The following is a 55,822-nucleotide window of genomic DNA, read 5'->3' as shown; positions in this document are numbered from 1 at the left end:
GTAACGGAGCCGCCATCCGCGGTGGTGACTTGCTCACCCGCGAAGACGCGGTCGCCTTCGAAGACCTGGCGTCTGAACCCGTCAACCGACATGACGAATACCTGGCCAATCAACGATTTGATGACAGCGGCGAAATTACTCATAAAACAGCTCCATGCGCGCACGCGCGAGGTAATCCTGTGAAATACGTCTATACCGGTTATAGCGGATATTGCAAAAAACGGATCGTCATATAATTGGCGGGTATTTATAATTGAATCAATTTCGCCAGACTATTGACCCTTTGGGTCTGATCATAAACAATCGCACGCGGTGATGTCACTTTGATATTTTCAGATTTTTGACGCGCCGTGAATCACTGTAAACCAAGCGGCAATGATAGGCTGTCGGCTGGTCATGCAGCGACTTGATATTTACCGACAAGCTGTCGGCTTTTATAGGGAATTCACAGATCATGCGTTTCATTGCCATTCTTCCTCTTGCCCTCGCGATTTCCGTTTCTGCCCAGGGGCAGACGCTCACCGAGGCCATGCAGAATGCACTCAACGTGCATCCTGAAATCCAGTCGGGCATCAACGCCCGGATGGCGGTCGAAGAGGAAATGAAGGCTGCCAAGGCCGGTTACCTGCCGCGGGTCGAACTGCAGGCCGGATATGGTCGCGAAGGCACCGACAACAACAGTACCCGTGGCGTCGATGATCGCGGCTATCGCACGCTCAACCGTTCCGAATCCAGCCTGACCGTCCAGCAGATGCTGTTCGACGGTTTCGCCACCCGAGGCGAAGTGGCTCGCCAGCGTGCGACCGTCAACGCCCGCGCCTATGCATTGTTGGCGAATTCCGAGCGCACCGCGCTGGAAGTGGCTCAGGTCTATCTCGAGGTACTGCAGCGTCAGGATCTGTTGCGCCTTGCAGAAGAGAACCTGCGCAGCCATGAACGCATCTACGATCAGATCTCCTTGCGCAGTGAGCGTGGGGTAGGGCGCATGGCCGACCTGGATCAGGCTGAAGCCCGCCTTGCCCAGGCGCGCAACAACCTGCTCACCGAACAGACCAATCTGGCCGATGCTCAGGTCACCTACCTCAGTGTCGTGGGGCGCGAAGCTACCGATTTGAGCATGCCTGACAGCATGGGTGTGTATCTGCCCGAAAGCCTGACTGCCGCCCGTGACGAATTGATGGCCAACAACCCCAACATCAGCTCCGCCGAGGCCGATGTGAAGGCGACCGAGGCGCAGTACCAGACGGCCAAGTCTTCGTATTACCCGCGCTTCGATGCGGAGCTGTCCACCGGGGCCAATCACAACGTCGATGGCGTCGAGGGGCAGAGCAACGAATGGCAGGCGATGGTGCGCATGCGCTACAACCTGTACGCCGGTGGCAGCGACAGCGCCAACATACGTTCCAAGGCCTACCTGAGCAACCAGGCGATGGATATCCGCAACAACGCATTGCGGGTGCTCAACGAAGAGGTCGGTCTGGCCTGGAACGCGTTGCAGAATGCCCGTGCGCAGTTACCGATCGCCCAGCAGTACGTCGATCACAGTTCCCGTGTGCGTGATTCCTATCAGAAGCAGTTCGGCCTGGGCGAGCGCACCCTGCTCGATCTGCTGGACAGCGAGAACGAGTACTTCACAGCCGCTCGTCGCCTGGAAGAAGTGCGTTTCACCGAGCTGTTCACCCACTACCGCATCAAGGCAACCACCGGCACGCTGCTCAAGAGCCAGGGCATCGCGGCGCCGGTCGCCTCGGTACCGCTGGATGTTATCAAGGCCGATGTGCAACTGCCCAAGTTGAACTAGAGTCAGGTTTTTCAGGTAAAGGGTAATTGTTCAGTGGCAGTAGAACCTGATCCATCCCAGCCGCGTAACGATCCTCGCGACCGCTACGACGACCCCCTGCTGGATAGTCTGCTGTCGTTGTGCAGTCTTCATCAGAAATCCGTCAGCAGGGCCATGCTCACCGCTGGGCTGCCCCTTCCCAAGCAGCGCCTGAGTGCCGAGCTGTTGCCGCGTGCAGCGGCTCGTGCCGGGCTGCAGGGGCGCTGGTTGCGCCGCAGTCTGCAAAAGATCCCCGAGCTGGCGATGCCTGCGCTGTTGCTGTTGCGCGATGGTCGTAGTGCTCTGTTGCTGGGCTGGGAGGCCGATGGCCAGGCGCGAATCATGCCCAGCGAGACCGAGGGTGGCGAGGTTCGGGTCAGCGTCGAGACCCTGGCCGAGGACTACAGCGGGCGCGTGTTCTTCGCCCAGCCTCAGCACAAGTTCGATTTCACCCGCGGCGAGCTGATTCCGCGGGCGGGTTCCTGGTTCCGTGACACCCTCATGCGATCGCGCTGGCTGTATATCGATGCGGTCGCTGCCAGTCTGTTGATCAACCTGATCGGTCTGGTCACTCCATTGTTCGTGATGAACGTCTATGATCGTGTGGTGCCGAACCAGGCGGAAGCGACTCTGTGGGTGCTGGCCGTTGGTATCTGTGGGGTGTTCATCTTCGATCTGCTGCTCAAGACACTGCGGGGCCTGTGTCTGGATTTGGCGGGCAAGAAGACCGACATGATCGTCTCGGCCACTCTGTTCGAGCGGATCATCGGCATGGCGATGAAGCATCGACCGGCGCGGGTCGGCAGCTTCGCCCAGAACATTCACGAATTTCAGAGCCTGCGTGATTTCCTCGCCTCGCTGACCCTGGCCAGCGTCATCGACCTGCCGTTCACCATCCTGATTCTTGCCGTGATCGCTTACCTTGGCGGGCATCTGGTGTGGATCCCCATTCTCGCGTTTCCGCTGGTCGCCCTGATTGGCTGGGCCCTGCAGCGGCCCTTGGCACAGACCATGGAGCGCAGCATGGCGCTGGCAGCCGAGCGCCAGTCCGGGCTGATCGAAAGTCTGGCTGGCCTCGATGCGGTGAAGGTCAACAACGCCGAAAGCGAACGCCAATACATGTGGGAGCAGACCATCGGCACCCTCGGTCGCTTCGAGCTGAAGGCACGCATGTTGTCGAGCCTGGCGATGAACTCGACGCTGCTGCTGCAGCAACTGGCGGGTGTGGTGGTCATCGTGCTCGGCGTTTATCAGATCATCGCTGGCAACCTGAGCATGGGCGGGTTGATCGCCTGTTACATGCTCAGCTCGCGCGCGTTGGGGCCCTTGGCGCAGGTTTCCGGTCTGCTGATCCGTTATCAGCAGGCCCGCGTGACCCTCGAATCCGTCAATCAAATGATGGAGCTGCCGCAGGAACGCCAGGCAGACGAGCGCCCGCTGAAACGCCAGACGCTGCAGGGCGGGATCGAATTCCGCCAGCTGGATTTCCATTACCCCGACCAGCAACAGGCCGCGTTGCAGAACATCAATCTGATGATTCGTCCTGGCGAGAAGGTCGGCATCATCGGCCGTAGCGGTTCGGGCAAGAGCTCCCTGGCCAAGCTCATCGTGGGCCTCTACCAGGCCGATGCCGGCAGCTTGCTGGTCGACGGCATCGATGTGCGCCAGCTGGATGTCAGTGACGTTCGCTACAACATCGGCTACGTCCCCCAGGATATTCAGCTGTTCGCCGGTACGCTGCGGGACAACCTGGTATCCGGTGCACGTTACGCCGAGGATGAGCTGGTGCTGCAGGCCGCCGAGCTTGCCGGCGTGCACGAATTCGCACGGCTGCACCCCAATGGTTACGAGTTGCAGGTGGGCGAGCGCGGTCAGAACCTCTCCGGCGGCCAGCGCCAGAACGTCGCGCTGGCTCGTGCATTGTTGCTCGACCCGCCGATTCTGCTTCTCGACGAACCCACCAGTGCCATGGACAACACCGGTGAGGAACGCCTCAAGCAGCGCCTTTCCGCGATCAGCAAGAACAAGACCTTGCTGCTGGTAACACACCGCGCCTCGATGCTTACCCTGGTCGAGCGTCTGGTCATCGTCGACCGTGGCCGCATCATCGCCGATGGCCCGAAAGAGAGCGTCATGGAGGCGTTGAAGAAGGGGCAGATCAGTGTCAGTTAGGGACTCTTTCAAGCGCTTTTGGGGCGGTGTTTCTGCTTACTTCGGTCCCCGTGACGAAGTGGGCGACGAGCCGCTGCCGGAAGTTCGCAAGGCCCTTATCGAGGATGCCCCCAGGGTCATGCGTCTCACGCTCTGGGGCATCATCGCCTTCGTCGTGTTCTGCCTGTTGTGGGCCAACTTCGCCGAGGTCGATGAAGTCACCCGGGGCGATGGCAAGGCCATACCATCCTCGCGGGTGCAGAAAATCCAGAACCTCGAGGGCGGCATCGTTTCCGAACTGTTCGTTCACGAAGGTCAGGTTGTCGAGGCCGGCACGCCGTTGCTGCGTCTCGACGACACGCGTTTTGCCTCCAACGTCGGTGAAACCGAGGCTGACCGTCTGTCGCTGGCCATGCGCGTGGAACGCCTGAGCGCGGAAGTCGAAGGACGCGAATTGGCCATCCCGGACGACATCGCCGAGAAGGCGCCAGGCCTGGCACAGAGCGAAAGGCAGTTGTTCCTCAGTCGCCAGCAACAGCTGCTGGACGAAGTGGCGGGTTTGCAGGAGCAGTTGACCCAGCGCCGCCAGGAAGTACGTGAGTTCGTCTCCAAGCAAGGCCAGTTCCGCAATAGCCTGGAGCTGTTGCGCCAGGAAATTCGCATGTCCGAGCCGTTGGTGGCGGATGGTGCGGTATCGCCAGTAGAAGTGCTGAGGCTCAAGCGAGCCGAGGTGGAAAGCCGCGGTCAGTTGGAGGCCACTGGCCTGGCCATCCCCCGTGCGGAGGCGGCGATTAAGGAAGTGGAGCGCAAGATCGACGAAACTCGCGGGCGTTTCCGCAGCGAGGCGCTGACTCAACTGAACGAGGCGCGTACCGACCTGAGCAAGATCCAGTCGACCGGCAAGGCGCTCGAAGACCGGGTCAACCGTACCCTGGTCACCTCGCCGGTGCGCGGTATCGTCAAGCAGTTGCTGGTCAACACCATCGGCGGGGTGATCCAGCCCGGTAGCGACATGGTCGAGATCGTGCCCATCGATGACACTCTGCTGGTCGAGGCACGCATCCGCCCACAAGACATCGCCTTCCTGCATCCGGGGCAGGAAGCGGTGGTCAAGTTCACCGCCTATGACTACACCATCTACGGCGGCCTCAAGGCCAAGCTGGAGCAGATCGGTGCGGACACCGTGACCGACGAGGAAGGCAACAGCTTCTACCTGATCAAGCTGCGTACCGAGAAAAGCCACCTCGGCACCGAAGAGCGGCCTTTGCTGATCATCCCCGGCATGGTCACCTCGGTGGATATCATCACGGGCAAGAAGAGCGTGCTCAGCTACCTGCTCAAGCCGATCATCCGCGCCCGCGCCGAAGCTTTACGCGAGCGCTGAACCCTGTCTCACTCGGCTAGCGACACCTAGCCGAGGCGAGCCAGCGGGTGCTCGCCGTCTAGCTTGGCGAAGTGTGATTCGACCACCTGCGTCGGCACGCTGGCCACATCCGGCCAATGCCAGTGCGGGGTGTGGTCCTTGTCGATCAGCCTGGCCCGCACCCCTTCAGCGAATTCCGGAAGTCGGCAGCAGTTCAGGCTCATGCCGTATTCCATCCGAAACACCTGGGCCAGAGACAGGTGCCGTGCTCGCCGGATCTGCTCCCACACCAGATGACCCGTCAGCGGACATCCTCCCAGCAGGGTCCTGGCGGCTTTGGCCAGCAGGGCATCGTCGTCATTCTCCAGAGCCGCTAGCGCCTTCCAGCTGAGGGGCAGGTTGGACTGGTCGAGCAGCCTGTCGATACGCTCCCTGCGCGGTAGCCACTGGGCACTTGGCAGTTCGCTGCGTGCCTGGCGTTCCAGAGCCTGGAGCAGGCTGTGCAGCTGCAGATCCGGCTGCTCACGCCAGTTCAGTTGAATCAACCCGTCGATCAACGCGTCCTGCTGGGTATCGAGCATGAAACGATCGGCCAGATTCAGGTCGAGAGCGTCGCGGGCGTTCATCGGGCTGGCCGTCAGGCCGAAGAACAGGCCGAGCTTGCCGGGCAGCCTGGACAGGAAATGGCTGGCACCGACATCCGGGAACAGGCCGATGCTGACCTCGGGCATGGCCAGGCGGCTACTCGGCGTGACGATACGAATCCCTGCGCCCTGCAGCAACCCCATGCCGCCGCCCAGCACGTGGCCGTGCGCCCAGCAGATCAGGGGTTTGCGGTAAGTGTGCAGGTAATGGTCGAGGCGGTATTCATGGGCGAAGAAACGCTGCGCCAGGTCTGGTGTTTCACCCGGGTTGGCCAGGCAGCGCTTGGCCAGTTGCACCACGTCTCCCCCGGCGCAGAACGCCTTGCCGCCATTGCCGCGCAGCAGTACGCAGGCGATGCGCGGGTCATCGGCCCAGGCCTGCAGGCGATCCTGCAGGGCGTCGATCATCGGCAGTGACAGGGCGTTGAGGCTGTTGGGAGCGTCCAGGCTGGCGATCCCGATCAGATAACCATGCAGGCTGGAGCGTTCTTCAAAGGTGACATTCATGTCGATTTCCAGAGGCTGTTGCCAGTAAACATCAGGTGTTGCGCCACTGCGCCGGGCGCTTCTCCAGGAAGGCGTTGACCCCCTCGCGAGTGTCGGCAGCATCGAACAGGTCGACGAAGCGCTCGCGCTCCGCGGGTAACCAGGTGTTGGGCGCCCGTTCACGGGCGCCCTGGATAAGTGGCTTGATGGCGCGCACCGCCACCGGGCTCTGGCTGGCCACCTTGGAGGCCAGCAGTAGGGCATGGCCACGCGCTTCGCCGTCGTCCACCACTTGTTCGACCAGGCCGATGCGCAGGGCCGTCTGCGCATCGACCCGCTCGCCACAGAGGATCATCCGCTTGGCCCAGCCTTCGCCCACCAGCCAGGGCAGATGCTGGGTGCCACCTGCGCAGGGCAGCAGGCCGACGCTGGCCTCCGGCAGCGCCATCTGTGCTTGGCGTTCGGCGATTCGAATGTCGCAGGCTAGCGCGCACTCCAGCCCACCGCCCATGGCGTAGCCATTGATTGCGGCAATCGACACGCCGCGAAAGTCACGAAGTCGCTCGAAGGCTTCGCCGAAACGGCTGGCCATTTCCCGGGCGCGGGCCTTGTCGCCGTCGGCGAACAGCTTCAGGTCGGCACCGGCGGAAAAGAACTTGCCGCCCTGGCCGGTGATTACCAATGCGTAAATATCGTCGTCACGGTCCAGGTGTTCGATCAGGTGCTTGAGGCCGATCAGTGACTCGCGATCCCAGGTGTTGGCTGGCGGATTGTTGATGGTCAGCAGGGCCGTGTGGCCATGCTTCTCCACGGTGAGTTTGTGGGTGAGGTCGAAGATACCGGGTTTGTAAGGTTCGATTGCCGTACTCATGGGGCGTCCTCTGCAGTGCCTCTACTTACTGTAGCGTCAATGGTTGCCCGGCGTTGCGTCGTTCGGTCTGCCAGGTGGCCAGGTCGGGCAGGCCAGTGCCGCCATCCAGGCGCTCGACGATTTCGAAGTAATCCTGCTTGAGCGGGTCCTTGAGCACCTCGGAGCGGTGTTTCACTTTCACGGCATACACCGTCTGCACGTTCTGGTGGTCGAAACCGCGCCATTGCTGGCGGTCCTTGAGCAGCGTATAGCTGTGGCCTTCCAACGCCTTGATCAGGGCTTCGCTGTCCAGGCTGCCGGCACGCTTGGCTGCATCCGCCCATTGCTGAACGATGCTGTAGGCCGACGCCGCCGAGCTGGATGGATACATGGCGTAGCGCTCGCTGTAAGCCTTGACGAAGGCTTTGCCGGGGGCCGAGTTTTCCAGCTCCGGTACGCGCCAGGTCCAGGGTTCGGTACCGACTACACCTTCCATCAAGCCTGGCCCTGCCTGTTCGACGATGCTTTGCGTGAGGTTGGGGGCGACGATCTGCATGCGTGAGGTGAGGCCGAGGTCCTTGGCGATGCGCATCGCACGCACCAGATCCTCTCCAAACAACACCAGCGCCAGTACCTCGGCATTGCTGGCAGCTGCCTGGGTCAGTGCGTTCTGGTAATCGCCCAGATTGGCGCCGGGAAAGGGCACCTTGAGACCTGGGTGCTTGGCTGAGTCTTCGGTTTTGGTGGTCTGGCGCAGCGAGCTCTCGGTGGTATTGCCCCAGGTGTAATCGGCGGTGACGTAGAAGTAGCGTTTGTCGGGCAACTGTTTGTTCAGGTACTGCCCCAATACCCGGGCACTCATCCAGGCGTTGTTGCACTCGCGGAACATGTAGCGGTGCCCATCTTTGCCGGTGGTGTCGTTCGAGTAGGTGAGGGTGCCGAAGTACAGCAGCCCGTGCTGCGCCGCTCGCTTGCCTGCGGCAATGGCCACTGCGCTGGAGGCTCCGCCGAAGAGCATCGACGCACCTTCCTTGGCCAGTTTGTCGACATTGCGTTCGGCCTTTTCCGGCCGGGACGCGTCGTCCAGGCTGGACAGGCGCAGGCTTCGACCCAGCACGCCACCTTGAGCGTTGAGCTCGTCGATGGCCAGCAAGGCACCACGCATCTGCGCGAGGCCTTCCTCCTTGTAGCTCCCGGTGCGTGGGTAGTTGAGACCCAGGGTGATGGGGTCGGCGGCCTGCGCACAGGCATTGAATCCGACGCACAGGGCGAGAAAGGCGAGCAATCGTCTCATGATGCGTTCCTTGTTTTTATTGGGGTGCTGGCCGCTCCGTTTTACGCTTTTCTCAGCCTGATGTGTGATTCGCTTTTGGCATAAGAATCGGCTTCCTTCGATCTTTTTCTTGGGGGTGTGCCGGGCTGTCAGCCTTGACTTGATCTGTGCGCTTCTCTAGCGTGCCGATTCCATTGATTTACCCGGGAGCAGGCATGTCCGCCGCAGATAAGGTCAAGCTGGAAGCCGGCTGGAAACAGGCGCTTTACGAGGAGTTCGACAAACCTTACATGAGCGCCCTGGGCGACTTTCTGCGTCAGGAGAAGGCCGCTGGCAAGGAGATCTATCCGCCGGGCCCGCTGATTTTCAATGCGCTCGATTCCACCCCCCTGGATCGGGTCAAGGTGGTGATCATCGGCCAGGACCCCTATCACGGCCCAGGCCAGGCGCATGGCCTGTGCTTCTCGGTGCAGCCGGGCGTGGCCACTCCGCCGTCGCTGGTGAACATCTACAAAGAACTCAAGCGCGACCTGAACATCGACATTCCCGGCCACGGCTATCTGCAATCCTGGGCCGAGCAGGGCGTGCTGCTGCTCAACACATCGCTGACCGTGGAGCGCGCCAATGCCGGCTCCCACGCCGCCAAGGGCTGGCAGCCATTTACCGACCGGATCATCTCGGTGGTCAGCGAGCAACGTCCGCGTCTGGTGTTCCTGCTGTGGGGGGCACATGCACAGAGCAAGGAGCGGCTGATCGATACCGGCAAGCATCTGGTGCTGCGTTCGCCGCATCCGTCACCGCTGTCCGCGCATCGCGGCTTCATCGGTAACGGTCACTTCAGTCGCACCAACAAATTCCTCGAGCAGCACGGCCTGGCACCTATCGACTGGCGCTTGCCGGCTGCCTAGGGGCTGCTGACGTTTCAGCGCGGCGGTGCGTCAAACGTCAACAGATCCCAAAGGCTGATCAGCCAGTGCAGATCTGGCCTGCCAGATCGCTTTGTATGGATGCGAAGCGTTTGGCCGCCTGAGTTCGCTGTTTGTCATCGGCGGCGGCCAGCAGGTCACTGAGCAGGGCGGCCATGGCCTGGCGTGATGCGGCGTAGGCTTGCTTCGCCTGCTCGTCATGGGCGCCGCGTCGGTTCTCCAGTACGTGAGTCATGCGCTCGGGGAAGTCCGCTTCATTGCGTGCGTCCAGCACGCTACGAAACTCATCCTGCCAGCGCGCACGATTTTCCAGCCACTGGCGATTCTGCTCGCGGCGCTCGCTGGCCCAGGCGGCGATTCGTGCGCGTTGTGCATCATTCAGTTTTCCGAACCAGGGCGTCAGGCGTTTCTCCAGGCGCTCGGCACGCTCGCTGATCTGGGTTTCCAGGGGCGGCTCGAGAAACTCCTGGCGATCTTCGAGGTTGTCCTTGTCCATGCGCGCATAGAGGCGCTGCACCTGCTCCGGGCGTAGGTCACGCAGCAACGAAACCGCAGTGGAATTGGTCTCTTGCACGATGGCGTGAAATGCCTGCTCGGCGTCGAGCATCTGCGCTTCGAGCTGTCCTGCGTCGGGTGCGGGCTCTTGCAGCAGGCCCTGGGTGCGTTGCAGCCAGTCCACGTAACGCGGCAGCTCGGCACTGCAATGCCAGTCGAGGTGCGCTTGCAGGCGCGGCTTGAGCCAGGCTTTTTGCTGCGAGTCGAGATCCAGGTACTGATTCACTCGCCAGGGAATCACCCAGTCGAGATTGCGATAGGCCAGGCTGGTCTGGCTGCAGGCGCTCACCAGCAGGCCGATCGCCAGCAACAGGGACAGGCTTTTCAGATAACCAGTCATGTATCAACGCCTCTTCGCGAGTACTCCGGAAGACGAGAGTACGTCAGCGATGTGGACAGCGGTCGGTCTGACATATTTGGCTAAAAAAGAGCCCGGTATCGACCGGGCTCTGCTGTTTCAGGTGAGTGGCAGGCGCCTCATCCACAGGCGGAACAAAGGTTCGGCCAGAAACATCACCATGAACAGGCGCAACGCCTGCAGTGCCGTCACCAGCGCTACCGACAGGTGCAGGGCTTCGGCGGTCAGGCACAGTTCGGTGATGCCGCCGGGCATCATGCCGAGCATCAGCGACACCGACTCGATACCGGCCAGCCAGCCGAGGGCGGTACCGAGCAGCGCAGTGCCTGCCATGGCCAGCAAGGTGAACAGCAGCACGCGAGCCAGAAAACCGGGTGCACTGCGAAAGAAGGCTCGGTCGAAATGACAACCCAGAGCGCAGCCGATCAGCCATTGGCCGAGCTGGCCGAGCCATTGCGGCGTGCCGATATGCAGATCGAACGCCACGCTTGCCGCAGCGCACAACGTCAGCGGGCCGAGCATCCACGGGTTGGGCTGCCCCAGGCGGCGCCAAAGCACCGCCAGCAGAGCACCTGCAGGCAGCAGAATCGCCAGCCAGAACCAGTCCACCGCTGCTGCAGGCGGTGGCTCCATGCTCGGTAGCCCCCAGGTGAACAGGGCCGGAATCAGCAGGATCACCATCAGCAGGCGCATGCTGTGGGCGGCGGCGATGCGGGCCGGTTGTGCACCGTGGCGCAGCGCCAGATTGACCATTTCACTGGCGCCGCCCGGCATGCTGGCGAAGAACGCCGTGGCACGGTCGACACCCGAGCGGCGCAGCCCGGCGATACCGATCACGCTGAGCGCCAGCGTGGCGACCACACCGACGGCAATGACCGCCAGGTTGCCCACCACCTGCTCCAGCACTTCCCCGGTGAAATGCAGGCCTATACCCGCAGCCACCAGCCATTGACCGACCTGCCGTCCGCCGGGCATTTCCCGGCTGAGAACGCCAGAGCAGCGCAGGGCGATCACCGCCAGCAGCGAACCGATTACCCAAGGCAAAGGCCAGCCGACGAGGCTGGCCAGGTAGCCACCGAGTGCGCCAACCAGTGGCGTGGGCCACCAGTTGCGCAGGTGCTTCGGGTTGTCGTGCGGGTCGACGCTATCAGGCATTGGCCGCTTCGGCCTTGCGTAGACTGCGTCGACGCCAGCTGCGGTAGAAGGGCAGGGCGATCATCGCCACGATCAGTGTCCACACGCCCCAGGTGATCGGGCTGGCGAACAGAATGCCCAGCTCGCCATTGGAGATCGACAGCGCACGACGCAGGTTCTGCTCCATCAGGCCACCGAGGATGAAACCGAGCAGAATCGCCGAGAGCGGGAAGTCCATCTTGCGCAATATGTAGCCGGCGACGCCGATACCGATCATCAGGAACAGATCGAACGCGGTGGCGTGCACGGCGTAAACGCCAATCGAGGTGATGATGGCGATGGCCGGCACCAGGGCCCAGTACGGCACGGCGAGGATCTTGGTGAAGATCTTGATCATCGGCACGTTCATCACGATCAGCATGATGTTGGCGACGAACAGCGAGGCGATCAGGCCCCAGACGATGTCCGGCTGGTCGCGGAACAGCAGCGGGCCAGGGGTGATGTTGTACAGCGTGAGGGCGCCGAGCATCACTGCGGTGGTGCCGGAACCGGGTACGCCGAGGGTCAGCATCGGCACCATGGAGCCGCATGCCGAGGCGCTGTTGGCGGTTTCTGGTGCGGCCAGACCGCGCAGGTCACCTTCGCCGAACTTGTTGTCCTTGGTGGCCAGGCGTTTTTCGCTCATGTAGGCCACGGCACTGGCCAGGGTCGCACCGGCGCCCGGCAGGATGCCCAGACCGAAGCCGACTGCGCCGCTGCGCAGGTTGGTGGCCAGCACCGACATGCCTTCCTTGAGGTTGAACAACATGCGGCCCTTGGCTTCGATGGCTTTCTGGCCATGGTGAGTGCGCTCGAGCAGAACGAGGATCTCGCTGACCGAGAACAGACCAAGCACCAGCACCACGAACTGGATGCCGTCGGCCAGGCCGAGGCTGCCGAAGGTGAAACGGTACACGCCACTGTTGGAGTCGATACCGACACAGGACAGGAACAAGCCGATGCAGGCGGCAATCGCGGTCTTCATCGGTTTGTTGCCGGCCATGCCTGCCAGACAGACGATGGCGAACACCATCAGCACGAAGTACTCGGCGGGGCCGAAGGCGACCGCCCAACTGGCCAGCAGGGGCGCGAAGATCACCACACCGCAGGTCGCCATCAGACCACCGACGAACGAACTCCAGGCGGAGATCGACAGGGCCACGCCCGCTTTACCCTGACGTGCCAGCGGGTAGCCGTCGAGGGTGGTCATCACGGCCGATGCTTCGCCCGGGATGTTGAGCAGGATCGAAGAAATACGGCCACCGTATTCACAGCCCAGGTACACGGCTGCGAGCAGGATCAGCGCGGTTTCCGGCGGCAGGCCGAGGGCGAAGGCGATGGGGATCAGCAGTGCCACGCCGTTGATCGGGCCCAGGCCCGGTAGCAGGCCGACGATGGTGCCGATCAGGGTGCCGCACAGTGCGGTGAACAGGTTGTAGGGGCTCAGGGCGACGCCGAAGCCCTGACCCAGGTAGCTAAAGGTATCCACGGATCAGATCTCCAGAGAGGACAGGATGCCGAGAGGCAGGGGAACGTCGAGAATCTTGTCGAATAGCAGGTACAGGCCGACCGCCAGCACCACGCCGGAAATCACGCTGGCGACCCAGGTACCTTCGTACAGGCGGGCCATGGCGATGCCGAAGATCAGGCTGGCCGGCACGAAGCCCAGCGGCTCGAACAGCGCGGCGTAGATGGTGAGGATCACCACGCAGCCAACCACCTTGCGGATCACGTGCTTGTCGAGCGGTGGCTCATCGCTGTGCGACGTGCTGCCGGACGGCTTCTTGACCAGCAGATAGATGGCGCCCAGACCCATGAGGATCAGCAGCAGCAGCGGGTAGGCGCGAGGACCGACCGGCTCGTAGGAGAAGGGCGCGTGATAGCCCCAGGCGACGATGCCCAGCGCGACGCAGGCGAGCAGCAGCACCACGCCGAAAATGCGTTGTGACATGAGGAAATCCTCGTTTTTTAGCAATGGCAAAAGCACCCCCTGGGCAATGCCCAGAGGATGAAAGGAGTCGTATGTGGTTGGCGCCGCGTGTTACTGCTGGATCAGGCCGAATTCCTGGGCCAGTTCCTTGTACTGGGCGACTTGCTTCTTCACGTAGCCGTCCAGCTCTTCGCCAGTCATGGCGAATGGGTACAGCTCGCGGTCTTCACGCAGCTTGGCGAAGTCTTCGGAGGCCAGCAGTTGGTCGAAGGCGTTCTTCCACCAGGTGTAGGCTTCTTCGCTGACCTTCGGGCCGAGGTAGAAACCACGGATTACCGGCCAGACCACATCAAAGCCCTGCTCTTTGGCCGTCGGGATGCTGGACACCACGCTGCCTGGCAGGCGCTCTTCGGAGAACACCGCGAGAATGCGCATGTCACCGCTTTCGATGTGTGGAACGGAGTCGGAGATGTCGGTACTGGCAACCTGAATGTGGCCGCCGAGCAATGCGGTGGCCAGCTCGCCACCACCTTCCATCGCCACGTAGCGCAGCTCGCGTGGGTCGATGCCAGCTGCGCGGGCGATCAGTGCGGTCTGCATCCAGTCCTGGCTGCCCACTGTGCCGCCGGAACCGATGACGACCTTGCCCGGGTTGTCCTTGAGCGCCTTGACCAGATCGTCCAGGGTCTTGTACGGCGAGTCCTTGCGTACCGCCAGGGCGCCGTAGCTGGTGCCGACACCGGCCAGCCACTTCACGGCGTTTTCGTCGAAACGGCCGAACTTGCCTTGAGCCAGGTTGAGCAGCGAACCGCTGGAGAAGGCCGTGATGGTGCCCGCATCGGCAGGGCGCTGAGCAACCACTGCGTTGTAGGCCACTGCACCCACGCCGCCAGGCATGTAGGTCACACGCATCGGCGACTTCAGCAGCTTGCTTTCCACCAGGGCGCTTTGCGCCAGTTTGCAGGTCAGGTCGAAGCCACCGCCAGGCGCCGCCGGTGCGATGCACTCGGGGCGGCGCGGCTCATCGGCCAGCAAGGGGCCGGCGAAGGCCATGCAGGCGGCTGTAAGGGCTATACGGGTGAACGTAGTTTTCATGAAAGATCCCTCTGGTTTTTATTTTGAGTTACCAAATCGGCATGGTGTAGCCGACGATGATTCGATTTTCGTCCGCATCCCGGGCGAAATCGGAGCGGAAGCTGGCATTGCGCAGACGTACATAGACGTCTTTCAGGGCGCCGCTCTGCACCACGTACTTGATTTCGGTGTTGCGCTCCCATTCGCCGCCGGTCTGGTCGCTGCCAGTGATCTTGGCATCGTCACCGCTGATGTAGCGGGTCATGAAGCTCAGGCCCGGAATGCCGACCTTGGCGAAGTCGAAGTCGTAGCGCGCCTGCCAGGAGCGCTCGTCGGCGTTGGCGAAATCGTTGATCTGCACGAAGTTGACCAGGAACGGGTCACTGCCATCGATGTAGGCGAAGCCGGTGTCGCCGCTCATGTCCTGATAGCCCAGGCCGAACTTGTGGCCGCTGATGGCATAGCTGACCATGCCGTTGAGGGCGCGGTTGTCGACCTTGCCGGCCTTGGCGGCGCCGCTGTCATCGCTCAGCGTCAGGCGCAGATCGGAGGACAGAGTACCGCCGCCCAGCGCGTGGCTGGTTTGCAGGCCGAAGAAATGCTGGCGATAGATATCGTCCAGGTCGGCGAAGTAGTAGCGACCCGTCACGCCTTTGGTGAAGGTGTAATCGAAACCGGCCAGATCCAGATGATCGGCCGTGATGTTGCCTGCATAGCGCCCGTTCTTGCTGTTGAGCACGATGTCTTCGGAGTTGGTGGAAGCGCGGTCGATGACCTTGTCCAGGCGCCCGCCCGTGAAGGTCAGGCCGTCCAGTTCGGAGGAGGTGAGCAGGCCACCTTCGAACACCTGTGGCAGCAGGCGGCTGTCGCTGGCCTTGACCACGGGCAGCTCGGGAATGTGCGAGCCATAGCGTAGCTCGGTTTCGGAGACCTTGACCTTGGCAGTCAGGCCCAGGCGGGAAAACTCATCCGGCGTGCCGCCGTCGTCCTGAACCGGAAGCAGGTCGGTGCCGGTGCGGCCGCCGCCTGAGTCCAGCTTGACACCCAGCATGCCCATCGCATCGACACCGACACCGACGGTGCCTTCGGTGAAGCCGGAACGCAGGTCGAGCAGGAAACCCTGACCCCATTCCTCGCGCTTGTTCTGGCCGGTGCCTTCGCGGAAATCACGGTTCAGGTAGATATTGGTAGTGGTCAGGCTGGCGGAGCTGTCTTCGATGAAGGCGGCGTGAGCCATGGGGGCGAGCAGGGCGGTTGGCAGTGCGAGGCTGAGCAGGCTCAACGACGAAATAGCCTGACGGGGGGCGGTCGGCATGCGTGGTAACTCCATTGTTATTTTTGTCACGACCGCACACCACTGTGCAGGTCGTTCTATGAGCGGATCTGGCCGCTCTGCGGTGATCCTAGAAGTGCAACCTTTCGCCAACCTTTCAGCGGGGAAAGTTGTTGCCTGTGTGCCGCTGTCGCACGCCGTAACTGCCAAGTTCGCGCGCGAACGGTAAACTCTTGCCACACATGGCGGTCAGTCATGGTTCGGTGTGGAGGTTGCAGTGCGAATTCTGCTGGTCGAAGATCATCCGCAATTGGCGGCGAGCGTTACCCAGGCGCTCAAGAGTGCCGGTTGGACAGTGGATGTTCTGCATGATGGCGTGGCCGCGGACTTGGCGCTGAGCAGCGAGGAATACGCCTTGGCGATCCTCGACGTGGGGCTGCCGCGCATGGACGGTTTCGAGGTGCTGGCGCGCCTGCGCGCACGGGGCAAGACCGTTCCGGTGCTGATGCTCACCGCGCGTGGCGAGGTCAAGGACCGGGTGCACGGCCTCAATCTGGGGGCCGACGATTATCTGGCCAAGCCGTTCGAATTGAGCGAGCTGGAGGCGAGGGTCAAGGCCCTGCTGCGACGCAGCATGCTGGGTGGTGAACAGCAGTTGCGCTGCGGTGATCTGGTCTATGACCTGGATACCCGGCGCTTCACGCTGCTCGAGGAGAGCCTCAATCTGACGTCCCGCGAGCAGGCCGTGCTCGAGGCGATGATCTCCCGACCGGGGCGGGTCATGAGCAAGGAGCAGCTGGCCTCGCAGGTCTTCGGTCTGGATGAGGACGCCAGCGCCGATTCCATCGAAATCTACGTTCACCGTCTGCGCAAGAAGCTCGAGGGCGGCTCGGTACGCATCGTCACCTTCCGTGGACTCGGCTACCTGCTGGAAGCCACGAGTGGATAGGCCAGGCAGCCTGCGTGGCCGGCTGATCCGGCGCCTGGCTCTATTGTTCACGGTGATTCTGCTGGTCAGTAGCCTGACCGCCTACTGGAGTGCCCGGCACGCCGCCGATACGGCTTACGACCGCACCCTGCTGGCATCTGCCCGGGCGATTTCCGACGGCCTTTATGCCGTGGAAGGGATGTTGAGTGCCAACGTGCCCTACATCGCGCTCGACACCTTCGCTTACGACAGTGCCGGACGTATCTACTATCAGGTGCTAGGCCCCAAGGGGGAGCTGGTGTCGGGCTACGAAGACCTGCCCGCCGCGCCGCCGGATACTCCGCGCACCAATGATTATCCGGCCCTGGCCAAGTTCTATGACGGTGATTACCGCGGCCAGGGCGTGCGTGTGGTGAGCTTCCTGCAGCCGGTGAGCGAGCCGGGCTATAGCGGCGTCGCCGAGATTCGCGTGGCGGAGACCCAGGGTGCCCGGGAGCGCATGACCCGCGATCTGCTGTTCGGCACGTTGTGGCGCATGGGCCTGCTGTCGATGAGTGCGCTGCTGCTGGTCTGGCTTGCCGTGAGTGCCGGCTTGCGCCCGCTGGAAAGCCTGCGCCGTACGGTGGCGGCGCGCAGCAGCGACGATCTGCGCCCGCTGCCCGACGGCGACATGCCCCGGGAACTGCGCCCTCTGGTCAATGCGCTGAACCAGTTCAATGACCGCCTGCGCGGGCTGTTCGAGCGTCAGTCGCAGTTCATTGCCGACGCGTCCCACGAATTGCGTACACCGTTGGCGGCGCTCAAGGCCCGGGTCGAACTCGGCTTGCGTGACCAGCAGCCCGAGGTCTGGCACGCAACGCTGGAAGACGCCGCGCTGAATGCCGATCGCCTGACGCATCTGGCTAACCAGTTACTGTCCCTGGCGCGTATCGAAAGTGGTGCGCGAGCGATCGCCGAGGGTGGCGCGCTGCGTCTGGACCTCAGTCAGCTGGCCCGCGAGCTGGGCATGGCCCTGGCGCCATTGGCTCATTCCCGTGGGGTCGCCCTGGCGCTGGAGGCCGAGCAGCCGGTATGGATCCGCGGCGAGCCGACGCTGCTCAACGAGTTGCTGTGCAATCTGGTCGACAACGCCATGGCTTACACCAAGGCGGGCGGCAACGTGATCCTGCGCGTACTGGAGTCGGGCGTACTGGAGGTAGAGGATGATGGCCCAGGCATTCCCGAGGAGGATCGGGAACGGGTGTTCGAACGCTTCTATCGGCGTCAGGCCCATGGGCTGGGTGCTGGCCTCGGGTTAGCCATCGTTGGCGAAATCTGCCGTGCCCATCGTGCCGCCATCAGCTTGCACCAGGCCAGCCCCCAGGGCTTGCTGGTGCGTGTGGCGTTTCACGGCGAGGCGGATTAGAGCGCTACCGTTTCAGGGCAGGGGCGAGCACTGGCTCGCCCCGTGGCTGTCACTGCAGCATGGCCATGGCCGCGTCCATGGCTGCGGACAGATCTTCGTCCGAATGAAGGTCCATGTCAGGCTTGATACCCAATTTGGCGAAAGCCGGAATCCGATTCCAGTCCAGTTGCGTGTAGGGGTGTGGCGTACCGATGAAGCTTTGCAGGGTGGCTACCTGGACCAGGTCCACATAGTCGACCTTGGCGCTGTCGCGGCTGAAATTCAGGTACTGGCCGGGCACGCAGGCGATCATTTCCGGGAATTCCCAGGTGCGCAGGATCTTGTCACCGATGATCGGATGGATCTGCTCGATCACATGGTTGAGGCTGATCGAGTCGGCCAGCAGCTCGCTGTGCTCTTCGGCGTAGGTGAGGATCGGCAGCACGCCAATCTGATGCACCAGCCCGGCCAGGGTCGCCTGATCCGGCATCAAGCGGGTGTAGTGGCGGCTCAGTACGTGGCAGATACCGGCGATCTCGGTGCTCTTGTTCCACACTTCGCGCATCTTGCGGTCGACCACGTCGGTGGTGGCCTGGAACATCTGCTCCATCGCCAGGCCGGTGGCCAGGTTGCAGGTGTAGTTGATGCCGAGACGGCCGATCGCCATCTGCAGGTCGGTGATTTCGCGGTTGGTGCGCAGCAATGGGCTGTTCACCACCTTGATGATGCGTGCAGTCAGGGCCGCGTCGTTACCGATGACCTTGCTCAGCTCCGGGATGCCTACGTTGGGATCTTCCGCTGCCTCGCGAACTTTCAGGGCGACCTCGGGCAGGGTCGGGAGAACCAGCTCATCGTTGTCGATGGCCCTGGTGAGATCCAGTTGGACTTTCTCGGCGAGTTTGCTCATGAAATTCTCGTTATCGGCAGAGTGGTGGCGGACTGAGCGCAGTGTACGTCAGCGCTGGATCTCGCGGTTGCTGTCCAGCGTGTACGGCAGGTCCAGCAGGTCGAGCGGCAGGCCTTCCGGTGTGCCGAGATGGATATTGCCATCGTTGGCCGCATCCTCCTGCAGCACGGCCAGCAATTCCACGCCCGTTGCGCTGGGCGCAGCCAGCACCACTTCGCCAACCGAGCTGCGGTGTACGGGGGAGAACAGTTCGGCGCCTGGTTGCGGCGCCTGGTCGGTGTTCAGGGTCAGGCGATAGAGGCGCCGCTTGAGCTTGCCGAGGTACTGCATGCGGGCAACGATTTCCTGTCCGGTGTAGCAGCCCTTCTTGAAGCTGACGCCGCCGACTGCCTGCAGGTTGATCATCTGCGGGATGAACAGCTCGCGGGTCGCGCCGGTCACCTGGCCGATACCCGCACGGATCTGCGCCAGCAGCCAGTCGTTGAGCGTCCCCTGAGGCAGTCGCTCACTCAGTTGCAGGCGAATGCCTTCAGCCTGCTCGGCCGGCGTCCAGAGTTCTGCACGGCCATCGCTCAGGCGGATGGCCAGCAGGCTCTCGGTACTGGCGACGCTGTCGGTTTCCGCAGCGAGCTCCAGGCCCAGTGCCTGCAGCGCGCCTTCGCCACCGCTCAGGCCGAAGCGAACCCAGGCCTCGCTTTCATCGCCGAGCTTGGCCTTGGAAAACACCACGTATTTCTGCAGGTCGGCGAGTTGCGCCTCCAGCAGGTCACGATCCATGGCCAGCAGGAAGCCTTCGGCCACGCTGACGATACGGAAGCTGGAGAGCATGCGCCCTTTTGGCGTGCAGCGAGCGCCCAGGCTCGAGCCGCTGGCGCCCAGATAGTTGATGTTGCAGGTGATCTGGCCCTGCAGGAATTTCCCGGCATCGGGGCCGCGCACGGCAAGGATGCCTTCATGGGTGAGTGGGCAGAAGAAAGCGCTATCGGCCATGGTCGAGAGAATCGCAGGCAGAGAATGAGGTTGCCATGATAAGAGCAGCGGCGAGCCTCAAGCTACAGGCTTCGGTGGGAAAAAACGCTGGCCGACGGCAGGTCATGAGTCTGGCACTGCGCTCGACCTGCACCCGTCACGGCCGCGCACGCTTGCAGCTCTTGTTATACTGCCGGCTCTTTTCCAGGAGCAGCCCCATGGTCGACGCCACTGAACTCAATCGCCTCTTCTGGCACAGCCGACGCGGGATGCTCGAACTGGACGTGTTGCTGGTGCCCTTCGTGCGCGAGGTGTACGCGACGCTCAACGACGAGGATCGCGCTCGCTACCGCAAGCTGCTCGAGTGCGAGGATCAGGACATGTTCGGCTGGTTCATGCAGCGCGGCGAGCCTGAAGACGCGGATCTGCGCTACATCGTTCGCATGATCCTGGACCGTGTCCAGCCCAAGTAAGCGCTTCGAGTGTCACTGGCAGCCGTCGCGGCGGTTGCTGGAAGTCTACCTATGCGCCCAGGCGTTGGCGCTGCTGACCCTTCTACTGATCGATATCCCGCTCCGGGTGCGAATTTCGGCGCTGCTGCTGCTCGCCGCCCACGCTGCCTGGGTTCTGCCGCGGCACGTATTGCTGAGCAGCCCCGCTGTCTTTTGCGGGCTGCGTCATGATGATCTGGGCTGGCAGGCTCGCCGCGAGGCGGGTGACTGGCTGCCTGTCACCCTGCTACCCGACAGCATCGCGCTGCCGTGGCTGGTGATCGTGCGGTTCCGCCTGCCTGGCGAGTACCGGGTCCGCAGCCTTTGCCTGCTTGCCGACAGCATGCCCCACGACGCCCACCGGCGTTTGCGGGTGCACCTGAAGTTCAGCCGTCAGCGTTGGCGGGTCGCAGAATAGTGTCCCGCGCCTGCGCCAGCAGGTCCGGATAGTCCAGCGTGTAGTGCAGGCCTCGAGATTCCTTGCGCTCCATGGCCGAGAGAATCATCAACTCGGCCACCTGTGCCAGGTTGCGCAGTTCGATCAGATCCCGACTGACCTTGTAGTTGCTGTAGAACTCGTCGATTTCGTCGAGCAGCAGGCGCACGCGATGCTGGGCGCGCTGCAGGCGCTTGGTGGTCCGCACGATGCCGACGTAGTCCCACATGAAACGCCGCAGCTCGTCCCAGTTGTGGGCGATGATCACGTCTTCATCCGAGTCGGTGACCTGGCTGGCGTCCCAGGCGGGCAGCTCCGCAGGCATCTGCACCTGATCCAGATTGGCGACGATGTCGGCGGCCGCCGAGCGCGCATAGACGAAGCATTCGAGCAGGGAGTTGCTGGCCATGCGATTGGCCCCGTGCAGGCCGGTGAAGCTGGTTTCACCAATGGCATACAGGCCGGGCACATCGCTACGCCCAGCCTGATCGACGAGCACGCCGCCGCAGGTGTAGTGCGCCGCAGGTACCACGGGAATCGCCTGCCGGGTGATGTCGATACCGAACTCCAGGCAGCGCTGATGAACGGTCGGGAAGTGGCTTTTGACGAAGTCCGTGGGCTTGTGGCTGATGTCCAGGTAAACGCAGTCGACGCCCAGGCGCTTCATTTCATGGTCGATGGCGCGGGCGACGATATCTCGCGGTGCCAGCTCTCCGCGTGGGTCGAAGCGCGGCATGAAGCGCTCGCCATTGGGCAGGCGCAGCAGGGCGCCTTCGCCGCGCAGTGCCTCGGTGATCAGAAAGCTTTTGGCCTGGGGGTGATAGAGGCAGGTTGGGTGGAACTGGTTGAATTCCAGATTGCCGACCCGGCAGCCGGCGCGCCAAGCCATGGCGATACCGTCACCGCAGGCGCCGTCCGGGTTGCTGGTGTAGAGGTAGACCTTGGCTGCGCCGCCCGTGGCAAGAATGACGAAACGCGCGTGATGGGTGTCCACTTCACCGCTGCGTCTGTCCAGCACGTAAGCGCCCAGGCAGCGCTGGCCCTCGCGACCGAGCTTGCGTTCGGTGATCAGGTCCACGGCGACGCGCTGCTCGAGCAGCTCGACATTGCTGCGCTGGCGGGTACGTTCGAGCAGGGTGTTGAAGATCGCAGCGCCGGTTGCATCGGCCGCATGGATGATCCGTCGATGGCTATGGCCACCTTCGCGGGTCAGGTGGAACTCGAAACCGCCGTCCTCGCGATCGTGTTCATCGTCGCGGGTGAAGGGCACGCCCTGATCGATCAGCCACTGGATGGCCTCGCGGCTGTGCTCGACGGTGAAGCGCACGGCGTCTTCACGGCACAGGCCGCCGCCGGCATTCAAGGTGTCGTCTACATGCGAGTCGACCGTGTCGCTGCCGTCCAGCACCGCTGCCACGCCACCTTGCGCCCAGTACGTCGAGCCATTGGCCAGCTCACCCTTGCTCAGTACGGCGATGCTCAGGTGTTCGGGGAGCGTCAGGGCCAGGGTCAGGCCAGCGGCGCCGCTGCCGATGACCAGGACGTCGTGCTGGAAATGTTGGCTCATTATTCGAGTAATCCGCTGGGTGCCGCCCACTAGTATATAGAGGGGGGCAGCGGCACAATAGCCAGTCCGGTGGGTTGTCTCGAGCAGAAGGTGTATCGTTGCGAGCTGGCGATGTGCCTGCCAAGGTTGTCTGTCGTAAAGTGGTGCTGGAGCTTCATATGCTCCTCTATGGCCAGGATGAACTTTTTTAGTAGTCAAGGTTCTATAGCGGAGTCGCCCCGGAGAGGGATTATGTCTGGTGGCTCGAGCGAATGAAGGTCGCGTCAGCGGGGTTCGTTTCGACAGTCAGGCGATCTAAGACTATTCGCGCAGCAGGGACATAGCTCTGGTGCGCTGTTTCGTGCAAAACCAGAAAATGTTTTGCGGGAAGCTTGTTCGGAGGGGGAGAACTTTTGCACATGGCTCGAGTCTATTTTTGCAGATCGATCCTCTGGCAGACGCAGATCTCCTACGAGCTCAACGAGGAGTATTCATGCTAACCCAGGAAGAGGATCAGCAGCTGGTCGAGCGCGTTCAGCGCGGTGACAAGCGAGCGTTTGATCTGTTGGTGCTGAAGTACCAGCACAAGATTCTCGGGTTGATCGTGCGGTTCGTGCACGACACCCATGAAGCTCAGGATGTGGCGCAGGAAGCTTTTGTAAAAGCTTATCGGGCGCTGGGAAACTTTCGCGGTGACAGTGCGTTCTATACATGGCTGTACCGCATCGCCATCAACACGGCGAAGAATCATCTGGTGTCTCGCGGTCGGCGACCACCGGATAACGATGTAAGCGCAGAGGATGCAGAGTTCTACGACGGCGATCATGCCCTCAAGGACATCGAGTCTCCCGAGCGTGCGTTGTTGAGGGATGAAATCGAGGCAACCGTGCATCGGAGCATCCAGCAACTGCCAGAAGATTTACGAACGGCGCTAACGTTACGTGAATTTGATGGTCTGAGTTACGAAGACATTGCGAGCGTCATGCAATGTCCTGTTGGCACCGTGCGTTCGCGAATCTTTCGGGCGCGTGAAGCCATCGACAAGTCCCTGCAACCGCTGTTGCAGGAAGCCTGAGACAGCGGCGACAGCCAAGAGAGGAACCGCTATGAGTCGTGAAGCCCTGCAGGAATCGCTGTCCGCGGTGATGGATAACGAAGCGGATGAACTTGAACTTCGGCGTGTGCTCGGTGCGAGCGACGATGCCGAGTTGCGTGCTACCTGGTCGCGTTACCAGGTCGCCCGTGCCGTGATGCACAAAGATCTTCTTGTGCCACGTCTGGACATCGCCGCAGCCGTTTCCGCTGCCCTGGAAAACGATGTCACGCCAGTGATGCAGGAAGACAAGAAGGTCGTACGTGGCCCTTGGCGCAGCCTCGGTCGTGTAGCTGTTGCAGCTACCGTAACCGTTGCAGTGCTGGCCGGTGTACGCTTCTACAATCAGGACGATGTTGCAGGAGCCCAGCTGGCTCAGCAGCAGACTCAGCCATCCATCGCTCTGCCGCAGGCTCAAGGGCCGGCGATTCTGGCGGGTTTCAACACTTCGGATGAACAGCCGAGCGTGGAAACCGTGTCTGCAGAAGGCGAAGGCTGGCATGAGCAGCGTCTGCCCGAGTACCTGCGTCAGCATGCTCAGCAGTCCGCTCCTGGCGCTACCGAGAACGCACTGCCGTTCGCCCGGTCCGCGAGTGTAGAAGAGCGTTAAGAAGGACGCGCATGCGCTTCATTCCCGCTACTTCCCTGGTGCTCGGCAGCTTATTGGCAATCCCCGCCTTAGCTGCCGACGCTCAGGACTGGTTGCAAAGGCTTAACAAGGCCGAAAGTAGCCAAAGCTTTCAGGGCACCTTCGTTTACGAGCGCAACGGCACTCTCTCAACCCACAGCATCTGGCGTCAGGTCGAGCCGGGTGGAGGTGTGCGCGAGCGGCTGTTGCAGCTCGATGGTGCCCCTGAGGAAGTGCTTCGGGTCAATGGCCAGGCGCAGTGCGCCAGTGGCTCTTCATCCGCGGAGCTGGTCGATGACCAAGCCTGGCCGAACCATGACCTGAACACCGAACAGTTGGGTGAGTGGTACGAGATGCGAGTGACGGGTGAATCACGTGTCGCGGGGCGTCCTGCGGTGGTTCTCGGGTTATTGCCGCGTGATCAGTACCGATATGGCGTGGAGCTGCATCTGGATCGTGAAACGGGTCTGCCCCTGAAGTCGTTGCTGGTAAGCGATAAGGGCGTGTTGCTCGAGCGCTTCCAGTTCACCCAGCTCGATACCGCGCAAGCGCAACCCGCCAAGGTGCTGCAGCCCTCAGCTGATTGCGCACCTGTACGCCTCGTCAAAGCCGACAAGAAGCGGCCAGAACTCTGGCGCTCCGACTGGGTTCCGCCTGGTTTCAGCCTCAGCGCTGTCACTCAACGTCGAAGCCCCGCCTCCACAGATAACGTCGACTGCCTGATCTACGATGACGGGCTGGCGCGTTTTTCCGTGTTCCTCGAACCTCTGCATGACGCCACGGTCGCCGATGCGCGTAGCCAATTGGGCCCAACCGTGGCCGTTTCGCGACGCCTGACAACTGATGATGGAGATGTCATGGTTACGGTCGTGGGAGAAATTCCGCTTGGAACGGCGGAGCGCGTCGCCATGTCGATGCGCGCTGACGATGTGCATGCAACTCCGTAAGGGTCGGTGATAACGATCTCGGACGATTTTGCCGCTGTATCGTCATGTTCTGTTTTACCGATGGCCCCCGCAGGGGGGCTCGTTTGTTCTGGATGGGGAAGAATCTGTAATGTCGATGCCTAGCCTGAAAACCTATGCGGCCGCGCTATTCGCGGTGTTCATGATGGGGCAGTCCATTGCTGCGCATGCGCAGTTGCCGGACTTCACGCCACTCGTCGAAGCCGCTTCGCCCGCCGTGGTCAATATCAGCACCCGGCAGAAAGTGCCGAACGCCGTTGCCAGCAGTGGCGGGTTGTCCGTTCCGGATCTGGAAGGTCTGCCGCCAATGTTTCGCGAGTTCTTCGAGCGCAGCATTCCCCAGCAGCCTCGTTCGCCCGGTGGCGGTGGTCGTCAGCGTGAGGCTCAGTCATTGGGCTCGGGTTTCATCATTTCCAAGGATGGCTACATCCTGACCAACAACCATGTGGTCGCCGATGCCGATGAAATCATCGTGCGTTTGTCCGACCGCAGTGAGCTGGAGGCCAAGCTGATCGGTACCGATCCGCGCAGCGACGTCGCTCTGCTCAAGGTGGAGGCCAACGACCTGCCTACCGTGAAGCTCGGCAACTCCGACAACCTCAAGGTCGGTGAGTGGGTGCTGGCCATCGGTTCTCCGTTCGGCTTCGATCATTCGGTGACCGCCGGTATCGTCAGTGCCAAGGGCCGCAGCCTGCCCAACGAGAGCTATGTGCCGTTCATCCAGACCGACGTGGCGATCAATCCCGGCAATTCGGGTGGCCCGCTGTTCAATCTGGATGGCGAGGTGGTGGGTATCAACTCGCAGATATTTACCCGCTCCGGTGGTTTCATGGGGCTGTCCTTCGCCATTCCGATGAGCGTGGCGATGGATGTGGCCGACCAGCTGAAGGCCAGTGGCAAGGTCAGTCGCGGCTGGCTGGGGGTGGTCATCCAGGAAGTGAACAAGGATCTCGCCGAGTCCTTCGGTCTGGAGAAACCGGCCGGTGCGCTGGTCGCTCAGGTGCTTGAAGACGGCCCGGCCGCCAAGGGCGGTTTGCAGGTCGGGGATGTGATTCTCAGCCTGGATGGCAAGCCGATCATCATGTCTGCCGATCTGCCTCATCTGGTGGGTGCATTGAAGCCAGGCACCAAGGCCAATCTGGAGATCGTCCGCGAAGGTGCGCGCAAGACCCTGAAGCTGGCAGTCGGTACCATGCCCGCCGATGATGGCGATGAAGCTACCGAAAGCGCTACCCCAGGCGTGGAGCGCAGCAGCAACCGCCTGGGCGTGAGCGTCGCCGAGCTGACCGAAGAGCAGAAGAAGGCTCTGGATCTGAAAGGCGGTGTGGTCATTCGCGAAGTGCAGGACGGTCCTGCAGCACTGATCGGTCTGCGTCCTGGTGACGTGATCACTCACCTGAACAATCAGGCTATCGGGTCGGCGAAGAACTTCACCGAGGTGGCTCAGTCGCTGCCGAAGAACCGTTCGGTCTCCATGCGCGTGTTGCGTCAGGGCCGGGCCAGCTTCATCACCTTCAAGCTGGCCGAGTAGGCCAGGCTGAACAGTCGCTCTGGTTGATGATCAGGAAGGGGTGATGAAAATCGCCCCTTTTTCATGTCCGTGCGCAGCGATTTTTTGTTTCCGCGAGTGCTCCCGAGGCTAAATAGCGCCTTCATGCGCTTGTCCTGACGTGACGTAGGGGCAAGCACTCGGTTAAACTTCGCGGCTATTTTCGGCGGGCAGTCGCCTGCGGCCTTTTTCGAGTGTTGTCCTGTGAGTGACCTGAGTCATATCCGCAATTTTTCCATCATTGCCCACATTGACCACGGCAAGTCGACACTGGCTGACCGGTTCATCCAGATGTGCGGCGGTCTGACCGCGCGCGAGATGGAGGCTCAGGTTCTCGACTCCATGGACCTGGAGCGCGAGCGCGGCATCACCATCAAGGCCCACAGCGTCACCCTGTACTACAAGGCGCAGGACGGCATTACCTATCAGCTGAACTTCATCGATACGCCAGGGCACGTCGACTTCACCTATGAGGTGAGCCGCTCGCTGGCTGCCTGTGAAGGCGCGTTGCTGGTCGTCGATGCGGGTCAGGGTGTCGAGGCGCAGTCGGTCGCCAACTGCTACACCGCCATCGAGCAGGGGCTGGAAGTCATGCCCGTGCTGAACAAGATGGATCTGCCCCAGGCCGACCCGGATCGCGTCAAGGAAGAGATCGAGAAGATCATCGGTATCGACGCCACCGACGCCGTTGCCTGTAGCGCCAAGAGCGGCATGGGCGTCGACGAAGTGCTCGAGCGCCTGGTGCACACCATCCCGGCGCCGACCGGTGAGATCGACGCGCCGCTGCAAGCGCTGATCATCGACTCCTGGTTCGACAACTACCTGGGCGTCGTTTCCCTGGTGCGTGTACGTCACGGCCGGGTGAAGAAGGGCGACAAGATTCTGGTCAAGTCCACTGGCAAGGTGCACCTGGTCGACAGCGTGGGTGTGTTCAATCCCAAGCACACCGCGACCGCGGATCTCAAGGCCGGTGAAGTGGGCTTCATCATCGCCAGCATCAAGGACATTCACGGCGCACCGGTGGGCGATACCCTGACCCTCAGCTCGACGCCCGACGTCGAAGTGCTGGCGGGTTTCAAGCGTATCCAGCCACAGGTCTACGCCGGACTGTTCCCGGTCAGCTCCGATGACTTCGAGGACTTCCGCGATGCACTGCAGAAGCTGACTCTCAACGACTCGTCATTGCAGTACCTGCCGGAGAGCTCCGACGCCCTGGGCTTCGGCTTCCGTTGTGGCTTCCTCGGCATGCTGCACATGGAAATCATCCAGGAGCGCCTCGAACGCGAGTACGACCTGGACCTGATCACCACCGCACCGAGCGTTATTTTCGAGGTGGTGCTCAAGACCGGTGAAACGATTTACGTCGACAACCCGTCCAAGCTGCCGGATGTTTCCTCGGTGGAGGATTTCCGCGAGCCGATCGTTGCTGCGACCATTCTGGTACCGCAGGAACACCTGGGTAACGTCATCACCCTGTGTATCGAGAAGCGTGGCGTTCAGCGCGACATGCAGTTCCTCGGCACCCAGGTTCAGGTTCGCTACGACCTGCCGATGAACGAAGTGGTGCTCGATTTCTTCGATCGTCTGAAGTCCACCAGCCGTGGTTACGCCTCGCTGGATTACCATTTCGACCGCTACCAGTCGGCCAATCTGGTCAAACTGGACGTGTTGATCAACGGCGACAAGGTCGACGCCCTGGCGCTGATCGTGCACCGTGACAACGCCCACTACAAAGGGCGTCAGTTGACCGAGAAGATGAAAGAGCTGATCCCTCGGCAGATGTTCGACGTTGCCATCCAGGCCGCCATTGGCGGGCAGATCGTCGCGCGTACCACTGTCAAGGCATTGAGAAAGAACGTTCTGGCCAAGTGCTACGGCGGTGACGTGAGTCGTAAGCGCAAGCTGTTGGAAAAACAGAAGGCCGGTAAGAAGCGCATGAAGCAGGTCGGCAACGTGGAAATTCCGCAGGAAGCCTTCCTTGCTGTACTCAAGTTGGATAGTTAGGGCCTATGTCATTTAATTTTCCGCTGTTGCTGGTCATCGCCGTCGCCGTGTGCGGCGCTCTGGCTCTGTTCGATCTGGTCTTTCTGGCGCCCCGGCGTCGCGCGGCGATCGCCAGCTATCAGGGCAAAGTCGAGCAAGCCGACGAGGCAGTGGTCGAGAAACTCAACAAGGAGCCGTTGCTGGTCGAATACGGCAAGTCGTTCTTTCCGGTACTGGCCATCGTGCTGGTGCTGCGCTCCTTCTTGGTCGAGCCGTTTCAGATCCCGTCCGGCTCGATGATTCCGACCCTCGAGGTCGGCGATTTCATCCTGGTCAACAAGTTCGCCTACGGCATTCGCCTGCCGGTGCTGGACACCAAGGTGATCGAAGTGGGTGACCCGCAGCGCGGCGACGTCATGGTGTTCCGCTATCCGAGCGACCCCAACGTCAACTACATCAAGCGCGTGATCGGTCTACCGGGCGATCATGTGCGCTATAGCAGCGAGAAACGCCTGTTCGTCAATGGCAAGCCGGTCGCCGAGCAACTGATCGGCGAAGAGCCGGGCAGCCTGGGCAGCGCCACGCTGTACAGCGAGCATCTGGGTGAAGTGGAACACCGCATCCGCAAGGAAATGAGCCGCTACCGTGCCGAGCCAGGCAAGGAGTGGACGATTCCCGAGGGGCACTACTTCATGATGGGCGACAACCGCGACAACTCCAACGACAGCCGCTACTGGAACGACCCGAGCATTCCCAAGGATGTACTGGGCATGGTTCCGGATCGCAACATCGTCGGCAAGGCGTTCGCCATCTGGATGAGCTGGCCGGATCCGAAGTTCAAGAGTCTGCCGAACTTCTCCCGCGTTGGGCTCATTCACTGATCTGATGAAAATTTGCGGCGCTGTTCAATACGGCGCCGCCAGCTATCTATAGTCTTCTCATGCGCCTGACGCGCATGACTGGAACTATCTGGATATTGGGGAAGAACATGAAATTCGCACGCTCGCAGCAAGGTCTGTCGATTGTGAGTTGGCTGGTTGTGCTCGCTGTGGTGGCGTTTCTCGCCAGCACTGCGTTCAAGGTGGTTCCGCACTACCTCGACTACATGTCGATGGAAAAGATCATCACCTCGGTGGAAACCGACAAGTTGCAGGACGTCAGAACCGTGGGTGATTTCTATGCCCACGTCAGCCGCGGCATGACGGTCAACAGTATTCGTGACCTGAACCCGCAGGACGTCCTCAAGGTGACAATCGTCAACAATGAGTTTCTCGCCCACCTGAAGTATGAAAAACGCGAATCGCTGATCGAGAACATCGATCTGGTGGTTAATTTCGATAAAGAATTCCGTGTGCGAATGCCGTGAGTGTTTCGTTGACCCGCCTCGAGCGCCAGCTCGGGCATAGCTTCAAGGACCAGGATCTGATGATCCTGGCGCTGACCCACCGTAGTTTCGCCGGTCGCAATAACGAGCGTCTGGAGTTCCTCGGTGATGCAATCCTCAATTTCGTTGCCGGTGAAGCGCTCTACGAGCGTTTCCCCCAGGCCCGTGAAGGGCAGCTTTCGCGGCTGCGTGCGCGTCTGGTGAAGGGCGAGACCCTGGCCATACTGGCCCGTGGTTTCGACCTGGGCGAATACCTGCGTCTGGGCTCCGGTGAGCTGAAGAGTGGTGGCTTCCGCCGCGACTCCATCCTCGCCGACGCGCTCGAGGCCCTGATCGGTGCCATTTATCTGGATGCCGGCATGGACGTTGCCCGCGAGCGCGTACTGGCCTGGTTGACCAACGAACTGGATGGCCTGACCCTGGTCGACACCAACAAGGACCCCAAGACGCGTCTGCAGGAATTCCTGCAGTCACGTGCCTGCGAGCTGCCGCGTTACGAGGTGGTCGACATTCAGGGCGAGCCCCATTGCCGGACATTCGTAGTCGAATGTCAGGTCAATCTACTCAATGACAAGACCCTGGGCCAAGGTGCCAGCCGCCGTATTGCCGAACAGGTAGCGGCGACGGCAGCGCTGATCGCTCTGGGTGTGGAGAACGGCAATGACTGATTCGCCTGTAACACGCTGTGGCTACGTCGCCATCGTCGGCCGGCCCAACGTGGGCAAGTCGACCTTGCTCAATCACATCCTCGGTCAGAAGCTGGCGATTACCTCGCGCAAGCCGCAGACCACTCGCCACAATATGCTCGGCATCAAGACCGAGGGTGACGTGCAGGCCATCTACGTCGACACGCCCGGCCTGCACAAGAACAACGAGAAAGCGCTCAACCGCTACATGAACAAGAACGCCTCGTCGGCCCTCAAGGACGTCGACGTGGTGATCTTCGTGGTCGACCGCACGCGCTGGACCGATGAAGACCAGATGGTGCTCGAGCGTATCCAGTACGTCGAGGGCCCGGTGATCCTGGCGGTCAACAAGACCGACCGCCTGGATGACAAGGCCGATCTGATGCCGCACCTGAAGTGGCTGGCCGAGCAGTTGCCGAATGCCGAAATCGTGCCGGTATCCGCGCAGCAGGGGCACAACCTGGATTCCCTGGAAAAGCTCGTCGGTGATCGTCTGCCAGAAGGCGTGCACTTCTTCCCGGAAGACCAGATCACCGATCGCTCCGGGCGCTTCTTCGCTGCCGAGCTGGTACGCGAGAAGATCATGCGTCAGCTGGGCGCCGAGCTGCCTTACCAGATCACCGTGGAAATCGAAGAGTTCAAGCGCGAGGGACGGATCATGCACATCCATGCGCTGATTCTGGTCGAGCGTGACGGGCAGAAGAAAATCATCATTGGCGAGAAGGGCGAGCGCATCAAGCGCATCGGCCAGGAAGCACGCAAGGACATGGAGTCGATGTTCGACACCAAGGTCATGCTCAATCTCTGGGTCAAGGTCAAAAGCGGCTGGTCCGACGACGAGCGTGCGCTGCGTTCCCTGGGCTACGACAATATCTGACCCGGCATCCCGCCGCCTCGCGGCTGGCACCGACAGCGAGTGATTCAGCATGCTTGCGCTCAGCCAGCCCGCCTATGTCCTGCACAGCCGTGCGTACCGTGAAAGCAGTGCGCTGGTCGACTTCCTCACGCCCCAGGGGCGTTTGCGTGCCGTATTGCGCGGTGCGCGGGGCAAGGCCGGCAGTCTGGCCAGGCCGTTCATACCTCTGGAACTGGAAACCCGTGGCCGCGGTGAGCTGAAGAACGTCGGCCGCCTGGAGGCGGCGGGTATTCCCAATCTGCTCTCGGGCGATGCGCTGTTCAGCGGCCTGTATCTGAACGAACTGCTGATCCGCGTGCTGCCGGCCGAGGACCCCCATCCGATCATTTTCGAGCAGTACGCCCTGACCGTTCTGGCACTGGCCCAGGGGCGCGCGCTGGAGCCGCTGTTGCGCGCCTTCGAATGGCGCCTGCTGGACGAACTCGGCTATGGTTTCGCCCTCGACAGCGATATACAGGGCGATCCCGTGGTCGCCACCGGGCTGTATCGACTGCAATCCGACAGTGGTCTGCTGCCAATCGGCCATTGGCAGCCTGGCGCCTTCCTCGGCAGCGAGCTGCTGGCCATGGCCGAGGCGGACTGGACCGCACCGGGTGCGTTGGCAGCTGCCAAGCGCCTGATGCGCCAGGCGCTGGCCCCTCATCTGGGCGGTCGACCTCTGGTCAGCCGCGAATTGTTCATGACGCTCAAGGAGCCGACCCGTGACTGAAGCCAATCGTGTTTTGCTGGGCGTGAATATCGACCACGTCGCTACGCTGCGCCAGGCGCGCGGTACGCGCTATCCCGACCCCGTCAAGGCGGCGCTGGACGCCGAGGAGGCCGGTGCCGATGGCATCACCGTGCACTTGCGCGAGGATCGTCGGCACATTCAGGAGCGCGATGTGCGCCTGCTCAAGGACGTGTTGCAGACACGCATGAACTTCGAGATGGGCGTGACCGACTTCATGCTCGATTTCGCTGAAGAAATCCGCCCCGAGCACGTCTGTCTGGTGCCGGAAACCCGGCAGGAACTGACGACCGAAGGTGGTCTGGACGTGGCCGGCCAGGAGGCGCGAATCGCCGCGGCGGTGCAGCGCCTGGCTGCCGCTGGTAGTGAAGTTTCGCTGTTCATCGACGCCGATCCGCGGCAGATCGAGGCGAGCAAGCGCGTCGGCGCTCCGGCCATCGAGCTGCACACCGGGCGCTATGCCGATGCGCATGATCCGCAGCAGGCCGCTGCCGAGCTGCAGCGTATTCGTGAGGGTGTTGCGCTGGGCGTTTCGCTGGGGCTGGTCGTCAATGCCGGTCATGGTCTGCACTACCACAATGTCGAGCCGGTGGCGGCGATCCCAGGGATCAACGAACTGAACATCGGCCATGCTCTGGTCAGCCATGCCCTGTTCGTTGGCTTCAAGGATGCGGTGCGGGAAATGAAACAACTGATCGAGAGTGCCGCAGCACGCTAGTGGCGCGTTAGCGGCCTGCTCCGTAGGCCACTGCCACCTGTGCCGCCAGTGCTTCGGCAGCCGCGCCACGGTTGCTGCCGCGCAGCAGTTTGATGTGATAGTCGCCCAACGGTGGTAGCCCATGCTCCTGTTGAGAGAGGCGGCGCAGCGGGGGTTTGACCAGGCTGGCCGGGAAGGCTGCGATGGCCAGGTCGGCAAGCAGCGCCGCTTCCTGGCCAGCGCACTGCTCGCTGGAGTAGGCGATGCGGTAGCTGCGCCCCAGCCTGTCGAGGCCGTCCATGGCGGCACGTCGCCAGGCGCAGCCGCGGCTGGCGACGGCCAGGGGTAGAGGGTTGCGCTTGACCGCCAGCCCGCCATCACGGCCTGCCCACACCAGCGATTCGCTGCAGATGATCTCCCCTCGGGAGTCGTCGGCATCGCCGTTGCCGGTGTTCAGCAAGGTAAGGTCCAGCTCTCCGGCATCCAGACGCTCGATCAGCTCGCAGCTGCGACCTACCGATACATCGACCTGAACTGCGGGGTGGCTGAGGGCGAACTGCGATAGCAGGTCGGGGAGGGCGCCTACGCCGATGTCGAATGGCGTGCCGAAGCGCACGGTGCCCGCCAGGTTCGGAACCAGAAAGTGCGATACCGCCTCCTCGTTGAGCTTGAGCAGACGCCGCGCATAGCCGAGCAGAATCTCGCCATCCGCGGTGAGCCGCACGCGGCGGCTTTCGCGGAGAAACAGCGTGCGCCCGAGGGTTTCCTCCAGGCGCTTGATCTGCTGACTGACAGCCGCCGTGGTACGGAATACCTGGGCGGCGGTGCGGGTAAAGCTGCCGCTTTCGGCGATGCCGACGAACGTCTTCAGCACGTCGCTTTCCAGTAGTGGCAGGGCGGCGGGCAGGTCGGTGAGCAGCGTGCTGTTCATAAGGTCGTTAATATTTTCTTAATCGGTCATTAGGTATTACTCGTTTGTCTTAACGTTAGGCGCAACTCAATCTGTCAGCAAGCGGTCACCGATATCCGGTGACCTCAGGCTGTCGAGGAGAGTTGTCATGACGTCGAACGAGCGGCATGTCGCCAATACCCAGCGCACCCCCCAGGCAAGGTCGTCGGGCCTTGTCGCCAATGAGCTGATCCAGTGGCTGGGCGACTGGTATTTCGCCTGGTGCTGGAGGCGCAAGATGCGCCGCCTGCTGAGGCTCGAAAGCGTCGGGCAGGTGCGCTTGGGGAGTGCCCAGGAGCGAGTCAGCGCAGGGGCGCAAATGCCCCTCGCGACGATCGCCGCGCGGCAGGCCGAATGGCGCCGCAAGGGTGATGTGGCTGGCTGACGCTGCTGTCAGGGTTTGCGCGCGACCAGCACGGCGCGGCGCGGGGCCGGTAGACCTTCGATGGTGCGGCGATGGTCCAGCGGGTCGAGGAACTCGGGCAGCGACTGGTAGCGCATCCACTCGGTGCTGCGCTGTTCCTCGATCGAGGTGACGCTGACGTCCACGCAACGCACGTCGACGAAGCCGGCGCGGCGCAGCCACAGTTCCAGCGCCGGTACCGAGGGCAGGAACCATACGTTGCGCATCTGCGCGTAACGGTCTTCGGGAACCAGCACCTGATAAGCATCGCCTTCCACCACCAGCGTCTCCAGTACCAGTTCGCCGCCCTTGAGCAGGCAATCCTTGAGTTCCAGCAGGTGATCGATGGGCGAGCGCCGGTGGTACAGCACGCCCATGGAGAACACGGTGTCGAAGCCCTGCAGCTTTGCTGGCAGTTCTTCGATGCCCAGGGGCAGATGCCAGGCTGGCATCTCTGGCAGGTAATTTTTCATGGCCAGGAACTGGCAGAGAAACAGCCAGTTGGGGTCGATGCCGACCACGCTCCGGGCGCCATCGCCGAGCATCCGCCACATGTAGTAGCCATTGCCGCAGCCGACGTCGAGTACGCGTTTGCCGGTCAGGTCCAGATGCGGGGATACCCGCTGCCACTTCCAGTCGGAACGCCATTCGGTATCCACGTGCACGCCGAACAGGTGAAAGGGGCCCTTGCGCCAGGGGATCAGGCCACGCAGGGCAGTATCCAGGGCTACACGAGTGGTCTCGTCGCGCGCACCGTCGAGCCTGAAATCCCCGCTCAGGTCGATTTGCCCGATGTCCAGTGCCGGCAGCGCTTCGACAGCGGCGTACCAACGCTGCAGGTCACCATGACCGATGGCCAGTTTGGCGTCGATCTGCCCCGGCAGGTCGGCGCTCCATTCCTGCAAGGGAGTGCCGGCGAGTTGTGCCTGCAGGGCATCGAGATCCATACGGCGCATCATGGCAAGGCCACCATGGAGGCGAAGTTCAGGCACTGGAACCAGGGCACCACCTTGCTGAAACCGGCTGCCAATAGCCGCTCGCGGTGTTGCTCGAGGCTGTCAGGCAGCATGACGTTTTCGATGGCGCTGCGCTTCTGGGCGATTTCCAGTTCGCTGTAACCATTGGCGCGTTTGAACGCGATATGCAGGTCGGTGAGCAGCGCATGTTGCTGGTCGTCTTCGAAGCGCAGCTTTTCCGACAGGATCAGTGCGCCGCCAGGCAGCAACGCCTGGCGGATACGGGCCAGTAGCGGCTGGCGCTGAGCCGGCTCGATGAACTGCAAGGTGAAGTTCAGCGCGACCAGTGAGGTCGCCTGGAAGTCCATGGCGAGAATATCGGCCTCCATGACCTCGACCGGCAGAAGCTCCTGAAACATCGAATCCTGAGCGTGCAGGTACTCGCGGCAGCGTTCGACCATGGCGCTGGAGTTGTCCACGGCGACCACCCGGCAGTCTTCCAGCTGAACGTGACGGCGCAGCGCCTGGGTCACGGCGCCCAGCGAGCTGCCCAGGTCGTAGAGCACGCTGTGCGGCTGGGCGAACTGACCGGCCAGCACGCCGATGTTCTCGACGATGGTCGGGTAACCGGGCACCGAGCGCTTGATCATGTCCGGGAACACACGGGCCACGTCTTCGTTGAAGACGAAGTCCGGCACCTGGTCCAGTGGCTGGGCGAAAAGTTGGTCGGGCTGTCTGGTCACGGTCGGTCTGCGCGGCGCTGGAAAGCCGCGCATTTTAGCCAAGTCCGGCGATTAGCCAAACCTTGTCGGCGGCATTCGTCGGATCTCTGCCGTAGGCGCGCGCTCGCGGGTGATCGACTACAGCACTGCGACGGCCATTTTCGTAGCCTGGGCATCGCGCTGCGCTCCCCAGGCTGCGGCTTCCTAGCGAACGCTAACCCGGCAGTCGAAGGTGTCGGCCGGTTCGGCGCTGGCATCCCAGGGCTGCACGTAGGTCAGCAGCAGTTGTGCTTCACCGCTTTCGGTCGCCTGGAAGCGCCAGGTGGAGTGACCGTCGCCGCCAACCAGGTCGGAGTTCTCAGCAGCACTGTAGACTTCCGGGCCGAGGCTCTTGAGGACGCTGGCAGCATTCTCGCGGATCACCCAGCGATACCCGGTGGTGGGGTTGCTCGGCAGCGTGAGGATCATCTGCTGGCCGGCGTGCAGGTCGAGCGGGCACTGCCTCTGTTCCTGCACGGTAACGCTTCTGGACTGGCTCGCGCAGGCACTCAGCAAGGCGACTGCCGCAACGAGCGGCAGGCTGTGGGCAAAGGTCATCGGGGGCTCCGGTGGCTGGGAAACGCTCTTCAGCATAGCCGCTGCCGCGCGGCCTGTAACCCGTGCTGGCGAGCGAACAGGGTCAGTCGACGATGAACAGCCGCGCGCCGCTGCTCGTCGAGCTACGGTGCGCTTCCGCCTGATCAGCGACCTGATAGCTCATGCCAGCGGTCATCACGAAGCGGCGGCCATCCTCCAGTTCGGTGTGCAGCTCGCCCTCAAGGCACAGCAGGATATGGCCCTTGCTGCACCAGTGATCGGCCAGGTAACCGGGCGAATAGTCGACCATACGCACCCGCAACGTGCCGAACTGGCGAGTTCGCCAGTGGGCCACGCCGGTTTCTCCGGGATGCTCGGTGGCGTCCACCTGGCTCCAGTCGGTAATGCCAAAAGGGATGTCGGCGATGTTCATGAGCGTTTCCTGGCGTGTACTGAATCGTGGCGCGGTTGTGGAGGCGATGACGTCAGTCCTGCTGGGCCTGGAGGAACAGGGCGAACAGCTCGGATTGCGACTTTATCCCCAGTTTGGCGTAGATGTGCTTGCGGTGCACCTTGACCGTTTCCGTCGAAATCGACAGCTTGCGGGCGATCTCCTTGCCCGAGCAGCCACTGAGCATCAGCCGGGCGACATCCAGCTCCCGCGCCGTCAGGGTGTTTTCCATCCAGTGCCCGGCGCTGCCCTGAGGTCGCGGGCGAGCCGGGCCGGGCGTGCTGTTGCCCAGCAAGTCCTGATCGAAGGCCAGGCGCTGGCGCATCAGGCCGCTTACCCAGGGTTGCACCAGGCCAAGCAGGGCGAGGTTCTCGGGGCTGAAACGGTGGCGCGCACCCAGCGACAGGCACAAGGTTCGGCCATCCTGCAGCGGAACGTTGAACTGCACTTCGTCGACCACCACGTTGAGGCGGAAATAGCGTTGGTAGTAGTCGGTTCGCTCGAAGCGTTCCGGTGCCACGTCAGCCAGGTGCAGCAGGCCGCCCACGGCGCGTTCGCGGCTGTCGATGTAGAACGGGTCGAGCTGGTAGAGGCCCTTGAGGTAATCCAGGAACAGCGTATCGGGGCCACCATCCAGCCCGGGGCACTCGGCGAGAACCTGGGGGCGTGCGTCGCTGAAGATCAGCACCACCCAGCTGTCGAACGCGACGTACTGCTCCAGCACGCGCACCAGCGCCGTCCAGAAGGCGGGGCGATCCAGCCCCTCGATGAGCTTGCCAACCGACTGGTGCCAGGCGATGTGCTGCAACGAAAGTCCCACTTCCTACCCCCAATGGGTTAACCCGCCCGCGTGATTACCGGCGCCGATCCTTGCCGCCATACTCGGGGTACGGCATTGGCAGTTCACCGACCTGCCAGGCAAGGAAATACCGGGCCGATTCTGACGCTTTTTATCGGCCCGGGACAAAACAACAGGATATCGAGATGAAGATCGAACTCGTACAAATGCGCGGCCGTGATGGCGACACCGCCTACAACCTGAGTCGCGCTCTACAGGCTATCGATGACAGCGCCGAGGGTACCGATCTGCTGGTTTTCTCGGAAACTCATCTGATGGGCTTTCCGACAGCGCTGAACATCGCCGAACTGGCCGAGCCAGTCGATGGCCCGACGATTCAGGCCGTGCAGCAGGCGGTTCGCGAGCGCAATGTCTCGGTGGCCATCGGCATGGCGGAGAACGATGCGGGGGTGTTCTACAACACCACGTTGCTGATCACCCCGGCGGGGATCGCCATGCGCTACCGCAAGACCCACCTGTGGTCCTCCGACCGCGGCATCTTCACGCCGGGTGACCGCTACGTGACGGTGCCCTGGCAGGGAATCCGGGTCGGCATTCTGATCTGTTTCGACATCGAGTTTCCGGAAAGCGCCCGGGCGCTGGCGCAGCTCGGTGCCGACCTGATCATCGTCACCAACGGCAACATGGATCCCTACGGTCCCACCCACCGCACGGCGATCATGGCGCGCGCCATGGAAAACCAGGCATTCGCGGTGATGGTCAATCGTGTAGGCAGCGGCGATGGCGATCTGGTCTTCGCTGGCGGCAGCAGTGTGGTCGATCCGTTCGGTCAGTTGCTGTGCGAGGCGGGTCGCGAAGAGTGCCGGCAGATCGTCGAGCTCGACTTCGATCAGCGGCAGGCTGCCTGCAGCGATTACCGCTACCTCGAGGAGCGGCGTCTGATCCTGCCCGGTGAGCGAATCGACTACCCGGACGGGCGCCGAGAACTGCTGATTCCACGTTAAGACGGAGGCCAACCTCCGCGTTGCCGCCGGGCCCAGCGCCCGGTGAGCGCTGCTGTGTTCGCCGACTTCGGCTCTGCCATAAAAATCATAATCTCGGAGTAGCAGTAATGGCCAATCTCAAACGTACCCTGTCACTGGGTTCGGTGGTGCTGTTCGGCATCGCCTACATGACCCCGATCATCGTGCTCGGTACCTTCGGCATTCTTGCCGACGTGACCAGTGGGCAAGTGCCCGCCGCCTACCTGGCCGCGACACTGGCCATGCTGTTCACCGCGCTGAGCTACGCGAAAATGGCCGCGGCCTTTCCCGTGGCCGGCTCCGCCTACACCTACGTGCGCAAGTCGATCAACGCCAAGCTGGGCTTTCTCGCCGGCTGGGCGGTGCTGCTCGATTATCTGTTTCTGCCCATGGCCATCTGGCTGATCGGCGCAGCCTACCTGGGGTCGGCGTTTCCCGAGGTGCCGCAGGCCATCTGGGTGCTGGGCTTCATCGTGGTGACGTCACTGATCAATGTGGTGGGCCTGCAACTGGCCAAGACGGTCAACGGCCTTCTGATGGCGGTGCAGCTTCTGGTGCTGGTGGCCTTCGTTGCCCTGTGCGTGCATTACGTGGCGGGGGACGGCAGCAAACCGCTGTGGAGCCTGAAGCCGTTCTTCGACGGCAGTTTCAGCCTGCCGCTGGTGATGGGCGGCGCTGCCATCGCCTGTTATTCGTTTCTCGGCTTCGATGCGGTCAGCACGCTGACCGAGGAAACCCGCGATCCGCAGAAGACCATTCCCAGAGCGATTCTGCTGATTACCCTGTTCGGCGGGCTGATCTTCATCGTCACCTCCTACTTCGTGCAGCTCGCTCACCCTGGCGCCGTGTTCACCAGTACCGATTCCGCCGCCTATGAAATCGCCCGCAACATCGGCGGCGATCTGTTCGTGTCGATATTCCTGATCGGCCTGATCGTCGGCCAATTCACCTCGGGCCTGTCGGCTCAGGCCAGTGCCTCGCGTCTGCTGTTCGCCATGGGCCGTGACGGCGTGCTGCCCAAGCGCCTGTTCGGTACCCTGAGCAAACGCTTCGGAACGCCGCTGGGAAGCATCCTGCTGTGCGCGGTGGTGGCCTTGCTGGCGCTGAAACTGGACGTGACCACCTCGACCTCGTTCATCAACTTCGGTGCTTTCCTGGCGTTCTCGCTGGTCAACCTGTCGGTCATCTTTCACTACTGGATCGGCGGCGCCCGGCGCGGTGCCAGGGCGCTGCTGCAGTACCTGCTGTTTCCACTGCTCGGCATGTTCGCCACGCTGTGGCTGATGATCAGCCTGGATCACCTGGCGATCACCCTTGGCCTGTGCTGGCTGGCACTGGGCGTCGCCTACCTGGCCTGGCTGACCGCAGGCTTTCGCCGCCAGCCGCCGGAGATGCAGTTCGACGCTGCCTGAGTCATCACTGCCGGGCGACGCTCACCCCTTCGAGGTTGGCGAAGGAGGTGTCCTTGGCGGTGAGCAGGAAGTCACGCATGAAGGGGGCATCGAGCATGTCCGTGCGGATGCCCGCGTAAAGCGTGGCGAACAGTCCCTTGTCGCCCAGGCGCTTGGCGGTCACGTAGCCACGCGAGCTGTACTCGTGCAGCGCCCAGTTGGGCAGGCCGCAGACGCCACGGCCGCTGGCCACCAGTTGCATCATCATCACCGTCAGTTCCGAGGTGCGCACCAGGGCGGGCTCGATATCGGCGGGCTCGAGAAAGCGGGTGAAGATATCCAGTCGATCCCGTTCCACCGGGTAGGTGATCAGGGTTTCCTTGATCAGGTCTTCGGGGCGGATGAAAGGCCGGTTGGCCAGTGCGTGCTGGTTGGCCACCGCCAGCATCGCCTCATAGGTGAACAGCGGCACGTAGGTGATGCCTGACAGCTCCAGCGGGTCGGAGGTCACCACCAGGTCGAGGTCGCCGCGGGCCAGGGCGGGCAGTGGCGCGAAGGAGAACCCCGAAGCCAGATCCAGCTCCACTTCGGGCCATGCATCGCGAAACTGATCGATGGTCGGCATCAGCCACTGGAAGCAGCTGTGGCATTCGATTGCCATGTGCAGACGACCCGCAGTGCCGCCGGCAAGCCGAGCCAGATCGCGTTCGGCACTGCGCAGCAGGGGCAGCACGTTATCGCACAGTTGCAGCAGGCGCAGGCCGGCGCTGGTGAACCGCACCGGTTTGGTCTTGCGCACGAAAAGCTGCATGCCCAGGCGCTCCTCCAGCTCCTTGAACTGGTGCGACAGTGCGGACTGCGTCAGGTGCAGGCGTTCGGCGGCCTCGACCAGGCTGTCGGTCTCGCGCAGCGCGTGGAGGGTTTTCAAATGGCGGATTTCGAGCATGGCAGGCCTGCGAGATATTCAACTGATCGCTTGGGAAGATGAGCGACTTTCATGAAGGCAGTGTCCCTCAGGGCTGGCTCGCTGTCGAGTCATTCATCGATCACCCCGCCTGGCGGATTTCATCAAACTGTCACCATTGTGTGGCAGCGCGCTTTTGCCAATCACTGCGACACTTCTCGGCTATCCGGTTTCTCGCTTATGGAATGAATGATGCGCGTCGTGGTTTTTCTGGCTGCCTTGCTATGCAGCCTGTCGTCCCTGGCGACTGAAGCATGCAAGGTCGGTTCGGACATCGAGCGCGTATCGCTGGGCGAGGTGAGCCTGGCTTACCAGAGCATCGGGCGCAGTGGCGACCCGGCGCTGCTGTTGGTCATGGGCCTGGGTGGGCAACTGATCCACTGGCCGGATGACGTGGTCGAGCAGTTGTGCGAACAAGGCTTTCGGGTCATTCGCTTCGACAACCGCGATGTGGGCCTGAGCCGCTGGAACGCCGAGGTACCAACCGCCAACCTTGCCTATGAAGTGTTGCGCTATCGCCTCGGGCTCTCCGTCGGCGCGCCTTACGGACTGCGTGACATGGCTGGCGATGCGCTGGGCCTGATGGATGCGTTGGGCATTCGTGAGTTTCATCTGCTCGGCGCGAGCATGGGCGGCATGATCGCTCAGCATGTGGCCGATATGGCGCCGCAGCGGGTGCGTAGCCTGACCCTGGTGATGACCAGCTCCGGCGCCCAGGGATTGCCGGCGCCCAGCCCGGCACTGTTGCGGTTGTTGTCGCGACGCGATGCACCCAGTCGCGAGGCGGCGCTGGAACAGCAGGCCGATCTGCTGGCCGCGCTAGGCAGCCCGACAGTCGTGGATGATCGCGCGATGTTGTTGCACCAGGCCGAGGTCGCCTACGACCGTGCCTTCAATCCCGCCGGGGTGGAGCGGCAGTTGCTGGCGATTCTCGCCGAAAGCAGCCGAGTCGATCTGCTCAATCGGCTGCAGGTGCCGACTCTGGTGGTGCACGGCACCGCCGATCCACTGCTGCCGGTCATGCACGGTGTGCACGTGGCGGCGCATGTGCGCGGTAGCGAGCTGCGGCTGATCCCCGGGCTCGCTCACCGCTTTCAGGAGCGGTTCAAGGCGCCGTTGCTGGCGGCCGTACTGCCGCATCTGCAAGCTCACCGCCAAGATGTGCAACTGGTGCAGATGTAGCCACTGCCGCGGTATGCACTTCAGGGGTGATGTAGCGCTGCAGCCTGTTGCGCTGCGTCGCGGACAGGAACAGGCCGAGCTTGCTGCGACGCCAGAGAACGTCGTCCACTTCCGTGGCCCACTCGTGCTGGCGCAGGTAATCCACCTCGCGGGCATACAGGCCATGGCCGAAATCTTCGCCCATCTGCTCCAGGCTCTCGACCTTGTCGAGCAACTGCCAGGTGCGGCTGCCATAGCTGGCGGCCCAGCGGCGGGCCAAGGCGGTATCCAGCCAGCCATGACGTGCACAGAGTGCGTCGACCAGGCTTTGCCGGCTCTGCATCTGCTCGCCACCGGGCAGCGGTGCCTCGGCGGTCCAGCGGGCACCCAGATTGGGGAAGAAGGGCGCCAGTTGCGCCAGTGCCGACTCCGCCAGCTTGCGGTAGGTGGTCAGCTTGCCGCCGAACACCGACAGCAGCGGCGGTTCGTCCCCCTGGGCCGACAACGACAGCGTGTAGTCGCGGGTGATGGCCGAAGGTTCGTCCGACTCGTCATCGCAGAGCGGGCGTACGCCAGCGTAGCTGTGCAGGATGTCTGCACGGCTGACCGACTTGCGGAAATGGGCGTTGACCACCTGCAGCAGGTAATCGGTTTCCTCGTCGCTGATGCTGACCGTGGCAGGATCGCCGGTGTATTCACGGTCGGTGGTGCCGATCAGGGTGAAGCGGTCGAGGTAGGGAATGGCGAACACGATACGGCGATCTTCGTTCTGCAGGATGTAGGCCTGCTCACCGTCGAACAGCTTTGGCACGATGATGTGGCTGCCCTGGATCAGTCGAATGCCGTAGGGCGATTGCTGCTTAAGGTCGTCACGAATGAAGCGCGCTACCCACGGACCGGCCGCGTTGACCAGCGCCTTGGCACGAATCGAGAACAGGCTGCCATCGGCGCGCTCCAGGTGGATATGCCACAACCCCTTGCTGCGTCGTGCGCTGACGCAGCGCGTGTGCGTGTGTACATGGGCGCCATGTTCCCGTGCCGCCATGGCGTTGAGCACCACCAGCCTGGCGTCGTCCACCCAGCAATCGGAATATTCGAAACCCTTGCTGATCTCCGCCTTGAGCGGGCTGCCTGCGCCGAAACTCACGCCACGGGAGCGCGGCAGGGCCTTGCGCTTGCCGAGGTTGTCGTACAGAAACAGCCCGGCACGGATCAGCCAGGCAGGGCGCAGGTGCGGGCGGTGGGGCAGGATGAAGCGCATCGGGCTGACGATGTGCGGCGCCTTGGCCAGCAGCACTTCGCGTTCGGCCAGCGCTTCACGCACCAGACGGAATTCATGGTGCTCGAGGTAGCGCAGCCCTCCATGGATCAGCTTGCTGCTCGCCGAGGACGTATGCCGGGCGAGGTCGTCTTTCTCGCAAAGGAACACGGACAGGCCACGACCGGCCGCATCACAGGCGATGCCAGTACCGTTGATGCCACCGCCGACAACGGCGATATCGTAGATCTCGGACAGCGGGCTGGTGGACAAGCTGGATGTTGGCATCGTCAGGCCTCGTGTTGCTTTGGTATTTGAATTCGAACATCTGTGTTCGCTTTCGAAAATATTAGCGCATGAATAGACACGTATCCAGTGAGATTCGATTGAAAAAACTCATCGTCATACCCTGGAATGAAAATACGTGAACATTTCTACAGATAGCCGTAGCGGCGGAAGGTTCGCTCTACCTTGCTATGAAAGGCTGAAAAGGCGGGGGCACGCGGGCGATGGAAGGTAGGCATTCCATCGCCCGGGTGTGGAGGAGGGAGGCGCGATATCGAATGCGGGTCAGACCACTTCGAGGCGGATCTTGTGCTGGTCGAGCAGTTGAACGAGGGCCGGCACCGGTTGCTGGTCGGTCACCAGGCAGTCGATCAGGCTGATGGGTCCGAGGCGGATCATGGCGTTGCGCCCGAACTTGCTCGAGTCGGCAGCGAGGATCACCTTGCGGGCATTGGCGATGATCGCCTGGGAGACCCGTACTTCCTGATAGTCGAAGTCCAGCAGGCTGCCGTCTTCATCGATGCCGCTGATGCCTACCAGGGCGAAGTCGACCTTGAACTGGTTGATGAAGTCGACACTCGCCTGGCCCACCAAACCACCATCACGACGCACGTTGCCGCCGGTGAGCAGCACGTCGAAATCATCCTTGGCGCTGAGCATCGAGGCCACGTTGAGGTTGTTGGTGATGATCTTCAGGTGATTGTGATTGAGCAGGGCGCGAGCAATGGATTCGGTGGTGGTACCGATGTTGATGAACAGCGAGGCGTGATCGGGAATCTGCGCAGCGACGGCTTCGCCGATGCGTTGTTTCTCATGGCGCATCTGGTCGGCGCGCATGGCGTAAGCGGTGTTCTCGACACTGGAGTCGTAGGCGGCGCCGCCGTGGTAGCGACGCAGCAGGTTGGCATCGGCCAATTGGTTGATGTCGCGGCGGATGGTTTGTGGCGTGACGACGAACAGGGTGGCCAGCTCCTCGATGCTGACATAGCCGCGTTCGCGGATCAGATCGAGGATTTGCTGCTGACGGGGAGGCAGATTCATGGGGGATCCTTCGGGCTGCCGTGCAGAATTAACCCATGATGCCGCACGAATCTGCTCTCTGCCAGTTGCAGCCGGGCGCGACCCCGGCTTAGCGCTTATTTGGCTTCTTCATGGGGCTGCCAGTCGCGGGTGCGGTCGACGGCTTTCTTCCAGCCTGCATAGAGCGCTTCCTTCTCGGCCTCGGCCAGCTGTGGCTCGAACTCTCGCTCGATCACCGCCTTGCCACGCAGTTCGTCCAGGCTGCTCCAGAAGCCGGATGCCAGGCCCGCCAGGTAGGCAGCGCCCAGGGCCGTGGTCTCGCGCATTTCCGGGCGCTCCACCTGGGTGCCGAGGATGTCGGCCTGGAACTGCATGAGGAAGTTGTTGGCCACCGCGCCGCCGTCTACTCGCAGGGACTTCAGGCGTTCCCCGGAATCCTGCTGCATGGCGTCGAGCACATCGCGCGTCTGGTAGGCGATGGACTCCAGAGCGGCGCGGATGATGTGGTCGACCCGCACGCCACGGGTGAGGCCGAACAGTGCGCCGCGCGCATAGGGATCCCAGTAAGGAGCGCCCAGGCCGGTGAACGCCGGCACCAGGTACACGCCATTGCTGTCCTTGACCTTGTTGGCGAAGTACTCGGTGTCATAGGCGTCATTGACGACCTTGAGCTCGTCGCGCAGCCACTGGATGGTGGAGCCGCCGTTGAAGATCGCGCCTTCGAGGGCATACGTCACTTCGCCGCGAGGGCCGCAGGCAATGGTGGTGAGCATGCCGTGCTGGGATTTGACCGCCTTGTCGCCGGTGTTCATCAGCAGGAAGCAGCCCGTGCCGTAGGTGTTCTTGGCCTGCCCGGGTTCGACGCACATCTGGCCGAACAGCGCCGCCTGCTGATCGCCCGCGATACCGGCGATGGCGATGCCGCTCTTGGTGTGGCCGTAGATTTCCGAAGAGGACTTCACTTGCGGGAGCATTTCCCGTGGGATATCCAGCACCTCGAGCATCTTCGCATCCCACTCTAGGGTGTGGATGTTGAAGAGCATGGTGCGTGCGGCGTTGGTGTAGTCGGTGATGTGGACCTTGCCGCCGGTGAATTTCCAGATCAGCCAGCTATCGATGGTACCGAACAGCAGCTCGCCGTTGCGGGCGCGTTCGCGGCTGCCCTCGACATGGTCGAGAATCCACTTCAGTTTGGTGCCGGAGAAGTAGGGGTCGGTGACCAGGCCGGTGGTCTGCTGGATGTACTCTTCCAGGCCATCGCGCTTGAGCTGTTGGCAGATCTCGGTACTGCGACGGCATTGCCAGACCACGGCATTGTGGATAGGGCGGCCGGTATTCTTGTCCCAGACGACCGTGGTCTCACGCTGGTTGGTGATGCCGATCGCCGCTACCTGATCGTGATGAAGGCCTGCCTGGGCCAGCGCCTCGACCATCACCGCACTCTGCGTGGCGAAAATTTCCATGGGGTCGTGCTCGACCCAGCCGCTTTGCGGGTAGTGCTGGGTGAACTCGCGCTGGGCGATGCACACCACATTGGCGTCGCGGTCGAAAATGATCGCGCGGGAGCTGGTCGTACCCTGATCGAGGGCAATGATGTAGTTCTTGTTGGTGTCAGTCATGTCGATTGCCTTGGACGGATGAACGGAGAGTGAAATGCCGCACGCTCGGGTCGAGCAGAGTCATGCGGCGTCGAATTCAGGAAGCTTTGACGTCGCGATTTGCCGACTGTTCTACTTGCGGCTCAATCGCACTGGGCAGGTGCCGAGCGATCATGCCGCGATAAACCGCTGCGCCGATGCAGGCGCCAAGAATCGGCGCGAAGATCGGGACCAGGAAGTACGGAATATCACGGCCGCCGGTCAGCGATATCTCGCCCCAGCCGGTCAGGAAGGTCATCAGCTTGGGGCCGAAGTCGCGAGCCGGGTTCATCGCGAACCCGGTCAGCGGGCCCATGGCACTGCCGATCACGGCGATCAGCAGGCCGATCAGCAGCGGGGCCATCGGACCACGCGGCAGGCCGTTGTTGTCATCGGTCAGGGACATGATCACGCCCATGAGGATGGCGGTGATCACCACTTCGACCATGAACGCCTGGCCGGTGGACAGCACGGGATTGGGGAAGGTGGAGAATACCGAAGCCAGTTCCAGGCTGGCCTGGGAGCCACGGACCATCTGGTTGGCCTGTTCGAATTCCAGGAACAGACCGCTGTAGAGGGTGTAGACCAGCAGGGCGCCACAGAAGGCACCGGCGATCTGGGCGAGGATGTAGAACGGCAGCTTGCCTTTCTCGAAGCCGGCGAACAGCCACAGCGCGATGCTCACGGCAGGGTTCAGGTGCGCACCGGAAACACCGGCGGTGAGGTAGATCGCCATGCTGACGCCTACGCCCCAGATGATGCTGATCTCCCAGAGCCCGAAGCTCGCGCCGGCGACTTTCAGGGCGGCGACGCAGCCGGTGCCGAAGAAAATGAGCAGTGCGGTGCCCAGGAACTCGGCCATGCATTGGCCCGAGAGCGATGGTTGTCGTAGAGCAGCTGTCATGATGAACCTCGATTTTTTGTTGTTGTATGACGCCGGTGCAAAGCAGCTTGGCGAGGCCTCCAGAGCGTCGCCGTTTGCAAGGTCGCCATGGCTGATGTGAGTGACGGTTGTTGCTACCGCAAATGTTCGTAATCGAAAAAAATATATACGGAGAACACGTATTGTCAAAAAGTGAACGTTAGAAGCGGCTCATTTTTTCGATATCAATCGTGTGCATAGTTCAATAGGTCAGCGCGGCGCGCGATAGGTTCCCTCACCAGAGAAGATTCGATATGGGCTTTTCAAGACTGAAGCAGAGCCTTTTGCCCAGCGGCAGCGCTAGAATCGCTGCAACCTGCATCGCTGCTACCTTTTGCCTGGAGCTGTCATGACCCCCGCACTGGATCTGCTGAAAAAGGTTCGCGCCGAACATCGAGTTCACAGTTATGAACACGATCCGAAGGCCGCGTCCTACGGTCTGGAGGCCGCGGAGAAGCTTGGTCTCGATCCCGCACAGGTGTTCAAGACGCTGCTGGCCAGCAGTGAAAAGGGCGAATTGCTGGTAGCCGTGGTGCCGGTGGTCGGCACCCTGGACCTGAAGGCCCTGGCCCAGGCCGCCGGGGTGAAGAAGGTCGACATGGCGGCAGTCGATGCCGCGCAGCGGGCAACCGGGTATCTGGTCGGGGGCATCAGCCCGCTGGGGCAGAAGAAGCGTCTGCGAACCTTCATCGACAGCAGTGCCCTGAACTTCCCCAGCATCCATGTCAGTGCCGGGCGCCGAGGCCTCGAGGTCGAGCTGAGTGCCGAGGTACTGGCGCAGCACACCCAGGCGCAGTTTGCCGCTATCGGTCGTTAGCCCGGCTCAGTGCCATCGGTCAGCGGCCATGCGTGGGCGAGCATTGCGCGTCCCTGTATGATCGGAGGCAGTTTGCATGATGCCGCTGATGTACGGGCTGGATGCAGGGCACGGGGAGCAGCGGCGGTAGGTCGCGCTGCGGAAACGGGAGCAGGAGGCTTGGCGGGTGATGAAAGGGTTTCGGTGGGTGGCGGGCAGTTTGTTGACGGCTGCGCTGCTGGGCAGTGCCTGCGTCAGGGCCGAAACCCTGGTCATGGAGGCGGACGTATGGTGTCCGGTGAACTGTGCCGAGGGCGCCGAGCGGCCTGGCATCTTCGTCGAGCTGGCCAGGGAGATCTTCGCCGAGGCGGGCATCGACGTGCAGTACCGCGTCACCAATTGGGCGCGTGCGGTGCAGGATGTGCGCAGTGGCCGCGTCAATGCGCTGGTCGGAGCCGGTCGTCGCGATGCCCCGGACTTCATCTTCGGCGATACCGCCCCGGGTATTTCCCGTAACTGTTTCTATGCCCGAGCCGACAGCACCTGGCGCTACAGTGGCCTGGCGTCCCTTGCGCAGATCCGCCTCGGGGTGATCAATGGCTACAGCTACGGTGAGGCGCTGGACGACTACATCCGCCGCAATCAGAGGAACCTGGACCGTCTGCAGCAGGCTGCAGGCGAGCAGGCGCTGGCGCTGAATATTCGCAAAGTCGAGCTGGGCCGGGTCGATGCCACGCTGGAAAACACCTGGGTGATGTCCCTGTATCTCGATCAGCACAAGAATGCCGACAATCTCATCGAGGTCGGTTGCCGGATGCCCGACGTACCTATCTATATCGCCTTTTCCCCGGTGCTGCCCTCCAGCACCCGCTACCGAGACATCTTCGATGACGGCGTACGCCGCTACCGCCAGGACGGCCGCCTGGATGCCCTGCTCAAACGTTACGGGATTCACTCGGAGCGTTGAGCGCTCACTGTTGCGGCGCTTTGGCGTCTCGCTGTATCGCAGCGCCCGGTAAGGACGCGGGCATGCTGACCTTTTTCATTCGCTCACAGGAAATAACCCATGCCCCTCGAGTTTCATCAGGTCGATGCGTTCAGCGATAAGCCTTTCGCTGGCAATCCTGCAGTGGTCTATCGCCTGGACGGGTGGCTCGACGACTCACTGATGCAGCAGATCGCTGCCGAGCACAACCTGGCTGAAACCGCGTTCGTGGTGAAGGAGGGCGCTGCCTGGCGTATCCGCTGGTTCACGCCGACCACCGAGGCGGCCCTGTGCGGCCACGCGACGCTGGCCAGCGCCCACGTGCTGTTCGAGTGCTACGACGAACCGGCCGAGCGCATCGAGTTCCTCTATGCCGGTGGCGAGCTGGCCGTGAGCCGGGAAAAGGATCGTCTGGTGCTCGATTTTTCCTGCCATCGGCCAGTACCGATCGCCGTACCCGAGGGCTTGGCCGAGATGCTTGGGCAGGTACCGCTCGCCGTGCTGGACGCTCCGCAACTGTTGGTGCTGCTCGACTCGGAAGCCGCGGTGCGCGCTTGCCGCCCGGATCTGCGCGCATTGGGCAACCTGCCCTGGGATGCCGTGATCATCAGCGCGGCCGGGGAAACGGTGGATTTCGTGTCACGCAACTTCGCACCGGCAGTGGGAATCGACGAGGATCCGGTGACCGGCTCTGCCCATTGCATCCTCATCCCTTACTGGGCACAGAAACTGGGCAAGCGTGAACTGACTGCCTATCAGGGCGGCGAGCGCGGTGGTTTTCTCTGGTGCTGTCTGGATGGGGAGCGGGTGAAGATCGCCGGCCATGCCCATCTGGTGAGCAGCGGCCGACTGCATTTCGACGGTTAGCCCAGCAAGGAAGGCGCCGCCACGCTACCTGCGGCGGCGAACGCCACCAGATGATCCGCCGCGATGCGAATCCCCACCTGCTCGCCGGGCTGGTGATCGGCATGGCTGGGGAACAGGGCTTCGAGCTGGCTACCGGTTGGCAACTGCAGGCGGTATAGCGTCGCCGCACCGAGGAAACTCTTGCCGACGACCAGTGCCTTGCGGGAGCTTGCCGGGTCATGGACGATATCGTCAGGGCGCAGCAGCACGTCCACGGCACTGCCGAGTGGCCATGCATAGGCACGATTGCCGCGGATGGTGCCCAGTTCGGTCTGTACCTCATCCGGCGCCAGCAACTGGCCGCGAATGAAGTAACCCTGACCGATGAAGCTGGCGACGAACGGGGTCTGCGGTTCGTGGTAGAGATTGAACGGCGTGTCCCACTGCTCCAGATGCCCAGCTTTGAACACCCCGACCTGATCACTGACGGCGAAGGCTTCTTCCTGATCGTGCGTCACCAGAATCGCGCTGGTACCGCGGGTCTTGAGGATGTCGCGCACTTCATGGCTGAGGCGCCGGCGCAACTCGCCATCGAGGTTCGAGAACGGCTCGTCGAGCAGCAGCAGTTGCGGGTTGGTGGCGAGTGCTCGAGCCAGTGCCACGCGCTGTTGCTGCCCCCCGGACAGCTCATGGGGGTGACGCTTGCCCAGATGATCGAGCTTCACCAGCTCCAGCAACTCACGGGTGATCTGCTCGCAGTCGGGCTGCTTGCGGATGCCGAAGGCAACGTTCTGCGCCACGCTCAGGTGCGGAAACAGGGCGTAGTCCTGAAACACCATGCCGATGCGACGCTTTTCCGGTGCGAGGGTGAAGCCTGGGCTGGAGATCACTTCGCCAGTCAGGCGGATTTCACCTTCGAGCACCGGTTCGAAACCGGCAATGGCCCGCAGGGTGGTGGTCTTGCCGCAGCCGGACGGGCCGAGCAGGCAGCCGATATCACCCGGGTTCAGGTGCAGGTTGAGATTCTGCACGATGCGCTGCTCACCGTAGCCGCAACCCAGGTTACGCAGGCTCAACAGCATGGGCTGGCTCATGCGTGGTGGTACGCCGGCTCGACCAGGAATTCGAGCAGTGCCTTCTGCGCGTGCAGGCGGTTTTCTGCCTGATCCCAGGCGGCCGAGCGGGGGTCGTCGAGCAGGTCCTCACTGATTTCCTCGCCACGGTGGGCGGGCAGGCAGTGCAGGAACAGCACGTTCTCGTCGGCAGCGTCGAGCAGGGCACGGTTCACCTGATAGGGCGCGAACAGCTTGTGGCGCTCGGCGATTTCCTCTTCCTGGCCCATGGAGGCCCAGACGTCGGTGCTCACCAGGTGAACGCCGGCCACGGCCTCACGCGGGTCGCGGAAGATCTTCACGCGCTCGCCGGCTTCGGCCAACAGTGCGGCGTCAGGCTCGTACCCTTGCGGGCAGGCGACGTGCAGGTTGAAGTCGAACTGGATGGCCGCTTCTATATAGGAGTTGCACATGTTGTTGCCGTCGCCGATCCAGGCTGCGGTCTTGCCGACGATGCTGCCGCGCTGCTCATGGAAGGTCTGCATGTCGGCCAGCAGCTGACACGGGTGCAGATCGTCCGACAGGCCGTTGATCACCGGTACCCGGGAGTTGGCGGCGAACTCGGTCAGGGTGCTGTGGGCGAAGGTTCGGATCATCACCGCATCGAGCATGCGCGACATGACGATGGCCGAGTCGCTGATCGGTTCGCCACGGCCCAGTTGGGTATCGCGGGGCGACAGGAAGATGGCCTGGCCGCCGAGCTGGATCATGCCGGCTTCGAAAGACAGGCGGGTACGGGTAGAGGCTTTCTCGAAGATCATGCCCAGTACGCGATTCTTCAGCGGTTCGAACAGCACGCCGCTGTTGCGCAAGCCTTTCAGCTCCATGCCGCGTCGGATCAGGCCCACCAGTTCATCCGGTGTGCAGTCCTTCAGCGAGAGAAAGTGTCTTGCGCTCATCGTTAACTACCTTTTGACAACAGGGCGCAGGTTCGTTTTTTCACGGAAAAACGGGAGAACCTGCGGCTGGGGGCCGCACAGTGCGACGAAACGGGGAAGCCGCCGATCTTATAAGTAAATGACGCCTACGCGCAAATCCGCCCAGATTGCCAAGTGTAACGCCCTGAAAGGCTGGCCAGAGCCGCCGGATGCATGGCCCTGATGGTCGGGGATTCACGACGAATAGGCAGCTGGTGTGCTGACCCCGAGGCGCCCATGATGATCGCCTGAACAAGAAGACGAGGCTGGCCATGACCACGACCCTCCACCACCGTGCGTGCCATTTGTGCGAGGCCATCTGCGGCCTGACCCTGGAAGTCGAGCGCGGCGCCGACGGTGAGCCGCAGATACGTTCCATCAAGGGGGATCGTGATGATCCGTTCAGCCGCGGCCATATTTGCCCCAAGGCCGTTGCGCTGCAGGACATACAGAACGATCCCGATCGCCTGCGCCAGCCGATGCGGCGTATCGGCGATCGCTGGGAGGCGATCGGCTGGGACGAAGCCTTCACCCTGGCGGCAGAGCGTCTGGCTGCGGTGCAGGCTGCATACGGGCAGAGTGCGGTAGCCGTCTATCAGGGCAACCCCAGCGTGCATAATTACGGGCTGATGACCCACAGCAATTACTTTCTCGGCCTGCTCAAGACCCGCAATCGTTATTCCGCCACGTCGGTGGACCAACTGCCGCATCACCTGACCAGCCACCTGATGTACGGCCATGGTTTTCTGATCCCCGTGCCGGATATCGACCACACCGATTTCATGCTGATCCTCGGCGGCAACCCGCTGGCCTCCAATGGCAGCATCATGACCGTCCCCGACGTGGAGAAGCGCCTGAAGGCGATCCAGGCGCGTGGCGGCCGACTGGTAGTGGTCGATCCGCGACGCAGCGAGACCGCTGCCATCGCCGATCAACATCTGTTCGTTCGCCCCGGGCAGGATGCCGCGTTGCTGCTGGCGATGCTCAGCACCCTGTTCGAGGAACGGCTGTGTCGAGCCAGTCACTTGCAGGTTGCCGGCCTCGATGACGTGGAGCGGACCGTGCTGCCCTTCACCGCCGAGTTGATGGCGGCGCGGTGTGGTATTCCGGCTTCGGCCATACGCCAGTTGGCACGGGATTTCGCGGCAGCGGATAGGGCGGTGTGCTATGGCCGCATGGGCGTATCCACCCAGGCATTCGGCACGCTGTGTCAGTGGCTGGTGCAGGTGATCAATCTGGTGACCGGCAACCTCGACCGGGTGGGTGGGGTGCTGTGCACCGAGCCGGCGGTCGATCTGGTCGGTGCGACGTCCGGCGGGCATTTCGATCGCTGGCAAAGCAGGGTTTCCGGTTTGCCCGAGTATGGCGGCGAGTTGCCGGTCAGTGCTCTGGCCGAGGAAATGCTCACTGCCGGGGACGGCCAGGTGCGCGCGCTGATTACCGTCGCAGGCAATCCGGTGTTGTCGACGCCCAATGGGCGGCAGCTGGAGCAGGGGCTCGAAGGCCTGGACTTCATGCTCAGCGTGGATCTTTACATCAACGAAACCACCCGCCATGCCGACCTGATCCTGCCATCCACCGCGCCGCTGGAGCACGACCATTACGACACCACCTTCAATCTGTTCGCGGTGCGCAACGTCACCCGTTTCAATGAGGCGGTGCTGCCGAAGCCGGAAGGCGCGCTGGACGACTGGGAGATTTTCGTCGGCCTGGCCAAGGCCTTCGCCGCGCAGACCGGCGTCGCGCTGAAACCCACGCAGACACCTCAGCAGATGATCGACCTGGGGCTGCGTTTCGGCGCCTATGGTGACCATTCGCCACTCAAGCTTTCGCTGCAGACCTTGCGGCAACACCCCCATGGCCTGGATATCGGCCCGCTTGGCCCGAACCTGGCAGCACGTCTGAAAACAACGGATGGCCGTGTCCAGGCCGCACCGGCGCTGTTGCTCGGGGATGTACAGCGTTTCGCCACGCAAGCGGCAGTCGATCCCGGGCAGTTGCTGCTGATCGGCCGCCGGCATGTGCGCAGCAACAACTCATGGATGCACAACTATCACCGGCTGGTGAAGGGCAAGCCGCGTCACCAGTTGTTGATGAGCGTCCAGGACATGCAGCAGCGCGGGCTCAGCGATGGCCAGCGTGTCAGCGTCAGCTCGCGGGTCGGCGTGGTCGAGGTCGAAGTGCTCGGCAGTGAAGAGATGATGCCGGGCGTGGTCAGCTTGCCGCATGGCTGGGGGCATGGGCGGCCCGGTGTGCAGATGAGCATCGCCAGCGCCACGCCGGGTGCCAGCGCCAATGACCTGACCGATGAACGTCAGCTTGATCGGCTGTCGGGCAACGCGGTACTCAATGGGGTTCCGGTGCAGGTGGCCGCGGCCTGAGAGCTACCTGGTTCGCGTATGCAGCATTGCGCTCGGCTTTTGGTTACAATGCGTGCACCGTATCGACCCGTGAGTCGGATAGTCCAGTTCTGAGGTGCCCCCATGGAAATCATCGAAACGATCAAAGAGCAGATCGCCAGCAACACCGTTCTGCTGTACATGAAAGGCGCTCCGAACGCGCCACAGTGCGGCTTCTCTGCCCGCGCTGCGCAGGCTCTGATGGGCTGCGGCGAAAAATTCGCCTATGTCGACATCCTGCAGAACCCGGAAATTCGCACCAATCTGCCGAAGTACGCCAACTGGCCGACCTTCCCGCAGCTGTGGGTCGGTGGTGAACTGGTCGGCGGCAGCGACATCATCAGCGAGATGTACGAAAAGGGTGAGCTGCAGACCCTGATCAAGGATGCCGTGCAGAAAGCCGGCGCCTGATCGTCTGACGATCCCGAAATCCGCAGCCAGCGATGGCTGCGGATTTTTTTTGCCTGCATGAAAGTCAGGCGGCAGGCCGTGGCTTAACCAGCGTTCGATTTGGTGGGCTAAAGCCCACCCTACCGCTCGCGCGCGCACATGGCGTCCTCACCGCAGGACTGGGGTAGGGTGGGCTTCAGCCCACCAACGGGATTGAGCTGCCCGCCTGCGGCCTGACGATAGCGGCGGATTTTTTGCCTGCACGAAGGTCGCGCGGCAGGCGGTGGCTTAACCAGGGTTCGATTTGGTGGGCTAAAGCCCACCCTACCGCTCGCGCGCGCACTTGGCGTCCTCACCGCAGGACTGGGGTAGGGTGGGCTTCAGCCCACCAGCCGGATCGCGCTGCCCGCCTGCGGCCTGACGATAGCGGCGGATTTTTTGCCTGCATGAAGGTCACGCGGCAGGCCGTGGCTTAACCAGCGTTCGATCTGGTGGGCTAAAGCCCACCCTACAGCTCGCGCGCGCACTTGGCGCCCTCGCCGCAGGACTGGGGTAGGGTGGGCTTCAGCCCACCAACGGGATCGAGCTGCCCGCCTGCGGCCTGACGATAGCGGCGGATATTTTGCCTGCACGAAGGTCGCGCGGCAGGCGGTGGCTTAACCAGGGTTCGATTTGGTGGGCTAAAGCCCACCCTACC

The 55,822-nt window shown here is 62.4% G+C and carries 54 protein-coding genes (1 of these 54 cut by a window edge); 28 read left to right on the top strand and 26 right to left on the bottom strand.

Translation table 11 applies throughout. The annotated features are described in order from the left end of the window. Positions 1-143: part of an Ig-like domain-containing protein coding region (locus ACT9T4_RS20720; protein WP_499118734.1), annotated on the bottom strand (this coding region is incomplete at its 3' end). The annotated region extends 9,819 nt beyond the left edge of the window; the window shows 143 of its 9,962 annotated nt. Positions 144-454: 311 nt separating this feature from the next. On the opposite strand from ACT9T4_RS20720, the gene ACT9T4_RS20715 reads away from it, so the two are divergent. The 3 genes from ACT9T4_RS20715 to ACT9T4_RS20705 are packed head-to-tail and all read left to right on the top strand — an operon-like array spanning position 455 to position 5,354. Then, positions 455-1,801, top strand: coding sequence for a TolC family outer membrane protein (locus ACT9T4_RS20715; protein ID WP_042555063.1), 1,347 nt, complete (start codon positions 455-457; stop codon positions 1,799-1,801). Between the two features lie 33 nt (positions 1,802-1,834). After that, positions 1,835-3,991 carry a type I secretion system permease/ATPase gene (locus tag ACT9T4_RS20710; RefSeq protein WP_042555062.1) on the top strand — a complete coding sequence of 719 codons (2,157 nt, stop codon included), beginning with the start codon at positions 1,835-1,837 and terminating at the stop codon, positions 3,989-3,991. A 58-nt stretch (positions 3,992-4,049) separates the two neighbouring features. After that, positions 4,050-5,354: an HlyD family type I secretion periplasmic adaptor subunit gene (locus tag ACT9T4_RS20705; RefSeq protein WP_156152746.1), complete on the top strand. Its 1,305-nt coding sequence runs from the start codon at positions 4,050-4,052 to the stop codon at positions 5,352-5,354. Positions 5,355-5,380: 26 nt separating this feature from the next. Here ACT9T4_RS20705 and dspII read toward each other — a convergent pair whose 3' ends face one another. The 3 genes from dspII to ACT9T4_RS20690 are packed head-to-tail and all read right to left on the bottom strand — an operon-like array spanning position 5,381 to position 8,607. Continuing rightward, a complete protein-coding gene (gene dspII / locus ACT9T4_RS20700) occupies positions 5,381-6,484 on the bottom strand; it encodes an enoyl-CoA hydratase/isomerase DspII (RefSeq protein WP_499118731.1) in 1,104 nt (367 codons plus the stop codon). Positions 6,485-6,515: 31 nt separating this feature from the next. Next, entirely contained in the window at positions 6,516-7,334 is an 819-nt protein-coding gene (locus tag ACT9T4_RS20695; protein WP_042555059.1) for an enoyl-CoA hydratase, read from the bottom strand. Between the two features lie 25 nt (positions 7,335-7,359). Continuing rightward, complete coding sequence (locus ACT9T4_RS20690) at positions 7,360-8,607, bottom strand: ABC transporter substrate-binding protein (RefSeq protein ID WP_042555058.1); 1,248 nt, start codon at positions 8,605-8,607, stop codon at positions 7,360-7,362. Between the two features lie 194 nt (positions 8,608-8,801). Between ACT9T4_RS20690 and ung the strand changes: the two genes are divergently transcribed. Next, positions 8,802-9,494, top strand: a complete 693-nt coding sequence (ung, locus tag ACT9T4_RS20685) for a uracil-DNA glycosylase (protein WP_042555057.1) — start codon at positions 8,802-8,804, stop codon at positions 9,492-9,494. A 58-nt stretch (positions 9,495-9,552) separates the two neighbouring features. Here ung and ACT9T4_RS20680 read toward each other — a convergent pair whose 3' ends face one another. From ACT9T4_RS20680 to ACT9T4_RS20655, 6 genes are all read right to left on the bottom strand, one after another. Continuing rightward, positions 9,553-10,407 (bottom strand): DUF6279 family lipoprotein, encoded by an 855-nt coding sequence (locus ACT9T4_RS20680; RefSeq protein WP_179537584.1) that lies wholly within the window; start codon positions 10,405-10,407, stop codon positions 9,553-9,555. A gap of 117 nt (positions 10,408-10,524) precedes the next feature. Continuing rightward, a complete protein-coding gene (locus ACT9T4_RS20675) occupies positions 10,525-11,580 on the bottom strand; it encodes an AbrB family transcriptional regulator (RefSeq protein ID WP_042555055.1) in 1,056 nt (351 codons plus the stop codon). Further along, complete coding sequence (locus ACT9T4_RS20670; protein ID WP_179537585.1) at positions 11,573-13,087, bottom strand: tripartite tricarboxylate transporter permease; 1,515 nt, start codon at positions 13,085-13,087, stop codon at positions 11,573-11,575. Before ACT9T4_RS20670 ends, ACT9T4_RS20675 begins: the two co-directional genes overlap by 8 nt. Before the next feature lie 3 nt (positions 13,088-13,090). Then, positions 13,091-13,549: a tripartite tricarboxylate transporter TctB family protein gene (locus tag ACT9T4_RS20665; RefSeq protein WP_042555053.1), complete on the bottom strand. Its 459-nt coding sequence runs from the start codon at positions 13,547-13,549 to the stop codon at positions 13,091-13,093. 90 nt (positions 13,550-13,639) lie between these two features. After that, complete coding sequence (locus ACT9T4_RS20660; RefSeq protein WP_042555052.1) at positions 13,640-14,623, bottom strand: Bug family tripartite tricarboxylate transporter substrate binding protein; 984 nt, start codon at positions 14,621-14,623, stop codon at positions 13,640-13,642. A 28-nt stretch (positions 14,624-14,651) separates the two neighbouring features. Beyond that, on the bottom strand, positions 14,652-15,917 hold the full coding sequence (locus tag ACT9T4_RS20655; RefSeq protein WP_042555051.1) for an OprD family porin: 1,266 nt from the start codon (positions 15,915-15,917) through the stop codon (positions 14,652-14,654). A 235-nt stretch (positions 15,918-16,152) separates the two neighbouring features. Between ACT9T4_RS20655 and ACT9T4_RS20650 the strand changes: the two genes are divergently transcribed. Next, entirely contained in the window at positions 16,153-16,824 is a 672-nt protein-coding gene (locus tag ACT9T4_RS20650) for a response regulator (protein ID WP_042555050.1), read from the top strand. Then, positions 16,817-18,208 (top strand): sensor histidine kinase, encoded by a 1,392-nt coding sequence (locus ACT9T4_RS20645; RefSeq protein WP_499118725.1) that lies wholly within the window; start codon positions 16,817-16,819, stop codon positions 18,206-18,208. The genes ACT9T4_RS20650 and ACT9T4_RS20645 overlap by 8 nt, the downstream gene beginning before the upstream one ends. A gap of 49 nt (positions 18,209-18,257) precedes the next feature. On the opposite strand, the gene ACT9T4_RS20640 is transcribed toward ACT9T4_RS20645, so the two are convergent. Together ACT9T4_RS20640 and ygfZ are read right to left on the bottom strand one after the other, a co-directional pair. Next, positions 18,258-19,094 carry an HDOD domain-containing protein gene (locus ACT9T4_RS20640; protein WP_042555048.1) on the bottom strand — a complete coding sequence of 279 codons (837 nt, stop codon included), beginning with the start codon at positions 19,092-19,094 and terminating at the stop codon, positions 18,258-18,260. A 48-nt stretch (positions 19,095-19,142) separates the two neighbouring features. Further along, positions 19,143-20,084 carry a CAF17-like 4Fe-4S cluster assembly/insertion protein YgfZ gene (ygfZ, locus tag ACT9T4_RS20635; protein WP_042555047.1) on the bottom strand — a complete coding sequence of 314 codons (942 nt, stop codon included), beginning with the start codon at positions 20,082-20,084 and terminating at the stop codon, positions 19,143-19,145. Positions 20,085-20,281: 197 nt separating this feature from the next. Between ygfZ and ACT9T4_RS20630 the strand changes: the two genes are divergently transcribed. Together ACT9T4_RS20630 and ACT9T4_RS20625 are read left to right on the top strand one after the other, a co-directional pair. Beyond that, positions 20,282-20,536, top strand: coding sequence for an FAD assembly factor SdhE (locus tag ACT9T4_RS20630; protein WP_042555046.1), 255 nt, complete (start codon positions 20,282-20,284; stop codon positions 20,534-20,536). After that, positions 20,520-20,972: a protein YgfX gene (locus tag ACT9T4_RS20625; protein WP_499118722.1), complete on the top strand. Its 453-nt coding sequence runs from the start codon at positions 20,520-20,522 to the stop codon at positions 20,970-20,972. Before ACT9T4_RS20630 ends, ACT9T4_RS20625 begins: the two co-directional genes overlap by 17 nt. Here ACT9T4_RS20625 and nadB read toward each other — a convergent pair. After that, entirely contained in the window at positions 20,941-22,557 is a 1,617-nt protein-coding gene (nadB, locus tag ACT9T4_RS20620; RefSeq protein WP_499118720.1) for an L-aspartate oxidase, read from the bottom strand. The two genes, ACT9T4_RS20625 and nadB, sit on opposite strands and share 32 nt — an antisense overlap. 472 nt (positions 22,558-23,029) lie before the next feature. Here nadB and rpoE point away from each other — a divergent pair, with 472 nt between their 5' ends. From rpoE to pdxJ, 11 genes are all read left to right on the top strand, one after another. Then, entirely contained in the window at positions 23,030-23,611 is a 582-nt protein-coding gene (gene rpoE / locus ACT9T4_RS20615) for an RNA polymerase sigma factor RpoE/AlgU (RefSeq protein WP_013792331.1), read from the top strand. A 31-nt stretch (positions 23,612-23,642) separates the two neighbouring features. Beyond that, positions 23,643-24,239, top strand: a complete 597-nt coding sequence (locus ACT9T4_RS20610) for a sigma-E factor negative regulatory protein (RefSeq protein WP_042555043.1) — start codon at positions 23,643-23,645, stop codon at positions 24,237-24,239. An 11-nt stretch (positions 24,240-24,250) separates the two neighbouring features. Beyond that, the gene (locus ACT9T4_RS20605; protein ID WP_499118718.1) at positions 24,251-25,204 is read left to right on the top strand and encodes a MucB/RseB C-terminal domain-containing protein; all 954 of its coding nucleotides are present in this window, start codon (positions 24,251-24,253) and stop codon (positions 25,202-25,204) included. A gap of 160 nt (positions 25,205-25,364) precedes the next feature. Further along, positions 25,365-26,753, top strand: a complete 1,389-nt coding sequence (locus ACT9T4_RS20600) for a DegQ family serine endoprotease (protein ID WP_419761288.1) — start codon at positions 25,365-25,367, stop codon at positions 26,751-26,753. A gap of 222 nt (positions 26,754-26,975) precedes the next feature. Then, complete coding sequence (lepA, locus tag ACT9T4_RS20595; protein ID WP_042555040.1) at positions 26,976-28,775, top strand: translation elongation factor 4; 1,800 nt, start codon at positions 26,976-26,978, stop codon at positions 28,773-28,775. Positions 28,776-28,780: 5 nt separating this feature from the next. Continuing rightward, the gene (gene lepB / locus ACT9T4_RS20590; protein WP_042555039.1) at positions 28,781-29,635 is read left to right on the top strand and encodes a signal peptidase I; all 855 of its coding nucleotides are present in this window, start codon (positions 28,781-28,783) and stop codon (positions 29,633-29,635) included. A gap of 107 nt (positions 29,636-29,742) precedes the next feature. Further along, positions 29,743-30,120 carry a DUF4845 domain-containing protein gene (locus ACT9T4_RS20585; protein ID WP_042555038.1) on the top strand — a complete coding sequence of 126 codons (378 nt, stop codon included), beginning with the start codon at positions 29,743-29,745 and terminating at the stop codon, positions 30,118-30,120. After that, on the top strand, positions 30,117-30,806 hold the full coding sequence (gene rnc / locus ACT9T4_RS20580; RefSeq protein WP_042555037.1) for a ribonuclease III: 690 nt from the start codon (positions 30,117-30,119) through the stop codon (positions 30,804-30,806). Before ACT9T4_RS20585 ends, rnc begins: the two co-directional genes overlap by 4 nt. After that, entirely contained in the window at positions 30,799-31,701 is a 903-nt protein-coding gene (gene era, locus ACT9T4_RS20575; protein WP_042555036.1) for a GTPase Era, read from the top strand. The genes rnc and era overlap by 8 nt, the downstream gene beginning before the upstream one ends. 49 nt (positions 31,702-31,750) lie before the next feature. Further along, positions 31,751-32,449 (top strand): DNA repair protein RecO, encoded by a 699-nt coding sequence (gene recO / locus ACT9T4_RS20570; protein ID WP_042555035.1) that lies wholly within the window; start codon positions 31,751-31,753, stop codon positions 32,447-32,449. Then, positions 32,442-33,185: a pyridoxine 5'-phosphate synthase gene (gene pdxJ / locus ACT9T4_RS20565; RefSeq protein WP_042555034.1), complete on the top strand. Its 744-nt coding sequence runs from the start codon at positions 32,442-32,444 to the stop codon at positions 33,183-33,185. The genes recO and pdxJ overlap by 8 nt, the downstream gene beginning before the upstream one ends. 7 nt (positions 33,186-33,192) lie before the next feature. Here pdxJ and ACT9T4_RS20560 read toward each other — a convergent pair whose 3' ends face one another. Next, complete coding sequence (locus ACT9T4_RS20560) at positions 33,193-34,095, bottom strand: LysR substrate-binding domain-containing protein (protein WP_499118715.1); 903 nt, start codon at positions 34,093-34,095, stop codon at positions 33,193-33,195. Positions 34,096-34,222: 127 nt separating this feature from the next. On the opposite strand from ACT9T4_RS20560, the gene ACT9T4_RS20555 reads away from it, so the two are divergent. Further along, positions 34,223-34,498: a hypothetical protein gene (locus tag ACT9T4_RS20555; RefSeq protein WP_052493827.1), complete on the top strand. Its 276-nt coding sequence runs from the start codon at positions 34,223-34,225 to the stop codon at positions 34,496-34,498. A gap of 8 nt (positions 34,499-34,506) precedes the next feature. On the opposite strand, the gene cmoB is transcribed toward ACT9T4_RS20555, so the two are convergent. The 5 genes from cmoB to ACT9T4_RS20530 form a co-directional block, all read right to left on the bottom strand. Next, positions 34,507-35,475 (bottom strand): tRNA 5-methoxyuridine(34)/uridine 5-oxyacetic acid(34) synthase CmoB, encoded by a 969-nt coding sequence (cmoB, locus tag ACT9T4_RS20550; RefSeq protein WP_042555032.1) that lies wholly within the window; start codon positions 35,473-35,475, stop codon positions 34,507-34,509. After that, complete coding sequence (cmoA, locus tag ACT9T4_RS20545) at positions 35,472-36,248, bottom strand: carboxy-S-adenosyl-L-methionine synthase CmoA (RefSeq protein WP_179537590.1); 777 nt, start codon at positions 36,246-36,248, stop codon at positions 35,472-35,474. Before cmoA ends, cmoB begins: the two co-directional genes overlap by 4 nt. Positions 36,249-36,398: 150 nt before the next feature. Next, positions 36,399-36,791: a protease inhibitor I42 family protein gene (locus tag ACT9T4_RS20540; RefSeq protein ID WP_499118713.1), complete on the bottom strand. Its 393-nt coding sequence runs from the start codon at positions 36,789-36,791 to the stop codon at positions 36,399-36,401. Between the two features lie 82 nt (positions 36,792-36,873). Further along, positions 36,874-37,203, bottom strand: coding sequence for a DHCW motif cupin fold protein (locus ACT9T4_RS20535; protein WP_042555030.1), 330 nt, complete (start codon positions 37,201-37,203; stop codon positions 36,874-36,876). A 52-nt stretch (positions 37,204-37,255) separates the two neighbouring features. Next, complete coding sequence (locus ACT9T4_RS20530) at positions 37,256-38,041, bottom strand: helix-turn-helix transcriptional regulator (protein WP_499118711.1); 786 nt, start codon at positions 38,039-38,041, stop codon at positions 37,256-37,258. 164 nt (positions 38,042-38,205) lie between these two features. Here ACT9T4_RS20530 and ACT9T4_RS20525 point away from each other — a divergent pair, with 164 nt between their 5' ends. Both ACT9T4_RS20525 and ACT9T4_RS20520 read left to right on the top strand, forming a co-directional pair. Beyond that, positions 38,206-39,024: a carbon-nitrogen hydrolase family protein gene (locus tag ACT9T4_RS20525; protein ID WP_499118709.1), complete on the top strand. Its 819-nt coding sequence runs from the start codon at positions 38,206-38,208 to the stop codon at positions 39,022-39,024. 107 nt (positions 39,025-39,131) lie between these two features. Further along, positions 39,132-40,454, top strand: a complete 1,323-nt coding sequence (locus ACT9T4_RS20520) for an APC family permease (RefSeq protein ID WP_499118707.1) — start codon at positions 39,132-39,134, stop codon at positions 40,452-40,454. Positions 40,455-40,458: 4 nt separating this feature from the next. On the opposite strand, the gene metR is transcribed toward ACT9T4_RS20520, so the two are convergent. Continuing rightward, positions 40,459-41,379: a transcriptional regulator MetR gene (metR, locus tag ACT9T4_RS20515; RefSeq protein WP_499118706.1), complete on the bottom strand. Its 921-nt coding sequence runs from the start codon at positions 41,377-41,379 to the stop codon at positions 40,459-40,461. Positions 41,380-41,589: 210 nt separating this feature from the next. Between metR and ACT9T4_RS20510 the strand changes: the two genes are divergently transcribed. Further along, a complete protein-coding gene (locus tag ACT9T4_RS20510) occupies positions 41,590-42,579 on the top strand; it encodes an alpha/beta fold hydrolase (protein WP_499118705.1) in 990 nt (329 codons plus the stop codon). On the opposite strand, the gene glpD is transcribed toward ACT9T4_RS20510, so the two are convergent. The 4 genes from glpD to ACT9T4_RS20490 all read right to left on the bottom strand — a co-directional run bounded on the left by glpD (position 42,503) and on the right by ACT9T4_RS20490 (position 47,662). Further along, a complete protein-coding gene (gene glpD / locus ACT9T4_RS20505) occupies positions 42,503-44,104 on the bottom strand; it encodes a glycerol-3-phosphate dehydrogenase (RefSeq protein ID WP_179537595.1) in 1,602 nt (533 codons plus the stop codon). The genes ACT9T4_RS20510 and glpD overlap by 77 nt on opposite strands. A 282-nt stretch (positions 44,105-44,386) precedes the next feature. Next, a complete protein-coding gene (locus tag ACT9T4_RS20500; protein ID WP_042555023.1) occupies positions 44,387-45,142 on the bottom strand; it encodes a DeoR/GlpR family transcriptional regulator in 756 nt (251 codons plus the stop codon). A gap of 95 nt (positions 45,143-45,237) precedes the next feature. Further along, complete coding sequence (gene glpK, locus ACT9T4_RS20495) at positions 45,238-46,740, bottom strand: glycerol kinase GlpK (RefSeq protein ID WP_042555022.1); 1,503 nt, start codon at positions 46,738-46,740, stop codon at positions 45,238-45,240. Between the two features lie 76 nt (positions 46,741-46,816). Then, positions 46,817-47,662 (bottom strand): MIP/aquaporin family protein, encoded by an 846-nt coding sequence (locus tag ACT9T4_RS20490; protein WP_179537596.1) that lies wholly within the window; start codon positions 47,660-47,662, stop codon positions 46,817-46,819. 367 nt (positions 47,663-48,029) lie between these two features. On the opposite strand from ACT9T4_RS20490, the gene ybaK reads away from it, so the two are divergent. From ybaK to ACT9T4_RS20475, 3 genes are all read left to right on the top strand, one after another. Next, the gene (ybaK, locus tag ACT9T4_RS20485) at positions 48,030-48,497 is read left to right on the top strand and encodes a Cys-tRNA(Pro) deacylase (protein WP_499118702.1); all 468 of its coding nucleotides are present in this window, start codon (positions 48,030-48,032) and stop codon (positions 48,495-48,497) included. Positions 48,498-48,666: 169 nt separating this feature from the next. Then, entirely contained in the window at positions 48,667-49,443 is a 777-nt protein-coding gene (locus ACT9T4_RS20480) for a substrate-binding periplasmic protein (protein ID WP_042555019.1), read from the top strand. A gap of 99 nt (positions 49,444-49,542) precedes the next feature. Beyond that, complete coding sequence (locus tag ACT9T4_RS20475) at positions 49,543-50,328, top strand: PhzF family phenazine biosynthesis protein (protein WP_499118700.1); 786 nt, start codon at positions 49,543-49,545, stop codon at positions 50,326-50,328. On the opposite strand, the gene ACT9T4_RS20470 is transcribed toward ACT9T4_RS20475, so the two are convergent. Both ACT9T4_RS20470 and argF read right to left on the bottom strand, forming a co-directional pair. After that, the gene (locus ACT9T4_RS20470; RefSeq protein ID WP_179537599.1) at positions 50,325-51,401 is read right to left on the bottom strand and encodes an ABC transporter ATP-binding protein; all 1,077 of its coding nucleotides are present in this window, start codon (positions 51,399-51,401) and stop codon (positions 50,325-50,327) included. The genes ACT9T4_RS20475 and ACT9T4_RS20470 overlap by 4 nt on opposite strands. Beyond that, positions 51,398-52,318 carry an ornithine carbamoyltransferase gene (gene argF, locus ACT9T4_RS20465; protein WP_042555016.1) on the bottom strand — a complete coding sequence of 307 codons (921 nt, stop codon included), beginning with the start codon at positions 52,316-52,318 and terminating at the stop codon, positions 51,398-51,400. Before argF ends, ACT9T4_RS20470 begins: the two co-directional genes overlap by 4 nt. A 290-nt stretch (positions 52,319-52,608) precedes the next feature. Here argF and ACT9T4_RS20460 point away from each other — a divergent pair, with 290 nt between their 5' ends. After that, positions 52,609-54,717, top strand: coding sequence for a molybdopterin-dependent oxidoreductase (locus ACT9T4_RS20460; RefSeq protein WP_499118698.1), 2,109 nt, complete (start codon positions 52,609-52,611; stop codon positions 54,715-54,717). Between the two features lie 102 nt (positions 54,718-54,819). Further along, entirely contained in the window at positions 54,820-55,146 is a 327-nt protein-coding gene (grxD, locus tag ACT9T4_RS20455) for a Grx4 family monothiol glutaredoxin (RefSeq protein WP_042555014.1), read from the top strand. Positions 55,147-55,822 lie beyond the last annotated feature (676 nt).

The organism is Pseudomonas sp. SZ40 (genome assembly GCF_052958135.1).
The sequence above is the reverse complement of the archived record's forward strand: the minus strand, read 5'-3'. Positions and strand labels throughout refer to the sequence as shown.

Excerpts from the sequence above, each read along its gene's own strand:
- ACT9T4_RS20715 (WP_042555063.1), top strand. The coding sequence starts at position 455 with ATGCGTTTCATTGCCATTCTTCCTCTTGCCCTCGCGATTTCCGTTTCT.
- dspII (WP_499118731.1), bottom strand. The coding sequence starts at position 6,484 with ATGAATGTCACCTTTGAAGAACGCTCCAGCCTGCATGGTTATCTGATC.
- ACT9T4_RS20695 (WP_042555059.1), bottom strand. The coding sequence starts at position 7,334 with ATGAGTACGGCAATCGAACCTTACAAACCCGGTATCTTCGACCTCACC.
- ACT9T4_RS20690 (WP_042555058.1), bottom strand. The coding sequence starts at position 8,607 with ATGAGACGATTGCTCGCCTTTCTCGCCCTGTGCGTCGGATTCAATGCC.
- ung (WP_042555057.1), top strand. The coding sequence starts at position 8,802 with ATGTCCGCCGCAGATAAGGTCAAGCTGGAAGCCGGCTGGAAACAGGCG.
- ACT9T4_RS20680 (WP_179537584.1), bottom strand. The coding sequence starts at position 10,407 with ATGACTGGTTATCTGAAAAGCCTGTCCCTGTTGCTGGCGATCGGCCTG.
- ACT9T4_RS20675 (WP_042555055.1), bottom strand. The coding sequence starts at position 11,580 with ATGCCTGATAGCGTCGACCCGCACGACAACCCGAAGCACCTGCGCAAC.
- ACT9T4_RS20665 (WP_042555053.1), bottom strand. The coding sequence starts at position 13,549 with ATGTCACAACGCATTTTCGGCGTGGTGCTGCTGCTCGCCTGCGTCGCG.
- ACT9T4_RS20660 (WP_042555052.1), bottom strand. The coding sequence starts at position 14,623 with ATGAAAACTACGTTCACCCGTATAGCCCTTACAGCCGCCTGCATGGCC.
- ACT9T4_RS20655 (WP_042555051.1), bottom strand. The coding sequence starts at position 15,917 with ATGCCGACCGCCCCCCGTCAGGCTATTTCGTCGTTGAGCCTGCTCAGC.
- ACT9T4_RS20640 (WP_042555048.1), bottom strand. The coding sequence starts at position 19,094 with ATGAGCAAACTCGCCGAGAAAGTCCAACTGGATCTCACCAGGGCCATC.
- ygfZ (WP_042555047.1), bottom strand. The coding sequence starts at position 20,084 with ATGGCCGATAGCGCTTTCTTCTGCCCACTCACCCATGAAGGCATCCTT.
- ACT9T4_RS20630 (WP_042555046.1), top strand. The coding sequence starts at position 20,282 with ATGGTCGACGCCACTGAACTCAATCGCCTCTTCTGGCACAGCCGACGC.
- nadB (WP_499118720.1), bottom strand. The coding sequence starts at position 22,557 with ATGAGCCAACATTTCCAGCACGACGTCCTGGTCATCGGCAGCGGCGCC.
- rpoE (WP_013792331.1), top strand. The coding sequence starts at position 23,030 with ATGCTAACCCAGGAAGAGGATCAGCAGCTGGTCGAGCGCGTTCAGCGC.
- ACT9T4_RS20610 (WP_042555043.1), top strand. The coding sequence starts at position 23,643 with ATGAGTCGTGAAGCCCTGCAGGAATCGCTGTCCGCGGTGATGGATAAC.
- ACT9T4_RS20605 (WP_499118718.1), top strand. The coding sequence starts at position 24,251 with ATGCGCTTCATTCCCGCTACTTCCCTGGTGCTCGGCAGCTTATTGGCA.
- ACT9T4_RS20600 (WP_419761288.1), top strand. The coding sequence starts at position 25,365 with ATGATGGGGCAGTCCATTGCTGCGCATGCGCAGTTGCCGGACTTCACG.
- lepB (WP_042555039.1), top strand. The coding sequence starts at position 28,781 with ATGTCATTTAATTTTCCGCTGTTGCTGGTCATCGCCGTCGCCGTGTGC.
- ACT9T4_RS20585 (WP_042555038.1), top strand. The coding sequence starts at position 29,743 with ATGAAATTCGCACGCTCGCAGCAAGGTCTGTCGATTGTGAGTTGGCTG.
- era (WP_042555036.1), top strand. The coding sequence starts at position 30,799 with ATGACTGATTCGCCTGTAACACGCTGTGGCTACGTCGCCATCGTCGGC.
- recO (WP_042555035.1), top strand. The coding sequence starts at position 31,751 with ATGCTTGCGCTCAGCCAGCCCGCCTATGTCCTGCACAGCCGTGCGTAC.
- ACT9T4_RS20560 (WP_499118715.1), bottom strand. The coding sequence starts at position 34,095 with ATGAACAGCACGCTGCTCACCGACCTGCCCGCCGCCCTGCCACTACTG.
- ACT9T4_RS20555 (WP_052493827.1), top strand. The coding sequence starts at position 34,223 with ATGACGTCGAACGAGCGGCATGTCGCCAATACCCAGCGCACCCCCCAG.
- cmoB (WP_042555032.1), bottom strand. The coding sequence starts at position 35,475 with ATGATGCGCCGTATGGATCTCGATGCCCTGCAGGCACAACTCGCCGGC.
- cmoA (WP_179537590.1), bottom strand. The coding sequence starts at position 36,248 with ATGCGCGGCTTTCCAGCGCCGCGCAGACCGACCGTGACCAGACAGCCC.
- ACT9T4_RS20540 (WP_499118713.1), bottom strand. The coding sequence starts at position 36,791 with ATGACCTTTGCCCACAGCCTGCCGCTCGTTGCGGCAGTCGCCTTGCTG.
- ACT9T4_RS20535 (WP_042555030.1), bottom strand. The coding sequence starts at position 37,203 with ATGAACATCGCCGACATCCCTTTTGGCATTACCGACTGGAGCCAGGTG.
- ACT9T4_RS20525 (WP_499118709.1), top strand. The coding sequence starts at position 38,206 with ATGAAGATCGAACTCGTACAAATGCGCGGCCGTGATGGCGACACCGCC.
- ACT9T4_RS20520 (WP_499118707.1), top strand. The coding sequence starts at position 39,132 with ATGGCCAATCTCAAACGTACCCTGTCACTGGGTTCGGTGGTGCTGTTC.
- metR (WP_499118706.1), bottom strand. The coding sequence starts at position 41,379 with ATGCTCGAAATCCGCCATTTGAAAACCCTCCACGCGCTGCGCGAGACC.
- ACT9T4_RS20510 (WP_499118705.1), top strand. The coding sequence starts at position 41,590 with ATGCGCGTCGTGGTTTTTCTGGCTGCCTTGCTATGCAGCCTGTCGTCC.
- glpD (WP_179537595.1), bottom strand. The coding sequence starts at position 44,104 with ATGCCAACATCCAGCTTGTCCACCAGCCCGCTGTCCGAGATCTACGAT.
- ACT9T4_RS20500 (WP_042555023.1), bottom strand. The coding sequence starts at position 45,142 with ATGAATCTGCCTCCCCGTCAGCAGCAAATCCTCGATCTGATCCGCGAA.
- glpK (WP_042555022.1), bottom strand. The coding sequence starts at position 46,740 with ATGACTGACACCAACAAGAACTACATCATTGCCCTCGATCAGGGTACG.
- ACT9T4_RS20490 (WP_179537596.1), bottom strand. The coding sequence starts at position 47,662 with ATGACAGCTGCTCTACGACAACCATCGCTCTCGGGCCAATGCATGGCC.
- ybaK (WP_499118702.1), top strand. The coding sequence starts at position 48,030 with ATGACCCCCGCACTGGATCTGCTGAAAAAGGTTCGCGCCGAACATCGA.
- ACT9T4_RS20480 (WP_042555019.1), top strand. The coding sequence starts at position 48,667 with ATGAAAGGGTTTCGGTGGGTGGCGGGCAGTTTGTTGACGGCTGCGCTG.
- ACT9T4_RS20475 (WP_499118700.1), top strand. The coding sequence starts at position 49,543 with ATGCCCCTCGAGTTTCATCAGGTCGATGCGTTCAGCGATAAGCCTTTC.
- ACT9T4_RS20470 (WP_179537599.1), bottom strand. The coding sequence starts at position 51,401 with ATGAGCCAGCCCATGCTGTTGAGCCTGCGTAACCTGGGTTGCGGCTAC.
- argF (WP_042555016.1), bottom strand. The coding sequence starts at position 52,318 with ATGAGCGCAAGACACTTTCTCTCGCTGAAGGACTGCACACCGGATGAA.
- ACT9T4_RS20460 (WP_499118698.1), top strand. The coding sequence starts at position 52,609 with ATGACCACGACCCTCCACCACCGTGCGTGCCATTTGTGCGAGGCCATC.
- grxD (WP_042555014.1), top strand. The coding sequence starts at position 54,820 with ATGGAAATCATCGAAACGATCAAAGAGCAGATCGCCAGCAACACCGTT.